Origin of the sequence: Leclercia sp. G3L, from assembly GCF_021117075.1 — a bacterium.
In the GTDB taxonomy this organism is placed as follows: domain Bacteria; phylum Pseudomonadota; class Gammaproteobacteria; order Enterobacterales; family Enterobacteriaceae; genus Enterobacter; species Enterobacter adecarboxylatus_C.
The window spans coordinates 228,390-286,060 of sequence record NZ_CP088265.1; the positions used below are offsets into that span (position 1 = coordinate 228,390).

Sequence of the window (57,671 nt, forward strand, 5' to 3'; positions counted from 1 at the left end):
CAGCCTGTTTATATACGGCTTAAAAAGTGTTCGAGGGGGAAAATGGTTGCGCGAGATTATAGAGATCTGAAGCACTAAAAACCAGTGCTAAGCGGTTCCGCCCGGAGTTTTTACTTGCTTACCCCTACCAGCCGCCAGAGAAAGTGGTATTCTCAAACCCACCTCGCAAGTCTGACTTGTGGTAACTCTAAACCTGCTAACCCCGTGACCTGCAACATTGTCTGCCGGCCATCGACAAGGAGACTTACTGTGTCTGAACTGTCTCAGTTATCGCCACAACCGCTGTGGGATATTTTTGCCAAAATCTGCTCCATTCCTCACCCGTCTTATCACGAAGAACAGCTTGCCGAACACATCATGGGCTGGGCGAAGGAAAAAGGGCTGCACGCCGAGCGCGACCAGGTTGGCAACATTCTGATCCGTAAACCTGCCACCGCCGGGATGGAAAACCGTAAACCGGTTGTGCTGCAGGCGCACCTGGACATGGTTCCACAGAAGAACAACGATACCGTTCACGACTTCACCAAAGATCCGATTCAGCCGTACATCGACGGCGAGTGGATCAAAGCCCGTGGCACCACGCTGGGTGCAGATAACGGCATCGGTATGGCCTCTGCGCTGGCGGTGCTGGCAGACGATCGCGTTGAGCATGGTCCGCTGGAAGTGCTGCTGACTATGACCGAAGAAGCCGGTATGGATGGCGCCTTTGGTCTGCAACCGAACTGGCTGCAGGCGGATATCCTGATCAATACCGATTCCGAAGAGGAAGGCGAAATCTATATGGGTTGCGCGGGCGGTATCGACTTTATCTCCACGCTGCCGCTGACCCGTGAAGCGATCCCGGCAGGCTTCCAGACCTTCAAGCTGACGCTGAAAGGGCTGAAAGGCGGCCACTCCGGCGGTGACATTCATTTAGGGTTAGGCAATGCCAACAAGCTGCTGGCCCGTTTCCTCGCCGGTCACGCTGCCGAGCTGGATCTGCGTCTGGTGGATTTCAACGGCGGTACGCTGCGTAACGCGATCCCGCGTGAAGCCTTCGCTACCGTGGCCGTGGCCGCAGACAAAGCCGATGCGCTGAAAAAGCTCTCCACCGTTTACCTGGATATCCTGAAAAACGAACTGGAAGCGAAAGAGAAGAACCTGACCGTGGTGCTGGAAGCGGTTACCACTGATAAAGCCGCGCTGACTGAACAGTCCCGCGACCGCTTTGTTCAGCTGCTGAATGCGACCCCGAACGGCGTTATCCGCAACTCAGACGTAGCGAAAGGCGTGGTGGAAACCTCCCTGAACGTCGGCGTGGTGACCATGGCTGACGACAGCGCAGAGATCATCTGCCTGATCCGCTCCCTGATCGACAGCGGTAAAGATTACGTGGTGAGCATGCTGGAATCTCTGGGCACCCTGTCTGGCGCGAAGACCGTTGCCAAGGGCAGCTATCCGGGCTGGCAGCCAGATGCGAGTTCACCGGTGATGGCGCTGGTGCGTGAAACCTATCAGCGTCTGTTCAACAGCACGCCGAACATTCAGGTGATCCACGCGGGTCTGGAGTGCGGTCTGTTCAAGAAACCGTACCCGGATATGGACATGGTTTCCATCGGGCCAACCATTACCGGTCCTCACTCTCCGGATGAGCAGGTGCATATCGAAAGCGTGGGCCATTACTGGACCCTGCTGACGGAACTGCTGAAAGCGATTCCGGCGAAGTAATCAACCATGTTGCCCGGCGGCACTGCGTTTGCCGGGCCTACGGGTTACGCGCCCGTTGTAGGCCCGGTAAGCGTAAGCGCCACCGGGCAGTAGAGTGTAGGCCCGGTAAGCGTAAGCGCCACCGGGCTTTTTTACAGCCCCAACACCAGCTGCCGCTCCAGCTGCGGATCCAGCAGCGTGACGTGTAATCCCACCAGCCGTACCCCCCGCCCTGCCCGACGCTCTTCCCAGGCTTTCTTTGCTGTCGCAATCAAATCGTCTTTGTTCAGCCGCGGCCAGACGTGCTCCTGGGTGGTTTGCTGAAAGTCGTTGAACTTGAGTTTTACCCCCTGGCGGGCAATCAGCAGATCCGGTTTGACCTTAGCCAGCCGCCGCTCCAGCTCGGGATAAAGCTGCCCGACGATAATGGCTTCGCAGTCTGCCCAGTCATGGATATCCTCCGCCAGGGTACGTTCCACTCCCACCGATTTACGCAGCCGCTCGCTGTTAACGTTGCGCTCATCAATGCCCTGACTCCGCTCCCACAATACCCGGCCAAACTTACCAAAGCGCTTTAGCAGCATCCCCAGATCGCTGTTCTGTACATCCCCGCAGGTGCGCAGCCCCATGCTCTCCAGCTTTGCCGCAGAGACTTTCCCTACGCCGGGGATCTTACCCAGCGGCAGCGTTTTGATAAATGCCGGCACTTCGTCAGGGGTGATCACATACTGGCCGTTGGGCTTATTGAGATCCGAGGCGATTTTGGCGAGAAATTTCACCGGCGCGACGCCCGCCGAGGCGGTGAGCTGCAGTTCATCAAAAATCGTCTGACGGATCTCCTGGGCCATCAGCGTGGCGGAGCCGTGGCAGTGCAGGCTGTCGGTGACGTCCAGATAGGCTTCGTCCAGCGACAGAGGCTCAATCAGGGAGGTATAGCGGGAGAAGATTTCGCGAATATGGTGGGACGCTTCTTTATAGGCCTCGAAACGTCCGGGTAATAAGGTCAGGTGCGGGCAGAGTTTTAACGCCATCGCGGTCGGCATGGCGCTGCGCACGCCAAACTTGCGTGCCGGGTAGTTCGCGGTGCTGATCACCCCGCGTTGTACACGACTGCCGCCAATGGCAATGGGGATATCCCGCAGCGCCGGGTTGTCGCGCATCTCTACCGCAGCAAAAAAACAGTCCATATCAACATGGATTATCTTGCGCATCATCGTCACCACACCTGTAATTATGCACAGTATAACAAAGTGCAAAAAATGCGTCAGCAGATTTACCGTCTCATGGCTGTCATTAAAGCGTGGTACAAGAATAAGCCACCAACCCGTCACAAGCCATTGAATTAAATGATTTAAAATGGAAAATTATTGATGAAAAAGATGATTATCGCCTCACTTCTGCTGTCGTCCTCCGCATGGGCTAGCCCACAAATGATTGCTCACCGCGGAGGAACCGCCGACGCGCCGGAGAATACCCTTCCGGCCATCAAGCTGGCGCTGGAAAACCGCGCTCAGGCAATCTGGGTCACCGTGCAGCTCAGCCGTGACGGCGTTCCCGTTCTGTATCGTCCCAGCGATCTCAGCGCGTTAACCGCGGCAAAGGGAAAAATCTCTCAGTACACCCAGGCCGAACTGGCGACATTTGATGCCGGTGCAAAATGGAAAGAAAAGGTCGCCGGAACTACAATTCCGACCCTGAAAGCGGTGCTGGAACGCTGGCCTGACGTTCAGTTCTATATCGATATTAAATCCCCCGACGCCGATCCGGCTGAGATGGGCAAACAGCTGCTTGGCGTGTTGAAAGAAACCAACAGCCTGACGCGTGTTCGCGTCTATTCAACGGAGGATCGCTATCTTGATGCCCTGCCTGCAGAGGTGCCGCGCTTTGTCACCCGGAGTGAAACGCGCACCCGGCTGGCGAATATCTCCCTGAACCACGAATGCCTGCCGCCGGTAAAGAAAATGGATGCCTGGTGGTACGGGCTGGAGCTGAATCGCAAAGTGGAAGTGGTGGAGAAATTTACGCTGGGCGAGGGCATCTCCCCGGCGACCCTGACGTGGGATAAGGAGGCGATGGACTGCTTCCGCTCCCAAGGGAATGCCCATGTGATCCTGCTTGGCGTTAACTCCGCGGAGGATTACCAGAAAGCACAGGCGCTGGGGGCCGACGGCGTGATGGTGGATTCACCCGCCCAGGCCAGAGCGTGGATGAAGTAAAAAAACAGGCCGCTGCTGCGGCCTGTTTCGTTCAGAGGATCCTGTTTTGCTGGCGCTGTGCTTCGCGTTGCATGCGCTTTTTACGCGCGTCGCACGGCTCGGGGCAGTCGCAGACCTTCTCCATCCCCAGCGAGGAGATGCCGCCGCAGCTGCCCTGAATGCTTTTGCGCTTAATCAGCCAGCCGAGCGACATGCCAAAAATCACCAGCACAAAGATCGCAAAGGTCAGCACAAAGGTCACCATCATCAACCTCCAAAATCATCCAGCATGATGTTCTCATCTTCCACGCCGAGATCCTGCAGCATTTTGATGACGGCGGCGTTCATCATTGGCGGCCCACACATGTAGAACTCGCAGTCTTCCGGCGCGGTGTGGTGTTTGAGATAGTTTTCATACAGCACGTTATGGATGAACCCGGTATAGCCGGTCCAGTTGTCTTCCGGCTGCGGATCGGAGAGCGCAATGTGGAAGCTGAAGTTCGGGTTGTCCCGCGCCAGCTGTTCAAACTCCTCCTGATAGAACATCTCCCGCAGTGAACGGGCGCCGTACCAGAAGCTGATCTTACGTTTACTACCCAGACGCTTAAGCTGATCGAAAATGTGCGAACGCATCGGCGCCATCCCGGCTCCCCCACCGATAAAGACCATTTCGGCGTCGGTCTCTTTGGCAAAGAACTCACCAAACGGACCGGAGATCGTCACCTTATCACCCGCCTTCAGCGACCAGATATACGACGACATGATCCCCGGCGGTGCATCCGGTACGCCTGGCGGCGGCGTGGCGATACGCACGTTGAGCATGATAATGCCTTTCTCGTCCGGGTAGTTGGCCATAGAGTAGGCGCGCAGCGTTGGCTCTTTGACTTCAGAGACAAAGCGGAACAGGTTGAATTTGTCCCAGTCGCCGCGGTATTCCTCCGGCACGTCAAAGTCTTTGTAGGCGACAGTGTGCTCCGGGCATTCGATCTGAATGTAGCCGCCCGCGCGGAACGGCACGTCTTCGCCATCGGGAACCCGCAGCTTCAGCTCTTTAATGAAGGTGGCTTTGTTATCGTTGGAGATAACTTCGCACTGCCACTTTTTCACGCCGAAGATCTCCTCCGGCAGCTCAATCTTCATGTTCTGACGCACCGCCACCTGACAGGCCAGACGACAACCCTCTTTCGCCTCACGCTTGCTGATGTGCGACAGTTCGGTCGGCAGGATATCGCCCCCGCCCTCTTTGACCGTGACCCGGCATTGCCCGCACGAGCCACCGCCGCCGCAGGCAGAAGAGATAAAAATGCCATTGCCCGAGAGGGTGTTCAGCAGCTTGTCACCCGCAGGGGTACGGATCTGCTTATCCGCCTCGTCGTTAATCTCAATGATCACATCGCCGGAGTTCACCAGCTTTGAGCGCGCCACCAGGATCAGCCCCGAGAGCACCAGCACAATCAGCGTGAACATCACTACGCCAAGTATAATTTCCATACATTTAGCCCTTACAGCTGCACACCGGAGAAGGACATAAAGCCCAGCGCCATCAGACCGGTGGTGATAAAGGTGATCCCTAAGCCGCGCAACCCGGCCGGCACGTTGGCATACTTCATTTTTTCGCGCAGGCCCGCCATTGTCACGATAGCCAGCATCCAGCCAATACCGGAGCCGAAGCCGTACACCACCGACTCACTAAAGTTGTAATCACGCTGCACCATGAACGACACGCCGCCGAAGATGGCGCAGTTCACGGCGATCAGCGGCAGGAAGATGCCCAGCGCCGTGTAGAGTGACGGGAAGTATTTATCGAGGATCATCTCGAGGATCTGCACCAGCGCCGCAATCACGCCGATAAAGGTGATGAAGTTGAGGAAACTCAGATCAACGCCATCCACCAGCGCGCCGTCGCGCAGCACCAGGTTAAAGACCAGGTTGTTGATGGGCACCGACAGCCCCAGCACCACCATAACGGCAACACCCAGACCGAAGGCGGTCGACACCTTTTTGGAAACCGCAAGGAAGGTGCACATGCCGAGGAAAAACGCGAGCGCCATGTTTTCGACAAACACCGCCCGCACAAACAAACTCAGGTAATGAGCCATTGTCGGTTACTCCTTTTCCTGCTGCTCGGGGCGCCAGGTTCTCACCGCCCAGATCAGCAAACCGATAATGAAGAACGCGCTGGGGGCCAGCAGGAACAGGCCGTTCGGCAGATACCAGCCGCCGTTTTGCACGGTATCGAGCACGGTGATGCCAAACAGCTTGCCGCTGCCGATAAGCTCACGCAGGAAACCGACCGTCAGCAGGATCACGCCGTAGCCGAGACCGTTGCCGATGCCGTCCATAAAGCTCGCCAGCGGCGGCATCTTCATGGCATAGGCTTCTGCGCGCCCCATCACGATGCAGTTGGTGATGATCAGGCCCACAAACACCGACAGCTGTTTTGAGGTTTCGTAGGCAAAGGCCCGCAGCAGCTGATCCACCACGATCACCAGCGAGGCGATGATCGCCATCTGCACGATGATACGCACGCTGTTGGGGATGTGGTGGCGGATCATCGAGATGAACATGCTGGAAAACGCCGTCACCAGGGTGACTGCCAGGGTCATTACCACGGCGGTTTCCAGCTTGGTGGTGACCGCCAGCGCCGAACAGACGCCCAGCACCTGCAGGGTAATCGGGTTATTGGCGATGAGCGGCCCGATAAGAACCCGTTTAACTTCTTTCAGTTCGCCCGCATCAGCCATTGTTCAGCTCTCCTTCACGTACCTTTTTAAGAAAGGGTCCAAAACCCAGCTCACCCATCCAGAAATCAAAGCTGTGCTGAACGCCGTTTGAGGTCAGCGTGGCCCCGGAAAGGCCATCGACGGCGTACTCGTCACCCGGACGCGCGGCTCCTTTCATCACCTTCAGCGCCGGCTGGCCGTTATCGTCCAGCACTTTTTTGCCGACAAACTGCGCCCGCCAGGCCGGATTCTCTACTTCGCCACCCAGCCCCGGGGTTTCGCCCTGGTCGTAATAGGTGATGCCTTTGACCGTGCGGCCATCGGTGTTGAGGGCGACGAAGGCATACATCATCGACCATAATCCGTTGCCGTACACCGGCAGCACCAGCTCCTGGACGCGTTGTTGCTCATCGCGCACCAGGTAGATCTCTGCCGTATTGCTGCGGCGTTTAATGCCCGCCGGATCCTGGCTGGCTTCCAGTTCGGTGCTGCGCTGCGGATCTTTCAGCGCCTGCGCCTGGTTATAGCTCGACGGATCGCTCTCCAGCAGCTCGCCGGTATTGAGATCCACCAGACGCGGCGTAATACGTTCAGCGAAGATCTGCGCCACATCATCGGCGCTCATTTCGCCCTGCATCAGCCCCGCCACCGCCAGAATGTTACGCTGCTTGTCGAGGGCGCGTTGCTCCTGCTGGCGGGACTTAAGCCCTACCGCAGAGCCCGCCACCACGATGGAGCAGACCAGACACAGCACGATGACCACCATCAGCGTCTTGCCGATGCTGTCATTATTTTTCATCTCAGCCACGCGCCTTCCTCCGTTTGATGTTGGCACGCACCACCAGGTAATCGAACAGCGGCGCAAACAGGTTGGCGAACAGGATCGCCAGCATCATCCCTTCCGGGTAGGCCGGGTTCACGACGCGGATCAGCACGCACATCACGCCGATCAGCGCCCCGTACCACCATTTGCCTTTGTCGGTAAAGGAGGCCGACACCGGGTCGGTGGCCATAAACATCATGCCGAAGGCGAAACCGCCCAGTACCAGATGCCAGTACCACGGCATGGCGAACATCGGGTTGGTCGCTGAGCCGATCAGGTTAAACAGCGTCGCGGTGAGGATCATGCCGAGCATGACGCCAGCCACGATGCGCCAGGAGGCGACGCGGCCAAACAGAATGATGGCGCCGCCAATCAGGATCATCAGCGTAGAGACTTCACCAATCGAGCCCGGAATGGTGCCGATAAAGGCATCGAACCAGCTGACCGGCTGGCCGGTGGCGTTGTTGACCAGCGCCTCTCCGCCGTGAGCGGCCCACTGCGACAGCGGCGTCGCACCAGAGAAGCCGTCCGCCGCCGTCCAGACCAGATCGCCGGAGATTTGTGCCGGGTAGGCAAAGAACAGGAACGCACGTCCGGCGAGAGCCGGATTGAGGAAGTTGCGTCCGGTGCCGCCGAAAATCTCCTTCGCCATCACCACGCCAAAGCTGATGCCCATCGCCGCCTGCCACAGCGGCAACGTTGGTGGCACAATCAGGGCGAACAGAATGGAGGTGACAAAGAAGCCTTCGTTGATCTCGTGCTTGCGGATAATCGCGAACAGTACTTCCCAGAAACCGCCGACCAGAAATACCGTCATGTAGATGGGCAGGAAGTAGACCGCCCCCAGGGTCATCATGCTGATCCATCCGGCATCAGGGGTAAAGCTGACCCCCAGCATCTGCGCCACCCGGTAGTGCCAGTCGCCCGCGATAATCTGCGGTAGCTGCTGGGCATCATAAAGATGCGTCAGCGCCGGGATGGTTTGCAGACCGACGTTGTACATGCCCCAGAACATCGCCGGGAACACCGCGAACCAGACGAGGATCATCATACGCTTGAGGTCGATGGCGTCGCGCACGTGCGCGGCCCCTTTGGTGACCTGGCCTGACGTATAGAGGAGCGTCGCGGTCGCTTCAAACAGCGGGTAGTACTTTTCCAGCTTGCCGCCGTGGGTAAAGTGCGGCTCCAGCTTTTCAATGAGATGTTTCAGGCCCATCAGTTATCCTTCCTGCTCAATGCGGGTTAACACCTCGCGCAATACGGGTCCGTATTCATATTTACCGGGGCAAACATAGGTGCACAGCGCCAGATCTTCTTCATCCAGCTCAAGGCAGCCCAGCGCCTGAGCGCCGTCGGTATCGCCCGCCAGCAGATCGCGCAGCAGCAGGGTCGGCAGGATGTCGAGCGGCATTACGCGCTCGTAGTTGCCGATGGGCACCATCGCCCGCTCGCCGCCGTTGGTATCGGTGGAGAAGTTAAACAGCTTGTTGCGCAGGAAGTGGCCCAGCGTGGTGCGGGTGACGGAGAACTTCTCTCTGCCGGGCATTACCCAGCCGAAGAGCTCTTTCTCACGCCCCTCCTTCACTACGCTCACCTGTAAATGAAAACGTCCGAGCCAGGCCTGCGCGCCTGTGGCATGCCTGCCGCTCAGCACAGAACCCGAAATGTGACGGTTTTCGCCGTCCAGGGTTTCGTCCACCAGCAGGTCATTAATGTCTGCGCCCACGCAGGTGCGCACCAGACGCGGGTTACGCATCTGCGGCCCCCCGAGGGCAATAACCCGCTCGGTGCACAGCTCGCCGGTGGTGAACAATTTGCCGATGGCGATCGCGTCCTGGTAGTTCAGATGCCAGACCTGTTTGGTCAGGCTGACGGCCTCCAGGAAATGGATGTGCGTCCCTGGCAACCCAGCCGGGTGCGGCCCGGCGAAGGCATTGAACGTCACTTTCCCCTGCGGGTGCCCGCCCAGCTTGCCGCCACCCGCCTGGCAGACATGCACTTTGCCCTCCGTCAGGCGCGTGAGGATCGTCAGCCCGGCATCAAACGCCTGACGCTGCGCCAGAATAATCGGCTGCGGGTCGGCGCTGAGCGGGTTGGTGTCCATGGCGGTGACGAAAATGGCGGCCGGCACGGTATCGGGCACCGGGGTTTTGCTGAAAGGACGGGTACGCAGCGCCGTCCACAGGCCAGATTCAAGCAGTTGCGCCTGCACAGCCTGGCGGGAGAGTGTGGGCAGATCGGCGATATCGTGGCGGGCAAACTCGCGCTGCCTATCGCCTTCCAGCCGGATCACCACCGATTGCAGCACCCGACGCTCGCCGCGATGGATAGCCGCGATCGTCCCGCTGGCGGGTGCGGTAAACAGAACGCCGGGATTTTTTTTATCCTCGAATAGCGCCTGGCCCTTAATGACGCTGTCGCCTTCCTGCACCAGCATGGTGGGACGCATACCGATGTAGTCGTCCCCGAGGATCGCCACATGGCGGGGTGTCGCACAGGGCAAAATCTGCTGTACGGGGATGCCGGAAATCGGCAAATCAAGTCCTTTTCTGATTCTAATCATAGTGTTAGTTGTTATCCATGAATAACCGTTCCGGCCAGGGAGCCGGACGAGTCAGAAGTCGTTGCACAGGATAAAGAAAGGTGGCGAGAGCTCGCCTGCGTGACCAGCAGGATCGCGGATGATCCTGAAAAAGCGTCCTTTCTTACCCTTCGGTCATAAGACGGGCGCAGTGTACCATTTTCACCGATTGGGCGGCAGCGATAACGCAGCGGCAGGTGTTAAAATGCGACCGATTACGCAAAGTTCTCAATGCCAGCGTGACCAATCCAGGTTATAAGGGAAAACTATTTTGTAAACCGACGTGCGGATGCTTGCGAAAAAATGCAGTGGTGCTAATGTGAGCACCCCTGGTACAGATAAATCTGATTTCGGGTCTCTTTTGCCGTCCTGGCAAGTTGGTTATGTTTTATCAAGGAACATGTAGTATGCGTAAAATCGCATTGTTCATTGCGATGCTTCTTATTCCGTGCGTTTCGTTTGCCGGGCTGCTCAGCAGCAACAGCTCCACGACGCCAGTGAGCAAAGAATACAAGCAGCAGTTGATGGGCTCTCCGGTCTATATCCAGATCTTTAAGGAAGAGCGCACGTTAGACCTGTTCGTGAAGATGGGTGAGACGTATCAGCTGCTCGACAGCTATAAAATCTGTAACTACTCCGGTGGCCTCGGTCCGAAACAGCGTCAGGGCGACTTTAAAAGCCCGGAGGGGTTCTACAGCGTTCAGCGTAGCCAGTTAAAACCGGACAGCCGCTTCTATAAAGCGATCAACATCGGCTTCCCGAATGCCTATGACCGTGCGCATGGTTATGATGGTAAGTATCTGATGATCCACGGTGCCTGTGTTTCTGTAGGCTGCTATGCCATGACCGACAGCGGCATTGACGAGATCTTCCAGTTTGTGACCGGTGCGCTGGTGTTTGGCCAGTCTGCCGTGCAGGTAAGCATCTATCCGTTCCGCATGACCGACGCCAATATGCAGCGTCACAGAACGTCCTATTATGCGGATTTCTGGAAGCAGCTGAAACCGGGTTACGACTACTTCCAGCAGACGCGTAAGCCGCCGACCGTTTCGGTGGTGGATGGACGTTACGTGGTCAGCAAGCCGCTGAGCCACGAAGTTGTCCAGCCACAGCTGGCGTCAAACTATACGCTCCCCGAGACAAAATAAGATCCACTCGCCTGGCATAATCTTTTGCCAGGTTTCGTTGCCCGTCAGCGGCTGCGTCGCAATCACAGTGACCACATCGTTCGGTGTGGTCTCTGTCTGAAAGTCAATTTCCACATCCTGATCCAGAAGCTTTGCCACGCCAAACGGTGCCCGCCGGGTGATCCAGAACAGATTGGTAGAGCAGAACGCCATCACGTAGCGCCCGTCAGACAACAGCATGTTAAACACCCCCTTCTCACGTAACTCAGACGCCAGCGAGGCAATGTATTTAAACACCGCGGTCATATTGCTGGGGGTGCGTGGGTAGCGCTCGGTCAGCTTATGCAGCAGCCAGCAGAAGGCTTTTTCACTGTCGGTTTCCCCCACCGGCCGGAAGTTGCCGGTCTCCAGCGATTTATAGCCGCTCAGCTGGCCGTTATGGGCATAGGTCCAGTTGCGTCCCCACAGCTCGCGGGTAAACGGATGGGTATTTTCCAGCGCCACTTCACCACGGTTGGCCTGGCGAATATGGGCCACTACCGAGCAGGATTTAATCGGATAATCCTGCACCAGTCTGGCAATCGGGGAGTTGTAGCTGGGTTGTGGATCCTTGAACGTGCGACAGCCTTTCCCTTCATAGAAGGTGATGCCCCAGCCGTCTTTATGCGGCCCGGTTCCTCCACCGCGCTGCACCAGCCCGGTGAAACTAAAGCAGATATCGGTCGGCACATTGGCGCTCATCCCGAGTAGTTCGCACATACATCACCTCCACAACAGCGGGGGGCGCTAACCCCCCAGCGAAGTCTTATTTAACCATCTCTTTTTCGATCAGCTGGATCAGGATGTGAATAACTTTGATATGAATTTCCTGAATACGGTCAGCGTAACCGAAGTGAGGCACGCGAATTTCGATATCCGCCGTACCCGCCATTTTGCCGCCGTCTTTGCCGGTCAGGGTGATCACTTTCATCCCCTTCTCACGTGCCGCTTCAATCGCTTTGATCACGTTGCCGGAGTTGCCGGAGGTGGAAATCCCCAGCAGGACATCTCCTTCACGACCCACCGCTTCGACATAGCGGGAGAAGATGTAATCGTAACCGAAGTCATTACCCACGCAGGAGATGTGGCTGACGTCAGAGATAGCGATCGCCGGATAGCCCGGACGGTTTTCACGATAACGACCGGTCAGCTCTTCGGCAAAGTGCATGGCATCACAATGTGAACCGCCATTGCCGCAGGAGAGCACTTTACCGCCCTCTTTGAAGCTGTCGGCCAGCAGGACCGCCGCGCGCTGAATAGCGTGAATATTGGCTTCATCTTTCAGAAAGTTAGCCAGCGTTTCCGCCGCTTCGTTCAGTTCGTTACGAATAAGATCCTGGTACATGAGGATAATCCTTCAGTATTGATGAAATAACAGAGCAAGTTTACCGGATAGCGGTAAAAGCGAGAAGCTAAAGCCGCATGAATCGACGGGCGTTTTGCTTTTTTGTGCCGCGTAAAACATGAACAATGTGAACCAGGTTGTAATTATTTTGTGAATGCATTGCTAAAAGAAATAACATCCACTACAACCATATCATCACAAGTGGTCAGACCTCCTACAAGACAGGGAGCATTTCTTTATGATGATTTTAAGTATTCTCTTATCCGTTGTTCTGCTCGGGGTGTTGTTCTATCACCGGGTCAGCTTACTACTGAGCAGCTTTATCTTACTGGCCTGGACCGCGGCGCTTGGCGTCACCGGCATCTGGACCACCTGGGTGCTGGTCCCGCTGGCGATTATTCTGGTGCCATTCAACGTCCGCTCCATGCGTAAATCACTGATTTCGGCTCCGGTATTCCGTGGCTTCCGTAAGGTCATGCCACCGATGTCGCGCACCGAAAAAGAGGCGATTGATGCCGGTACCACCTGGTGGGAAGGCGACCTGTTCCAGGGCAGACCAGACTGGAAAAAGCTGCATAACTATCCGCAGCCGCGCCTCACTGCGGAAGAGCAGGCGTTTATCGATGGTCCGGTGGAAGAAGCCTGCCGGATGGCGAATGATTTCCAGATCACCCATGAGATGGCCGATCTGCCCCCTGAACTGTGGGCATTTTTAAAAGAGCATCGCTTCTTCGCGATGATCATCAAGAAAGAGTACGGCGGCCTCGAGTTCTCTGCATATGCTCAGGCTCGCGTACTGCAAAAACTGTCCGGTGTCTCCGGGATCCTGGCGATCACCGTCGGCGTGCCTAACTCCTTAGGCCCGGGTGAACTACTGCAACATTACGGTACTGAAGAGCAAAAAGATCACTACCTGCCGCGTCTGGCACGCGGTCTGGAAATTCCGTGCTTCGCACTGACCAGCCCGGAAGCGGGTTCTGATGCGGGTGCCATTCCGGATACCGGCGTGGTCTGCATGGGCGAGTGGCAGGGTGAGCAGGTGCTGGGCATGCGCCTGACCTGGAACAAACGCTACATTACGCTGGCGCCAATCGCTACCGTACTGGGCCTGGCCTTTAAACTCTCCGATCCGAACAAGCTGTTAGGGGGTGAAGAAGATCTGGGTATTACCTGTGCGCTGATCCCTACCTCTACCCCTGGTGTGGAAATTGGTCGTCGTCACTTCCCGCTGAACGTACCGTTCCAGAACGGCCCGACCCGCGGTCAGGATATCTTTGTCCCGATTGATTACATCATCGGCGGCCCGAAAATGGCCGGTCAGGGCTGGCGTATGCTGGTGGAATGTCTGTCCGTTGGCCGCGGCATCACCCTGCCGTCGAACTCAACCGGTGGTCTGAAATCCGTGGCGATGGGGATTGGTGCTTACGCCCATATCCGCCGTCAGTTCAAAATCTCTATCGGCAAGATGGAAGGGATTGAAGAGCCGCTGGCGCGTATCGCAGGCAACGCCTACGTGATGGATGCGGCCGCTTCCTTAATTACCTACGGCATTATGCTGGGTGAAAAACCGGCCGTGCTCTCCGCCATCGTGAAGTACCACTGTACCCACCGCGCGCAGCAGTCGATCATCGACGCGATGGATATCGCCGGCGGGAAAGGCATTATGCTCGGCGAAGGCAACTTCCTGGCGCGCGGCTATCAGGGCGCACCTATTGCCATCACCGTGGAAGGGGCCAACATTCTGACCCGCAGCATGATGATCTTCGGTCAGGGCGCGATCCGCTGTCATCCATACGTACTGGAGGAGATGGCGGCCGCGCAGAACAACGACGTGGATGCCTTCGATAAGCTGCTGTTTAAACACATCGGGCACGTCGGCAGCAACAAAGTGCGCAGCTTCTGGCTGGGCCTGACCCGCGGCCTGACCAGCGCCACGCCAACCGGCGATGCAACCCGTCGTTACTACCAGCACCTGAACCGTCTGAGTGCTAACCTTGCGCTGCTCTCCGACGTGTCAATGGCGGTGCTGGGCGGCAGCCTGAAGCGCAGGGAACGTATCTCCGCGCGTCTGGGTGATGTGCTGAGCCAGATCTTCCTCGCCTCGGCGGTACTGAAACGCTACGACGATGAAGGCCGTCATGAAGCGGATCTGCCGCTGGTGCACTGGGGCGTGCAGGATGCGCTGTATCAGGCTGAACAGGCCATCGACGATCTGCTGGTGAATTTCCCGAACCGCTTTGTCGCAGGCGCCCTGCGCGTGGTCATCTTCCCGACCGGTCGTCACTATCTGGCGCCGTCCGATAAGCTGGATCATAAAGTGGCGAAGATCCTGCAGGTACCGAGTGCAACCCGCTCCCGTATCGGTCGCGGTCAGTATCTGGCCCCAACCGAGCATAACCCGGTCGGTCTGCTGGAAGAGGCGCTGCTGGATGTAATGGCGGCCGATCCGATTCATCAGAAGATCTGCAAACAGCTGGGCAAAAACCTGCCGTTCACCCGCCTGGATGAGCTGGCGAAACAGGCCCTGGCTGGCGGTATCATCGGCAAGGATGAAGCCGCTCTGCTGATCAAAGCCGAAGAGAGCCGTCTGCGCAGTATCAACGTCGATGATTTCGACCCGAAAGAGCTGGCGACGCAGCCGGTAAAGCTGACAGAGATTGTACGTAAACCTGAAGCCGCATAACCCGTTTCAGGGCTAAACAACCCCGCCTGGTGCGGGGTTTTTTATTGCCACCCGTTTCTCTGATTGTCGTGCTACAGTGTCAAAATGTGGTTCTTCGAGGAGTCTTATTGTGCCTGGTTTGAAGATTACGCTTTTGCAACAACCGCTGGTGTGGATGGATGGCCCCGCCAACCTGCGCCATTTTGATCGTCAGCTTGAGGGGATCGCCGGGCGCGATATCATTATCCTGCCGGAAATGTTTACCACCGGGTTTGCCATGGAAGCGGCAAAGCAGTCCCTGCCGCAGGAGGATGTGGTCGCCTGGATGCAGGCCAGAGCCCAGCAAACCCAGGCGTTAATCGCCGGCAGCGCCGCGCTACAGACCGAACGCGGGCCGGTTAACCGTTTTCTGCTGGTTGAGCCCGAGGGCAAGGTGCATTTCTATGATAAGCGCCACCTGTTCCGCATGGCGGATGAGCATCAGCACTATGAAGCGGGTAACGAGCGGCTGGTGTTTGAGTGGCGCGGCTGGCGCATTCTGCCGTTAGTCTGTTACGACCTGCGCTTCCCGGTGTGGTCGCGTAACCGTAACGATTATGACCTGGCGCTGTATGTCGCTAACTGGCCTGCCCCACGCTCGCTCCACTGGCAGGCGCTGCTGACGGCACGGGCGATTGAGAACCAGGCCTATGTGGCAGGCTGCAACCGGGTCGGTACCGACGGCAATGGTCATCACTATCGTGGCGACAGCCGGGTGATTAACCCGCAGGGCGAAATCATCGCCACCGCAGAGCCGCACCATGCGACGCGTATTGACGCCGAGCTGTCGCTGACGGCACTGAGAGAGTATCGGGAGAAGTTTCCTGCGTGGCAGGATGCGGATCCGTTTAGCATTAACTAAACATCTGCCGGGCGGCAGCAGAGCTTGCCTGCCCGAACAAATCAGCAGCGCGACAAAATGAGAAAGGCCTGAATCATTGCTGATTCAGGCCTTCTGAATAGTGGCGGAACGGACGGGACTCGAACCCGCGACCCCCTGCGTGACAGGCAGGTATTCTAACCGACTGAACTACCGCTCCGCTGTGTTCCCTTGGGAACGAGGCAGATATTACGTTTTGCCTCCGATCCCGTCAATGCTTTTTCTCTGCTTTTGAATCGTTTGCTGCAAAAACGATCCAAACGGTTATTTTACCAGCATTTCCGCCGCGTTTAACCGCGCCAGAGGCAGCTCCCGCCCTTCTTCTGCACCAGATCCAGGCGCGATTCATGAGCCAGTAACTCTTCATCGCTGGCGAGAATGACGCGCAACGCGCTGGACTGACGAATAATGCGCTGGATTTCGCTCTCTCCGGACTGCTGCTGCGAATCGTTATCGGCGTTGAAGGCTAGTGCTGTCTGGCCACCCGTCATGATCAGATAGACATCGGCCAGGATCTGGGCATCGAGCAACGCCCCGTGCAGCGTTCGTTTGCTGTTATCTATTTCATAGCGCGAGCACAACGCATCGAGGCTGTTACGCTTGCCGGGGAACATCCTCCTCGCCATCGCCAGACTGTCGGTGACTTTACAGAAGGTGTCGGTTTTCGGCAGGCCGCGGTTGAGCTTGCTGAATTCATAGTCCATAAAGCCAATATCAAACGAGGCGTTATGAATGACCAGCTCGCCGCCTTTGATGTAGTCGATGAATTCATCGGCGACGTCGGCAAAGGTGGGTTTATCCAGCAAGAATTCATCTGCGATACCGTGAACGCCAAAAGCTTCCGGGTCCACCAGCCGGTCTGGCTTCAGGTAGACGTGGAAGTTATTGCCGGTAAGACGGCGGTTGATCACCTCTACCGCACCGATCTCGATGATCTTGTGCCCTTCATAGTGAGCACCGATCTGGTTCATACCCGTGGTTTCGGTATCGAGGACGATGATCCTGTCGGCGTTATGTGTTTCTGCAATACTCATTCTGAAAACCTGCTCTGTTCAACGGCGACATTGTAAACAACCTGACCAGGCGTTCAAAGGCTAATTCGCACTGACTTGATTTTGCAGTGCTGACGGCAAACATTTATGTCAGACTTACCGTTTTGATTACAGGATGTCTGCCAGGATGCGTAAACAGGTAGAGATTTACACCGACGGATCGTGCCTCGGCAACCCGGGCCCGGGGGGCTACGGTGCGATTTTGCGTTATCGCGAACATGAAAAAACCTTTAATGAAGGCTATCGCCTCACCACCAACAACCGTATGGAGTTGATGGCCGCGATTGTGGCTCTCGAGGCGCTGAAAGAGCATTGCGATATTGTGCTGAGCACCGACAGCCAGTATGTGCGCCAGGGGATCACCCAGTGGATCCATAACTGGAAAAAACGGGGCTGGAAAACAGCAGACAAAAAACCGGTGAAGAATGTCGATCTCTGGCAGCGCCTGGATGCGGCGCTCAGCCAGCACAAAATCCAGTGGGAGTGGGTGAAAGGCCACGCCGGACATCCCGAGAACGAACGTTGCGACGAGCTGGCCCGTGCTGCCGCCATGAATCCGCAGCATGAAGACGTAGGTTATAAACCAGAAGCTTGATCAGGGCTTACGGTATTGTCGCGTGGCGCCGACGGCGGCACGCAAACGCGTTTTCGCCTTGCTTTGCTTCATGGGATTGAGCGTCAGGGGGATGGTTCGCTTGCGCGCCACAATCAGCTGCATACAGCCCAGCGCCGGGAAATGGGTGGTGAGCATCTTCCCGCCCTGCCGCGTCCAGGGTAAGACCTGAAAACCGCTATGGTGCATCACCTCAAAGTTGAGCAGCGATAGCCAGTCCAGCTGGCGCATCAGGGTGAACATCCGGCTGTTGTACGGCGGGGTACGGCGCAGCACCGGCACCAGCTTGCGTAAGCCCATCAGACTCATCGGGTTAAATCCGCTGATCACCAGCCAGCCATCGTCAATCAGCACCCGGTCTGCTTCGCGCAGTAACCGGTGCGGATCGTCGCACCAGGGCAGCGCATGCGCCAGCAGGCAGGCATCGACAGATTTTTCCGCAAACGGCAGATGCAGCGGATTGGCCTTCACCTGAACCGGCTCGCCCCCCAGCGAAACGTTGACCTGATGTGAGATCGCGCAGCTTTCAGAGTTGATTTCCGCGCTCAGATTGCCAATCTTAAGCAGGTGAAAACCATACATTTTCGCAAACCAGGGCTTAAGCTGCTGCTCAAGCGCTTCGCGATAGTATTCACCCCAGGGTAATTCCGCCCAATGTGCAGGTGCTGAGACAATCTGAGGTATCCTTGCCGGTTTCATCAAAACACCCGCCACGCTATGAGAGGTAATATATGAATCTTATCAGTATTCCTGCTTTTCAGGACAATTACATCTGGGTTTTAACCGATGATGAGGGACGTTGCATTATTGTCGATCCTGGCGAGGCAGAGCCGGTACTGAAAGCCATTGAGCAAAACCACTGGCAACCAGAAGCGATCCTGCTGACGCATCATCACCACGACCATGTGGGCGGCGTAGCGGCAATCTGTGCAAAATTTCCGCATCTTGTGGTCTATGGCCCCGCTGAGACACAAGATAAGGGAGCGACCCGCGTAGTCGAAGATGGAGAAAAGATCCTCATTCTCGCGTCGGAGTTTTCCGTAATTGCCACACCCGGTCACACTTTAGGACATATCTCGTTCTTCAGTTTTCCTTATCTTTTCTGTGGCGATACAATGTTCTCTGGCGGCTGCGGAAGGCTGTTCGAAGGCACGCCAGCCCAGATGTACCAGTCCTTCCAGAAAATTAACGCACTTCCCGAAGATACCCTCATTTGCTGCGCGCACGAATACACTTTAGCGAATATGAAGTTTGCAATGCACGTTCTGCCAGAGGATGTGGCGATTCAGGATTATTACCGCAAAGTGAATGAGTTACGAGCAAAAAACCAAAAAACACTCCCCGGAATTCTGAAAAATGAACGTAAAATTAATTTATTTCTCAGAACAGATAATATTGATTTAACTAACAAAATTAATGAAGAAACAAATATGCAACAACCAGAAGAGTTTTTCGCATGGTTAAGGGCGAAGAAAGATAACTTCTGATAATTGCGTGTTGCCTTTTCAAATATTCGTCGTTATCATCGCTCGTCTTTTAAGCAACTATTGACACACACATGAAGGCAAAAGCGATATTACTCGCCTCTGTCCTGCTTGTGGGTTGCCAGGCGTCTCAGAACACTGGCAACGTACAACAGCACGCACAGAGCCTTTCTGCAGCTGGTCAAGGGGAAGCAGGGAAGTTTACAAGTCAATCGCGATGGGCAGACGATGGGACGTCTTTCGCACAGGATCAAGACTTGTGGGTCTCTATTGGCGACGAGCTAAAGATGGGAATTCCGGAAAACAGCCGGATTCGCGAACAGAAACAGAAGTATTTAAGCAATAAGAGCTATCTCCACGATGTAACTTTACGGGCAGAGCCGTATATGTACTGGATAGCAGGGCAAGTTAAGAAACGCAACATGCCCATGGAACTGGTACTACTACCCATAGTGGAGAGCGCTTTTGACCCACATGCAACGTCTGGCGCCAAGGCCGCAGGCCTTTGGCAGATCATACCGAGCACAGGGCGAAATTATGGTTTAAAACAGACCCGCAACTACGATGCGCGTCGTGATGTGGTCGCTTCGACGACTGCAGCACTCGACATGATGCAACGTCTGAACAAGATGTTCGACGGTGACTGGCTGCTGACTGTCGCTGCGTATAACAGCGGTGAGGGTCGTGTACTGAAGGCAATGAAAGCGAATAAAGCACGGGGTAAACCTACCGACTTTTGGTCGCTTCCACTGCCACGGGAAACCAAATTATACGTACCAAAAATGCTGGCTTTGAGTGAAATATTCAAAAACAGCCAACAGTACGGCGTGAAGCTGCCGACCTCGGACGAGAGTCGTGCCCTGGCGAGAGTGCGTATCAACAACCCTGTTGAATTGCGACAGGTTGCAGATATGGCAGGTATCTCGGTCACCAAACTGAAAGCCTTCAACGCAGGTGTGAAGGGCTCCACGCTTGGTAACAGCGGGCCGAAGTACGTTCTGGTGCCGCAGAAACACGCTGAACAGTTACGGGTATCTTTGGCAGCGGGTGAAATTGCTGCGGTTCAGTCTACGCTGATCGCGGATAATTCACCGGTTAACAGCCGTAGCTATCAGGTACGTACAGGCGATACGCTTTCAGGTATTGCATCACGTCTTGGCGTGAGCACGAAAGATCTGCAGCAGTGGAACAAGCTGCGCGGCTCTACTCTGAAAGTGGGTCAGAACCTGACGATTGGTGCGGGTAACAGCGCGCAGCGTCTCGCCAATAACAGCGATAGCATTACCTATCGCGTGCAAAAAGGCGATTCGCTCTCGAGTATTGCTAAGCGTCACGGCGTGAACATCAAAGATGTGATGCGCTGGAACAGCGATACCGACAATCTGCAGCCTGGCGATCGGATAACGTTGTTTGTGAAAAACAACGCCACCCCGGATTCCTGATTTCAGAGACCAGATGTAAAAAAGGCACCGATTCCCCCGGTGCCTTTTTTGTTTTATCCCGCCTTCCGGGCTTCAGCGAAGAGCGTATCGCTGGTGAATGAGCCCTCTTCCTGCAGCTCAAAGTAGGCTTTCACCTCCGCGGAGGCACTCTGCTGATACAGCCTGATCGCCTGGCTTAACGCCTCAGGCGTGCGCATACGGGCAATCCACGAAGAGAACTCCAGCGTCAGCCTGTCAGTCTGCAACGTGCGCGTAATCAGCCCGGCTTCCGTAAACATTGATAACCACTCGCCGCTGGAATAATTGCGCACATGCGAGGTATCACGCAGGGCTTCAACCGTCTGCAACCAGATATCCCGCACCGGATGGCCCGGCGACATAATATCCATGATGATCACCAGACCGCCCGGCTTCAGCACCCGTTTAACCTCGCGCAACGCCTGGCCAACATCGTGCCAGTGATGCGCCGAGTAGCGGCTGATGACGATATCAAAGGAGCTATCGGCAAAGGGTAATGATTCGGCATAGCCCTGGCGGGTGGCGATATTCCCCAGTCCCTTCTCACTGGCGGCCGCAGAGACCACCTCCAGCATCTGGCTGGATAAGTCGTAAGCCGTCACATGCGCAACCTGCTGTGCCGCCACAAAGCTGGCATGGCCCGCCCCGCAGCCTAAATCCAGCACGCTGGCATCGGTAAAATCGGCCAGTCGTTCAGCCAGACGCTGCAGATCGCGGCCGGATGCGTGAACCGCGCTGGTGAGATAGGCCTTCGCCTGGGAGCCAAACTGTTTTTCTACGTTGTCATGATGGGACTGTGTTGTCATTTTTTGCTGTCCTTCGGTTGATGAAAAATAAAGGGCAGCACCCGCGCAGGCCTGCCCCACGGCAGACCTGACACACCTCTATCGCTCAGGCTTGCCGGGACTGAATTCGACTAGTAGCGGATTATGATCGGAGGCACGCGTCACCAGCACTGAGGCTTCGTGCACGTTCAGACCACGATAGAAGACAAAATCGAGGGGACGACCAAACGCCTTGCGACGCTGGTCATCGGTAAAACGAACTTCGCGCAACGACATCTCACGCGCAAAGCGATAAAGCGCATTCATCCGCGGGCGGCTCCAGGCATTGAAATCACCTGCCATGACGACCGGACCGCTGTGATGCGCGATCTGATCGCCGATGGGCAGTAACTGTTTGCTGTAGACGTCAACGCCGAGGCTGAAATTGACCGCATGAATATTCACCACCATCAGCAGACGGGTGTCCGGCAATGGGTAGACGGTGACCAGGGCAGATTTTGCCAGGCGCAGGAGCGGTTCACGTTCGCGCAGCGGGCAGCAATAAACAGGATGCGCGGCAGAGAGTGTCATCACTCCCGACGGATGCTGAGGGAGGACAAAGGCCGGAACCTGGTCAGCCGCGAGGTAGTTAGTGGTCGCAAACCTGACCAGCTCAGGGGTGGTTTGCGCCTCCTGCAACAGCACCAGGTGGGCATCCTTACCAAAATTCTGCAGAACGGATAACCATTCGGCGCGCTGCTGTTTGAAGATATTCCACACCAGCACCCGGATTTTTTCATCGCTGCTTAAAGGTGCGCCGGCGGGCAACGCCTGGCCAATGCTCGCAAACGACCCCGGAGGTAAGATCCTCTCCGCGGGTTGTCCGGCAACATAACGCATGGCATAGGTATTTTTTCGCACGATGTGAAACGACCTCTATAGACAGAACCCGTCCAGAAACAGGAGCGGGTTCTAATGTTATAGGGTTTTCAGCTCACACTTTCAACGCAATTACCGAGAAACCGCTGTTTCGTTTTGTTAGCAAGTGCTTACACCAGGCTTATCCCAGCACCACACGAGCGGGCTTATCCAGGCGACCGCTGAGGCCAATCAACAGAAATGCCGCGAGAACGATAACCGCCCCAATCCACGGCGTTTGTGCCAGACCGAAGTGCTCTACAGTCTGTCCGCCAATAATAGACCCCAGCGCGATGCCCACGTTGAAAGCAGCAATATTCAACCCAGACGCCACATCCACGGCGTTCGGGGTATACAGCTCGGCTTTCTGTACCACGTAGACCTGCAGGCCCGGTACGTTACCGAAGGCGAAGATCCCCATCACCAGTACTGTCGCCAGCGCGGCATACTGCATCGAGGCGGTGAACTGGAAGATCAGCAGCAGAACAACCAGTGCGGCAAAGATAATTTTCAGTGCCGGAACGGCGCCGTGCTTATCGGCCAGCTTGCCGCCCCAAATGTTGCCGATCGCCACCGACACGCCATAGCCCAGCAGGATCCAGCTGACCGCACTCGGTGAGAACCCGGCCAGATCCTGCATCATTGGCGCGAGGAAGGTAAACGCGGTAAACACGCCGCCATATCCCAGCGCGGTAATGGCATAGATCATCAGCAGACGGGGGTGGGTCAGCACCTTCAGCTGATCGCGCAGCGTCGCTGCCGCACGCCCAGGAATGTTCGACGGGATCAGCACCAGACTACTGATCAAGGCGATCACCCCAAGCAGAGAGACCGCGAGGAAAGTTTCACGCCAGCCAAAATGCTGACCGATAAAGGTGCCCAGCGGGACCCCGGTAACCAGCGCCACGGTTAAACCACCGAACATGATGGCAATGGCTGAGGCGGCTTTCTCTTTTGGCACCAGACTTGTCGCGATGGTCGAGCCGATAGAGAAGAAGACCCCATGGGCAAGGCCGGTCAGTAGACGGGCAATCACCAGGGTTGTGTAATCAGGCGCCTGCCAGGCAAGAATATTGCCGGCGGTGAACAGCACCATCAACGCCATCAGCAGCTGTTTACGAGGCAGGCGGCCTGTAAGGGCTGTCAGCACAGGCGCGCCGATCGCCACGCCGAGGGCATAGATAGAGACCAGCAAACCTGCAGAAGGCAGGGAGATGGTAAGTTGGTCAGCAATCGTAGGAACCAGTCCTACAATTACAAACTCGGTTGTGCCGATTGCGAAGGCACTGATCGTCAGGGCAAGTAGCGCCAGAGGCATAAAAAACTCCGTCTCATCAGGATTAAGATGACACGAAGTATGCGCCAGTGTTTAAATAACAAAAATGCTCAAAGTATCAATATAATTTTGCGGATTAAGCAACAATGAAAGCAACCTCTGAGGAACTGGCGATCTTTGTCGCCGTCGTAGAGAGCGGCAGCTTTAGCCGCGCCGCCGAACAGCTGGGTCAGGCCAATTCTGCCGTCAGCCGTTCGGTCAAAAAGCTGGAGATGAAGCTGGGTGTCAGCCTGCTGAACCGGACTACCCGGCAGCTCAGCCTGACTGAGGAAGGCGAACGCTATTTCCGCCGCGTGCAGTCTATCCTGCAGGAGATGGCGGCGGCAGAAACAGAGATTATGGAGACGCGCAGCACGCCGCGCGGCCTGCTGCGCATTGACGCCGCCACGCCCGTGGTACTGCACTTCCTGATGCCTTTAATTAAACCTTTCCGCGAACGTTATCCGGAAATGACGTTGTCTCTGGTCTCGTCAGAAACCTTTATCAATCTGATTGAGCGCAAGGTGGATGTGGCGATCCGCGCCGGGACGCTGACCGATTCAAGCCTACGGGCACGCCCGTTGTTCACCAGCTATCGTAAAATCATTGCCTCTCCGGCCTATATTGCCCGTTTCGGCAAGCCTGAGACGATTGATGAGCTAAAGCAGCATCTGTGCCTGGGCTTTACGGAGCCGGTATCCCTTAACACCTGGCCCCTCGCCTGCCACGATGGCCAGCTTCATGAAGTGGTCAGCGGTTTATCGTCCAACAGCGGCGAGACGCTCAAGCAGTTATGCCTTGAAGGGAACGGGATTGCTTGTCTTTCGGATTATATGATTGATAAAGAGATTGCACGGGGGGAGTTAGTCGAGCTGATGGCCGATAAACGTCTGCCGGTAGAGATGCCCTTCAGTGCGGTCTACTACAGCGACAGAGCAGTGAGCACCCGGATACGGGCATTTATCGACTTTCTGAGCGAGCATGTAAAACAGCTCCCTAAGGAGCTGTAAGAGGGTTTCGTGAGGATACAGAGGGAGGGTTAAATCAATCCCACTTCGGCGCCAGGCCTTCCGGGCTCACCAGGCGATCGTTGCAATCCAGTGCGGCGATCGCTTTTTTATCGTCCTGATCCAGCGTCAGATCCTGGGCCCGCAGGTTGCTTGCCAGATTCTCACGTTTGGTTGAAGAAGGGATCACCGCATAACCCTCCCCCATTGCCCACGCCAGGATAACCTGCGCAGCGGTGGCATTATGTTTGGCAGCAATGCGCAGAATGGTTTCGTCTTTCAGCGCTTTACCATAAGCCAGCGTCATATAAGAGGTGATATGGATGCCGTGCTGCTGCGCCCATTCCACCACCTGACGGTTCTGCAGATAAGGAGAAAGTTCGATCTGGTTGGTCGCGATATTTTCTGCGCCGACAGCCGCAATCGCCTTTTCCATCAACGGGATAGTGAAGTTAGAAATACCAATTTCACGCGTCAGTCCCTGGGCTTTGGCTTCCAACAATGCCTGCATAAACTCTTCAACTGACACGGCATCGTTCGGTGATGGCCAGTGGATGAGGGTCAGATCGACATAATCGGTGCGCAGTTTTTTCAGGCTCTCTTTCAGGCTTGGGATCAACTTCTCTTTGCTGAGATTTTCAATCCAGATCTTGGTGGTGAGAAAAAGTTCGTCGCGCGGTACGCCGCTCTCTTCGATAGCCTGGCCGACCGCAGCTTCGTTATCGTAGATCTGCGCGGTATCAACCGTGCGATAGCCGAGTTCAAGAGCAGTTTTAACGGATGCGATAACAACGTCGTCTTTCAGGCGGAAAGTGCCCAGACCAAATGCAGGGATAGTCATTGAATTCCTCTTTTCTTCATCATGTTTGTTAATAAAGAGGATTATCTCTGCCGGAGATGTGTGAAAAAAGAGTGTATTAAGCAGAGGATTTTTGCGTTTAAAGCAATAATCAGACGACAGATAAGAAAAAAGCCCTGAGCGTTAGCTCAGGGCTTTCAATAGGTGGCGGAACGGACGGGACTCGAACCCGCGACCCCCTGCGTGACAGGCAGGTATTCTAACCGACTGAACTACCGCTCCACCGAATACTTCTGTAACCACCGGTTTAATGCCCCGGTTCACTACGTAATTTGATGCCTGGCAGTTCCCTACTCTTGCATGGGGAGACCCCACACTACCATCGGCGCTACGGCGTTTCACTTCTGAGTTCGGCATGGGGTCAGGTGGGACCACCGCGCTACAGCCGCCAGGCAAATTCTGTTGTTCACCCCGCCCGCAGGCGCAGTGACTAATCTGTATCAGCTGAAAATCTCTCAAATCCGCCGAAACAGCTTCGGCGTTGTAAGGTTAAGCCTCACGGTTCATTAGTATCGGTTAGCTCAACGCATCGCTGCGCTTACACACCCGACCTATCAACGTCGTCGTCTTCAACGTTCCTTCAGGAGCCTTAAAGGCTCAGGGAGAACTCATCTCGGGGCAAGTTTCGTGCTTAGATGCTTTCAGCACTTATCTCTTCCGCATTTAGCTACCGGGCAGTGCCATTGGCATGACAACCCGAACACCAGTGATGCGTCCACTCCGGTCCTCTCGTACTAGGAGCAGCCCCCCTCAATTCTCCAGCGCCCACGGCAGATAGGGACCGAACTGTCTCACGACGTTCTAAACCCAGCTCGCGTACCACTTTAAACGGCGAACAGCCGTACCCTTGGGACCTACTTCAGCCCCAGGATGTGATGAGCCGACATCGAGGTGCCAAACACCGCCGTCGATATGAACTCTTGGGCGGTATCAGCCTGTTATCCCCGGAGTACCTTTTATCCGTTGAGCGATGGCCCTTCCATACAGAACCACCGGATCACTATGACCTGCTTTCGCACCTGCTCGAGCCGTCACTCTCGCAGTCAAGCTAGCTTATGCCATTGCACTAACCTCCTGATGTCCGACCAGGATTAGCTAACCTTCGTGCTCCTCCGTTACTCTTTAGGAGGAGACCGCCCCAGTCAAACTACCCACCAGACACTGTCCGCAACCCGGATTACGGGTCTACGTTAGAACACCAGCCATTAAAGGGTGGTATTTCAAGGATGGCTCCACGCAGACTGGCGTCCACGCTTCAAAGCCTCCCACCTATCCTACACATCAAGGACCAGTGTTCAGTGTCAAGCTATAGTAAAGGTTCACGGGGTCTTTCCGTCTTGCCGCGGGTACACTGCATCTTCACAGCGATTTCAATTTCACTGAGTCTCGGGTGGAGACAGCCTGGCCATCATTACGCCATTCGTGCAGGTCGGAACTTACCCGACAAGGAATTTCGCTACCTTAGGACCGTTATAGTTACGGCCGCCGTTTACCGGGGCTTCGATCAAGAGCTTCGCGTTGCCGCTAACCCCATCAATTAACCTTCCGGCACCGGGCAGGCGTCACACCGTATACGTCCACTTTCGTGTTTGCACAGTGCTGTGTTTTTAATAAACAGTTGCAGCCAGCTGGTATCTTCGACTGATTTCAGCTCCACCCGCAGGGGCTTCACCTACACATCAGCGTGCCTTCTCCCGAAGTTACGGCACCATTTTGCCTAGTTCCTTCACCCGAGTTCTCTCAAGCGCCTTGGTATTCTCTACCTGACCACCTGTGTCGGTTTGGGGTACGATTTGATGTTACCTGATGCTTAGAGGCTTTTCCTGGAAGCAGGGCATTTGTTGCTTCAGCACCGTAGTGCCTCGTCATCACACCTCAGCGTTAACAAGGTTCCGGATTTACCTGGAACCTCCGCCTACATGCTTAAACCGGGACAACCGTCGCCCGGCCAACATAGCCTTCTCCGTCCCCCCTTCGCAGTAACACCGAGTACAGGAATATTAACCTGTTTCCCATCGACTACGCCTTTCGGCCTCGCCTTAGGGGTCGACTCACCCCTGCCCCGATTAACGTTGGACAGGAACCCTTGGTCTTCCGGCGAGCGGGTTTTTTTCACCCGCTTTATCGTTACTTATGTCAGCATTCGCACTTCTGATACCTCCAGCATGCCTCACAGCACACCTTCGACGGCTTACAGAACGCTCCCCTACCCAACAACACATAGTGTCGCTGCCGCAGCTTCGGTGCATGGTTTAGCCCCGTTACATCTTCCGCGCAGGCCGACTCGACCAGTGAGCTATTACGCTTTCTTTAAATGATGGCTGCTTCTAAGCCAACATCCTGGCTGTCTGTGCCTTCCCACATCGTTTCCCACTTAACCATGACTTTGGGACCTTAGCTGGCGGTCTGGGTTGTTTCCCTCTTCACGACGGACGTTAGCACCCGCCGTGTGTCTCCCGTGATAACATTCTCCGGTATTCGCAGTTTGCATCGGGTTGGTAAGCCGGGATGGCCCCCTAGCCGAAACAGTGCTCTACCCCCGGAGATGAATTCACGAGGCGCTACCTAAATAGCTTTCGGGGAGAACCAGCTATCTCCCGGTTTGATTGGCCTTTCACCCCCAGCCACAGGTCATCCGCTAATTTTTTTCAACATTAGTCGGTTCGGTCCTCCAGTTAGTGTTACCCAACCTTCAACCTGCCCATGGCTAGATCACCGGGTTTCGGGTCTATACCCTGCAACTTAACGCCCAGTTAAGACTCGGTTTCCCTTCGGCTCCCCTATACGGTTAACCTTGCTACAGAATATAAGTCGCTGACCCATTATACAAAAAGGTACGCAGTCACACCACAAGGGTGCTCCCACTGCTTGTACGTACACGGTTTCAGGTTCTTTTTTTCACTCCCCTCGCCGGGGTTCTTTTCGCCTTTCCCTCACGGTACTGGTTCACTATCGGTCAGTCAGGAGTATTTAGCCTTGGAGGATGGTCCCCCCATATTCAGACAGGATACCACGTGTCCCGCCCTACTCTTCGAGTTCACAGCAAGTGTATCTTCGTGTACGGGAGTATCACCCTGTACCCTGCGACTTTCCAGACGCTTCCACTGACACACATGCTGATTCAGACTCCGGGCTGCTCCCCGTTCGCTCGCCGCTACTGGGGGAATCTCGGTTGATTTCTTTTCCTCAGGGTACTTAGATGTTTCAGTTCCCCTGGTTCGCTTCGTTAAGCTATGTATTCACTTTAACGATAGTGTGACGAGTCACACTGGGTTTCCCCATTCGGAAATCGTCGGTTATAACGGTTCATATCACCTTACCGACGCTTATCGCAGATTAGCACGTCCTTCATCGCCTCTGACTGCCTAGGCATCCACCGTGTACGCTTGGTCGCTTAACCTCACAACCCGAAGATGTTTCTTTCGATTCATCATCGACTTGCGAAAATTTGAGAGACTCTGACACACCGCTTATCTGCTCTTATTACGGAGAACAGACACGGCGTGTCGTTTCAATTTTCAGCTTGATCCAGATTTTTAAAGAGCAAAACTTCGCAGCGCACCTTCTCAGGTACACTCTGAAGTTTTCTTGTTGTCGCAGTAAAGGATGGTGGAGCTATGCGGGATCGAACCGCAGACCTCCTGCGTGCAAGGCAGGCGCTCTCCCAGCTGAGCTATAACCCCATCGCAAAATGCTAATCTCTGTACCGCTAATTCTTTCTGAGACAAGGCGTGGAATAACGAAGCATACTTAAGTATGTGAGTTATTCTGCAACGCAGTATCAGGAAGAATTTGGTAGGCCTGAGTGGACTTGAACCACCGACCTCACCCTTATCAGGGGTGCGCTCTAACCACCTGAGCTACAAGCCTGCAGAGATTTTTACTGCTTACTTTTCATCAGACAATCTGTGTGGACACTACAAAGGCAGGTTCTTTAAGGTAAGGAGGTGATCCAACCGCAGGTTCCCCTACGGTTACCTTGTTACGACTTCACCCCAGTCATGAATCACAAAGTGGTAAGCGCCCTCCCGAAGGTTAAGCTACCTACTTCTTTTGCAACCCACTCCCATGGTGTGACGGGCGGTGTGTACAAGGCCCGGGAACGTATTCACCGTAGCATTCTGATCTACGATTACTAGCGATTCCGACTTCATGGAGTCGAGTTGCAGACTCCAATCCGGACTACGACGCACTTTATGAGGTCCGCTTGCTCTCGCGAGGTCGCTTCTCTTTGTATGCGCCATTGTAGCACGTGTGTAGCCCTACTCGTAAGGGCCATGATGACTTGACGTCATCCCCACCTTCCTCCAGTTTATCACTGGCAGTCTCCTTTGAGTTCCCGGCCTAGCCGCTGGCAACAAAGGATAAGGGTTGCGCTCGTTGCGGGACTTAACCCAACATTTCACAACACGAGCTGACGACAGCCATGCAGCACCTGTCTCAGAGTTCCCGAAGGCACCAAAGCATCTCTGCTAAGTTCTCTGGATGTCAAGAGTAGGTAAGGTTCTTCGCGTTGCATCGAATTAAACCACATGCTCCACCGCTTGTGCGGGCCCCCGTCAATTCATTTGAGTTTTAACCTTGCGGCCGTACTCCCCAGGCGGTCGACTTAACGCGTTAGCTCCGGAAGCCACTCCTCAAGGGAACAACCTCCAAGTCGACATCGTTTACGGCGTGGACTACCAGGGTATCTAATCCTGTTTGCTCCCCACGCTTTCGCACCTGAGCGTCAGTCTTTGTCCAGGGGGCCGCCTTCGCCACCGGTATTCCTCCAGATCTCTACGCATTTCACCGCTACACCCGGAATTCTACCCCCCTCTACAAGACTCTAGCCTGCCAGTTTCGAATGCAGTTCCCAGGTTGAGCCCGGGGATTTCACATCCGACTTGACAGACCGCCTGCGTGCGCTTTACGCCCAGTAATTCCGATTAACGCTTGCACCCTCCGTATTACCGCGGCTGCTGGCACGGAGTTAGCCGGTGCTTCTTCTGCGAGTAACGTCAATTGCTGCGGTTATTAACCGCAACACCTTCCTCCTCGCTGAAAGTACTTTACAACCCGAAGGCCTTCTTCATACACGCGGCATGGCTGCATCAGGCTTGCGCCCATTGTGCAATATTCCCCACTGCTGCCTCCCGTAGGAGTCTGGACCGTGTCTCAGTTCCAGTGTGGCTGGTCATCCTCTCAGACCAGCTAGGGATCGTCGCCTCAGGTGAGCCGTTACCCCACCTACTAGCTAATCCCATCTGGGCACATCTGATGGCAAGAGGCCCGAAGGTCCCCCTCTTTGGTCTTGCGACATTATGCGGTATTAGCTACCGTTTCCAGTAGTTATCCCCTCCATCAGGCAGTTTCCCAGACATTACTCACCCGTCCGCCGCTCGTCACCCAGGAGCAAGCTCCCTGTGCTACCGCTCGACTTGCATGTGTTAGGCCTGCCGCCAGCGTTCAATCTGAGCCATGATCAAACTCTTCAATTTAAGTTTGATGCTCATGAATTAAACTTCGTAATGAATTACGTATGTTCACTCAGAGACTTTGGTATTCATTTATCGTCTTGCGACGTTAAGAATCCATGTCACTTTGAGTGCCCACACAGATTGTCTGATAAATTGTTAAAGAGCAGTGCAACGCGGCTTTCGCTCACCGTTGCGAGGTGGCGTATATTACGCTTTCCTCTTTCAGAGTCAAGCGTTTATTTTTCGCTTTTCTCTTCAATCAACCCGGCTGTTTGTGTGAAGTGATTCACATCCGCCGTGTCGATGGAGGCGCATTATAGGGAGTTCTCTGGCAGTGACAAGCAGAAAACGACAATTTTATTTCAACCGCTCACCTTTTCGCCAGAATGCCTATTTTTGCTGCTTTTTGATGGTTTCCGGCAGCGCAGCCAGGCTATTAATCACCCAATCCGCTGCATTTTCTGCTTCTGGGGTGACGGGTTTACCGGTACGCACCAGAATTTTATGTCCCACACCTGCCGCGGCAGCTGCCTGCATATCTTCAAGTTTGTCGCCCACCATATATGAAGCGCTCATATCTATATGAAGAAACTCTTGTGCCGAGATGAACATGCCCGGATGCGGTTTACGGCAATCACAGGTCTGACGATACTCTTCTACGGTTCCCTGCGGATGGTGAGGACAATAATAGATACTGTCCAGGTCAACGCCACGATCGGCCAGCGACCAGTCCATCCATTCGGTTAATGTCTCAAACTGAGCTTCGGTGAATTTACCGCGCGCGATACCTGACTGGTTAGTCACCACCACCAGCGCAAAACCCATCTCTTTTAATTCACGCATGGCTTCTATTACGCCATCGATGAATTCGAATTCGTCTATCTCATGCACGTAGCCATGATCGACATTAATCGTGCCATCACGATCGAGAAAAATTGCGGGTACTGATTTTGCCACCGGTTTGCTCCTGAAAAGGGATGTCCGGCTAGTATCTCATGAATCACCGCGCAATAAAGTGCTCATCGCGCAGAGTTGGATTGATTTAGACGTCTGGATGCCTTAACATCCGTTTTGTTGACGGTCATCGCCCGTACAAGGCAGCAGAAAATGCCACGGCTAACTTACATACGATAAAAATAATCTAATGATTAAACTTTCGAATATCACCAAAGTGTTCCAGCAAGGGAACCGTACCATTCAGGCGTTGAACAACGTTAGCCTGCATGTTCCGGCTGGACAGATTTATGGCGTCATTGGCGCCTCAGGTGCAGGTAAAAGTACGCTCATCCGTTGCGTTAACTTGCTCGAGCGTCCGACCGAAGGTCAGGTTCAGGTTGATGGTCAGGAGCTGACGACCCTTTCCGAAGCGGATTTAACCAAAGCTCGCCGCCAGATTGGCATGATCTTCCAGCACTTCAACCTGCTCTCCTCGCGCACCGTATTTGGCAACGTCGCCCTGCCGCTGGAACTGGACAATACGCCTAAAGAAGAAATCAAACGTCGCGTCACCGAGCTGCTGGATCTGGTCGGCCTGAGCGATAAGCATGATATCTACCCTGCAAACTTATCCGGCGGACAAAAACAGCGTGTCGCCATTGCGCGAGCACTGGCCAGCAACCCAAAAGTGTTGCTCTGTGACGAAGCCACCAGCGCCCTGGATCCTGCAACCACTCGCTCGATACTGGAACTGTTAAAAGACATCAATCGTCGCCTGGGACTAACCATCCTCCTTATTACGCACGAGATGGACGTGGTTAAACGCATCTGCGATTGCGTGGCGGTGATCAGCCAGGGTGAGCTAATTGAGCAAGACACCGTCAGCGAAGTGTTCTCCCATCCGAAAACCCCTCTGGCGCAACAGTTTATTCAGGCCACCCTGCATCTGGACATTCCGGAAGACTATCTGGCACGTTTAAAAGCTCAGCCTGAAGCCAACAGCGTTCCGATGCTGCGAATGGAGTTTACGGGCAAGTCAGTGGATGCCCCGCTGCTGTCCGAAACCGCCCGTCGTTTCAACGTCAACAACAACATTATTAGTGCGCAGATGGATTACGCAGGTGGTGTGAAGTTCGGCATCATGCTGACCGAAATGCACGGCACGCAACAGGATACCCAGGCGGCTATCGCCTGGCTGCAAGAGCATCATGTAAAAGTAGAGGTACTGGGTTATGTCTGAGCCAATGATGTGGTTGCTGGCGCGCGGCGTATGGGAAACGCTGGCGATGACCTTCGTATCCGGCTTTTTCGGTTTTGTCATTGGTCTGCCGGTAGGCGTACTGCTGTATGTCACCCGCCCGGGTCAAATTATTGAGAACGCAAAGCTGTATCGCACGCTCTCTGCGCTGGTGAACATCTTCCGTTCGATTCCCTTCATTATTCTGCTGGTGTGGATGATTCCATTCACCCGCGTTATTGTGGGAACGTCCATCGGCCTGCAGGCGGCGATTGTTCCTCTTACCGTAGGGGCAGCGCCCTTTATTGCTCGTATGGTTGAGAACGCGCTACTGGAGATCCCGTCGGGTCTGATTGAAGCCTCACGCGCCATGGGTGCGACGCCAATGCAGATCGTACGTAAGATCTTGTTGCCAGAAGCCCTTCCGGGCTTGGTCAATGCGGCAACCATCACGCTGATCACCCTGGTGGGTTACTCTGCGATGGGCGGTGCTGTCGGTGCAGGCGGTTTGGGTCAGATCGGTTATCAGTACGGCTACATTGGCTACAATGCTACCGTCATGAATACCGTGCTGGTTCTGCTGGTTGTGCTGGTTTATCTCATTCAATTCTCTGGCGATCGCATCGTCCGGGCTGTTACGCACAAATAACGTTACACAACACAAACTCGACGAGTTAAGGATAAGAACATGGCGTTTAAATTGAAGACCTTTGCTGCGGTAGGCGCGCTGATCGGCTCTCTGGCACTGGTAGGCTGCGGCCAGGATGAAAAAGATCCAAACCACATCAAAGTGGGCGTTATCGTCGGTGCGGAACAGCAGGTTGCCGAGACGGCAGCCAAAGTGGCGAAAGAGAAGTATGGCCTCGACGTCGAGCTGGTGACCTTCAACGATTACGTTCTGCCGAACGAAGCGCTGAGCAAAGGCGATATCGATGCTAACGCCTTCCAGCACAAACCGTATCTGGATCAGCAGATCAAGGATCGCGGCTACAAGCTGGTTGCGGCAGGCAATACCTTCGTATACCCAATCGCGGGCTACTCTAAAAAGATCAAATCTTTAGAAGAGCTGCAGGACGGTTCTCAGGTTGCGGTACCGAACGACCCAACGAACCTTGGCCGTTCCCTGCTGCTGTTGCAGAAAGTGGGCCTGATTAAACTGAAAGACGGTGTAGGCCTGCTGCCAACCGTTCTGGACGTTACTGAGAACCCAAAAAACCTGAAAATTGTTGAGCTGGAAGCACCGCAGCTGCCGCGTTCTCTGGATGATGCGCAGATCGCTCTGGCGGTTATCAACACCACTTACGCCAGCCAGATCAACCTGACTCCGGCCAAAGACGGTATCTTCGTTGAAGACAAAGATTCCCCGTACGTTAACCTGATCGTGACCCGCGAAGACAACAAAGACGCGGAGAACGTGAAGAAATTCGTACAGGCTTACCAGTCTGACGAAGTTTACCAGGAAGCTAACAAAGTCTTTAACGGCGGAGCAGTTAAAGGCTGGTAATCTGACCTCTGTGTAATATCATTCATGACGGGCGTAAGCCCGTCTTGTCATTTATGCAGGCAACTGATTCAATATCTGACGATTTGATTATTCATAGAGGAAATATTATGCGTGCTTTACCGATCTGTCTTTTAGCACTGATGCTGAGCGGCTGTTCTATGCTAAGCAGATCTCCTGTTGAACCTGTTAAAAGCACAGCAACCCCGCCTAAAGTGGAGCCTGAAAAGCCAAAAGCGCCACGCCCTGCGCCAGTCAAAATCTATACCAGCGCTGAAGCCTTAGTGGGTAAACCGTTCCGCGATCTGGGTGAGGTCTCCGGCGAATCTTGCCAGGCCAGCAATCAGGACTCTCCTCCGAATATCCCGACTGCGCGTAAACGCATGCAGGTGAATGCCTCTAAAATGAAAGCCAATGCGGTTCTGCTGCACAGCTGTGAAGTGACCAGCGGCACGCCAGGCTGCTACCGCCAGGCCGTCTGCGTAGGTTCTGCCCTTAACGTCTCGGCAAAATGAGTGCATTCCAGTTCGAGCAGATAGGCGTTATCCGCTCTCCTTATAAAGAGAAGTTTGCCGTACCCCGCCAGCCAGGGCTGGTAAAAAGCGGTGGCGGTGAGCTTCACTTGATCGCTCCGTATAATCAGGCAGATGCCGTGCGCGGACTGGAAGCCTTTAGCCACCTGTGGGTACTGTTTATCTTCCATCAGACCATGGCAGGCGGCTGGCGGCCGACCGTTCGCCCGCCTCGTCTCGGCGGTAATGCAAGAATGGGGGTATTTGCCACGCGCTCTACCTTCCGCCCGAATCCTGTCGGGATGTCGCTCGTCGAGCTGAAAGGCATTCGCTGTCAGAAAGATCAGGTGATTCTCGAGCTTGGCAGTCTGGATCTGGTCGACGGCACGCCGGTGGTGGACATCAAACCCTATCTGCCCTTTGCCGAAGCGGTGCCGGATGCACGCGCCAGCTATGCCCAGCAGGCCCCTATGGCGGGTATGCCCGTTTACTTTACCGATGAGTTGGCCCCCCGGTTAGTCCAGCTGGAAAAGCGCTACCCTCGCCTGCGGGGTTTTATCGTCGAGGTGCTGGCCCAGGATCCCCGTCCGGCCTACCGAAAAGAGGAAGAAGCCGGGAAAACGTATGCCGTCCTGCTGCTGGATTTTAACGTTCGCTGGCGCGTTACGGCGGCAGGCTTTGAAGTGTTTGCCCTCGAGCCGCAGTAATTTTATTCTCTTCTCTTTTGGCATCATTGCCACACTGGTAAACTAAACCACTTTTTTTGTGTCAGGCTGCCGGTCAGCCTGTTCCAATCGTCGAAATGGAACCGTAACAACATGCGTACTAGCCAATATCTGCTCTCCACCCTGAAGGAGACACCTGCCGACGCCGAAGTTATCAGCCACCAGCTGATGCTGCGCGCCGGGATGATCCGCAAGCTGGCCTCCGGGTTGTATACCTGGTTGCCGACCGGCGTGCGCGTCCTGAAAAAAGTCGAAAATATCGTGCGTGAAGAGATGAATAACGCCGGTGCTATCGAGGTGTTAATGCCGGTAGTTCAGCCCTCTGAGCTGTGGCAGGAGAGTGGACGCTGGGAGCAGTATGGTCCGGAACTGCTGCGTATTGCCGATCGTGGCGATCGTCCGTTTGTTCTGGGTCCGACGCATGAAGAAGTCATTACCGATCTGATCCGTAATGAGCTGAGCTCTTACAAGCAGCTGCCGCTGAACTTCTTCCAGATCCAGACCAAGTTCCGTGACGAAGTGCGCCCACGCTTTGGCGTCATGCGTTCCCGTGAATTCCTGATGAAAGATGCTTACTCTTTCCATACTTCTCAGGAGTCTCTGCAAGAGACCTATGACAAGATGTATGAAGCGTACAGCAAAATCTTTTCCCGCATGGGGCTGGATTTCCGTGCTGTTCAGGCTGATACCGGCTCCATCGGCGGTAGCGCATCCCACGAGTTCCAGGTACTGGCGCAGAGCGGTGAAGACGATGTGATCTTCTCTGACTCCTCTGATTACGCTGCTAACATTGAGTTTGCAGAAGCCCTGGCGCCAAAAACGCCGCGTGCAGCTGCAACCGAAGAGATGAAACTGGTTGATACACCAAACGCGAAAACTATCGCCGAACTGGTTGAGCAGTTCAATCTGCCAATCGAAAAAACGGTAAAAACCCTGCTGGTAAAATCTACCGAAGGCAGCGCATACCCGCTGGTTGCCCTGCTGGTGCGTGGCGATCACGAGCTGAATGAAGTGAAAGCAGAGAAGCTGCCGCAGGTTGCAAGCCCATTAACGTTCGCAACGGAAGCAGAAATCCGTGCCGTCGTGAATGCCGGTCCGGGTTCTCTGGGCCCGGTCAATATGCCAATCCCTGTTGTTGTTGACCGCACGGTCGCAGCGATGAGCGATTTCTCTGCCGGTGCTAACGTTGACGGTAAACACTTCTTTGGCATCAACTGGGATCGCGATGTGGCGACACCTGAAGTGGCTGACATTCGTAACGTGGTCGCAGGCGATCCGAGCCCGGACGGCAGGGGCACCCTGATGATCAAACGGGGTATCGAAGTGGGTCACATCTTCCAGCTGGGTGATAAATACTCCCGCGCAATGAATGCTGCCGTTCAGGGCGAAGATGGTCGTAACCAGGTTCTGACCATGGGCTGCTACGGTATTGGGGTCACTCGTGTGGTTGCTGCTGCTATCGAGCAAAACTACGACGAACGCGGTATTGTCTGGCCGGACAACATTGCGCCGTTCCAGGTGGCGATCCTGCCAATGAACATGCACAAATCCTACCGCGTGCAGGAGCTGGCCGAGAAACTGTATAGCGAACTGCGTGCCCAGGGTATCGAAGTGCTGATGGACGATCGTAAAGAGCGTCCGGGCGTGATGTTTGCCGATATGGAACTGATCGGTATTCCTCATACCGTGGTCATTGGCGATCGTAACCTTGATAACGACGAGATCGAGTACAAGTATCGTCGTAACGGCGAGAAGCAGATGATTAAAACCGGTGACGTGCTTGATTACCTGGTGAAAGCCATCAAGGCATAAGCCACAAAAAACCCCGCTCCGGCGGGGTTTTTTATTTCAGCTATTTGCTGTCGCAATTCTTACCAGCTTCAAACCTGGCATCCCGGTCCGGCACCAGCGTTTTGACTCTCTCGCCACTGTCCGGATTGGCTTCCAGCGTAAAATGCCCGTCGACCGTGAGCAGTACCGGTTTGGTATCACTCCCGCGCGCCGCCGCGTAATCCCGCTCCAGTTGGGCGTTATTCGCCACGCTCACCTTTTTGCCGGTGGCACAGTCGGTGAAGATCGCTGCATCAGCCATATAGAAATACATGCCGCGCATCGCCATTGGCGTCGCCGGCAGCGCGGCGGTTACCGGCGCCAGGGTGTAATTAAACTGTGATTCTATGGGATTGCCCTGCATGTCGAGCATCTCCAGCCCTTCGCCTTTGGCACGGAAATAGCGCTTTTCGCCCGCCGTATCCGTCAGCACCAGCTTATCGGCGGTGCGAGCCCAGGTGCCGTAGCTGGCAAAGGAGGAAGGTGCCTTCGCCCCCTGGTAGTGCTGGTTCATCACCCAGGAGCCATCTTTTTCCAGAAACAGCGAGGTTTCGATACCTTCGCAATCGGCACAGGGCAAGACGCCACGCCAGCTCTGCTGCATCGGTTTTAACGCCTCTGCCTGGGTCGGTTCCAGCGCCTGCATCTCTGCGCGGTTATGGCACCCCATCAGGACGAACAGCGTGCTTGCTGCCACCACTGAAAATATCGCTGTTTTCACTCTCTATTCCTTATCGTATTCCGACTGTCGCCCGTTAATCCTGAGGGCGTCGGACTTTGCCGCGCAGCGCCTTAACGGATGATTTCTGTGATTTCGAAGCCAGACGGCGCTCTTTCGAGGCGCGGGTCGGGCGGGTGGCCCGACGGCTTTTTTGTACTACGGTTAACTCCTGGATCAGCGCCACCAGCCGGGCCAGCGCCGCCTCCCGGTTCATCTCCTGACTGCGGTACTCCTGGGCCTTGATGATAATCACCCCTTCGCTGGTGATCAGATGATGGCTGGCGGCGAGCAGGCGTTCTTTATAGTACTCTGGCAGGCTGGATGCCCGAATGTCAAAGCGCAGATGAATGGCCGTTGAGGTTTTATTCACATGCTGGCCGCCCGCGCCCTGTGCGCGGATCGCGGTGATCTCAACTTCATTATCAGGAAGGGTGACAGTTCGGGACAGGACAATCATGAGCGGGACTGCCAGGCTTCAGGATGAATTTCCAGATTATTCTCAGCATCCGATAACCAGATGGCGCCATCCTGGATCGTTGCCTGCAGGATCATGGTTCGTCCGGCAAATGCGCTCAGCGCAGCAAGCTGTTCGTCATTCAGGTACCAGACGGACAGGTTATTGAATTGCGAGCACTTGTTCTTATTCTGCTGCCACCAAATCTCCGCGGCACGGCTGTTATAGGTAAAGAGCGCCACCTCCGCAGACTGGGTACAGGCTTTCTTAATGCGGCGCTCATCCGGCAGGCCAAGCTCAATCCACAGATCGATGCCCAGATGATCGTTGAGCAGCCAGGCTTCCGGCTCGTCTTCCGCGCTTAATCCGCGGGTAAACTGCAGTCGCTCGTTGGCATACTTAATCCATGCCAGCAGGCGCAGCATCATGCGCTCCTGCGTTTCTGATGGATGACGCGCCAGCGTCAGGGTCGCATCCAGAAACTGATTGCGGTCTAAATCCGCCACATTGACCGCAGCTTTGTAAATTGTCGCTTTAAGCGCCATGAGAGAACTCCTTTCGAATCAGGTGCGCATTGTAGCGAAATCTCCGCCAAAAGGCTGTTACAGGCTCGCGAATGTCTGCGACATCAACCTGCTGATATTGCTTAAATGAGTATGGTATAGTCACCTTGCTAAACCGGGTTTATGCTCGTAGGCTTAATTGTATCTCACAGTAAAGTCAGTGCGCTGGCAGGAGGGGATGTGAATAATTATTGTGAGTTAATTCGCAAACGGTATGCGGAAATTGCCAGCGGCGATCTGGGGTACATCCCTGATGCGTTGGGCTGTGTATTGAAAGTTCTGAATGAAATGGCGTCGGATGACACGCTTTCAGAATCGGTCAGAGAAAAAGCAGCATATGCTGCTGCGAATTTACTGGTGAGCGATTATGTCAATGAATGAAACTTATCAACCCATCAATTGCGATGACTATGACAACCTCGAACTCGCCTGCCAGCATCATCTGGTCCTGACGCTGGCGTTAAAAGATGGCGAAGTCCTGAAGGCTAAAGCGAACGATCTGGTATCCCGTAAAAACGTGGAGTACCTGGTGGTCGAGGACGGCGGCGCAACGCGTGAACTCCGTCTCGATAAAATTGCCAGCTTCAGTCATCCCGAAATCGGCACCGTCGTGGTGAGCGAGTCTTGATCCTCTGTAACGGGCAGCCCGCTGTCCGTTACGCTTTCCACTCCAGCTGTACGCCCGTCTCCGCCGCGCCTTCCCGCGTCACAAACACGCCCGCAGCCGCTACCAGCGTTTCGCCGTAGAACAGCAGCGGAGTGGCATCCCGCCGCCAGGGGGCAACATTAAGTTCCTGCCAGATTTTTTTAATCTTACGTCCACCGTTTCGCCCGACGATGTGCAGCGTTCCGCTGGCGCGGAAGCGTACCGTCACCGGCTCGCCGGGCTGCGGCAGACGTAGATTACCGCCCGCCTTAATATGCAGAGCACCCAGGCCTTCCGGCAGCTGTAGGGGTTGATCCAGCGAGGGCCAGTCGATCACCCGATCGGCCAGCGGCGCGTGGCTTTTCACCCACCACAGCTGCCCCTTAAAGCGTCTGATCTCTCCCTCCCCGGAACGCAGTTGCGGTGCCGCATCCTCCCGGGCCAGCGCCACTTCGTCCCAGAGCCGGGTGAGCATGGCGCGGGACGGCATTAACGCTCCGTGCGCCGCCAGCCATCTTCGCAGCAGCGCCGCCCGACGTACCGTGCTCATCGCCTCCAGCGGCGCGATAGCCAATGCCCCCTCGTCGGAAACCAGGGACGATAGCTCGTCAGCCAGCAGCTCATCAAGCAGCTGCTCCTGCTCCGCGCACAGCGTGGCGCTGCGCGAGGTGGCTTGCGCAAAATGCGGCCAGCGTTGTGCCAGCAGGGGAACTACGCGCAGGCGCAAAAAATTGCGGTCATAGCTGTCGTCCTGGTTGCTTTCATCCTCTATCCAGCGAAGACCCCAACGCTGCGCCTCGCCAAGCAGCGATTCGCGCGTCTCGCCGAGCAAGGGACGAATCTGTTCGGTATCGGCAAAACGCGCCCGCGCGGGCATGGCCGACAGCCCTGCCGGACCACTCCCACGCTTAAGCGCCAGCAGAAAGGTTTCACACTGATCGTCCAGGTGTTGCGCCGTGACCAGCGCTTCACCCGGCAGAAGCGCCTCGCGAAAGGCGGTATAACGCGCTTTACGCGCCTGCGCTTCCAGCCCCAACCCCTCATCCGCCAGCGTCACCCGCACCACGACAAGCGGGATACCCCACGCGCGACAGAGGCTTTCGCAGTGCGCGACCCAGCTGTCTGCGTGCGGACTCAGGCCATGATGAATATGGATAGCGCGCAGTTCGAGACCGGGATCCTTTTCACGCCAGCGCATCAACTGATGCAGCAAAACCGTGGAATCCAGGCCACCGCTAAATCCCACCAGCAGACGGCGGTACGGGTGGAGGGCTTGCTGAAGCTCGGCTGTGGTCATCGTCGTTATTTATGCAGGAGGATGCCCGGCACGTTACCGGGCAATTCTTATGGAGGCAAGTGTTACTGCTGGTACAGTTCCAGCGGGAGGCCATCAGGATCGTTGAAGAATGTGAAGCGTTTCCCGGTGAAAGGGTCGATACGAATGGCTTCACACTTTACGTCATGCGATTCGAGGTGCTGCACGACCAGGTCAATATCATCCACGCTAAAGGCGAGGTGGCGTAAACCGCAGGCTTCCGGTCGGGACGGACGCGCCGGCGGGAAAGGGAATGAAAACAGCTCAATGACGTACTGGCCGTTCAGTGCCAGATCGCCCTTCCAGGAGTCGCGCTCTTCGCGGTAAAACTCACTCTGCAGGGTAAATCCCAGCGTATCGCAGTAAAACGCCTTACTGATAGCGTAGTCGGTGGCAATAATTGCAATATGGTGAACCTGCTTTAAGCCCAGCATAGTCTCTCCTTTTTAATGTGCCTGAACGTTATAACCGAACCCCCGTGCCGTGCAAGGGGTCACTGCGCTTTTAAGACCCGTACCCTGTAGATGCCGTTTTCATCCCGTTTGGCACCGTGGATGTCCGTTTCGAACCCGGGATAATGACGACCAATTGAGCAGAGCATGAGCAGGAAATCGAGCACCGCCCTGCTCTTCTCGGTGATCATCTCCCCTGGCATCAGCAGCGGCACCCCCGGCGGATAAGGCAGGATCATGTTGGCCGAGATCCGCCCGACCAGATCCTCCAGATCGACGGTTTCCACCTCCCCTTTCACCTGGCGCTGCCAGGCGTGATGCGGAGTAAGCTTCATTTCTGGCAGAACGTCAAAGGCCTGCAGCATCAGACGCGGCAGATCGTGCTGGCGGATCAGCTTATGGATCCCCTGGGCCAGATCCTGGATGCGCATGTTGCGGTAAAAGTCAGGATCCTCGGCGTAGAGATCCGGCAGCATGTTCTTGACCCGCAGATTCAGATCGTAGGCGCGCTTGAACTCCATCAGGCCGCGCAGCAATCCCATCGCCCGGGTTTTGTCGATACCTATACTGAAGAGAAACAGCAGGTTATACGGCCCGGTCTTTTCGACCACTACGCCGCGCTCATCAAGGAACTTCGCCACCAGCGCCGCCGGGATCCCCTCCTCGCTCATTACCCCCTGCTCGTCCATGCCCGGCGTGAGAATGGTGACTTTGACCGGATCGAGGAACATATGATCCGCATCGGCATCGCGAAAGCCGTGCCAGCTCTCTCCTGGCGCCACCGGCCAGCATTCGGCTTCGTCGATATCGTCCGGCTGCCAGATATCGAAGAACCAGCTGTCGGCTTCGTCTTTAAGGCGCTGGACCTCTTTGCGAAAATGCAGAGCACGCTCAACGGAACGGTTGATCAGACGCTTGCCGGGATTGCCGCGCAGCATCGCCGCCGCGGTTTCAATCGAGGCTACCAGCGGATAACTCGGCGAGGTGGTGGTGTGCATCATAAAGGCTTCGTTGAAGGTATCTTCGTCGTATTCGCCTTTAATGTGAATCAGCGAGGCCTGGGAGAATGCTGCCAGCATTTTGTGCGTCGACTGGGTTTCGAAGAACACTTTTCCCGGCACCCGCTCGCCGCTCATCCCGCTTTTTCCGGCATAGATCGGGTGGAAGTTGGTATAGGGGACCCACGCCGAATCAAAATGGATCGAAGGCACATCCAGGGTCTGTTTCACCCAGTTAGTATTGTACAGCAGACCGTCGTAGGTGGAGTTGGTGATCACCGCGTGCACCGGCCAGCTTGCCCCCGGCACGGTTGCCACTTTGTTCTCAATCGCCGCGTGGGTAAATTCCCGGCGCGGGATCCCGCCCAGAATGCCCAGCGCGTTACGGGTGGGCGACAGCCAGATCGGCACCACGTCGCTCATCATCAGCAGATGCGCCAGAGATTTGTGGCAGTTACGGTCAATCAGCAGAGTACTGCCGTCCGGCGCGGCGTACATGCCGACAATCTTGTTCGAGGTCGAGGTACCGTTGGTCACCATATAGCTCTGCTCGGCGCCAAAGGTGCGGGCGATGTACTCTTCGGCTTCAAGATGCGGGCCGGTATGATCCAGCAGAGAACCCAGCTCCGTCACCGAGATCGACACATCCGCCTTCAGCGTATTCCCACCAAAGAAATCATAGAACAGACAGCCCACCGGGCTTTTCTGGTACGCCGTACCCGCCATATGGCCCGGGGTGCAGAAGGTATATTTTCCCTCTTTCACATAGGTGAAGAGCGCCCGGGTAAACGGCGGGGTAATGGTATCGAGGTACTCACCGGTATATTGCTGAATGCGGGTGGCAATATCTTCAGCCACGCCCAGCGAATACTCAAAGAACCACAACGCCATCCGCAGATCGTGGGCGCTGACGTCCATCGTAGAGTGGGTGTTGATAAAGGCGTACAGCGGCAGGTATTCATTGAGTTGATTGATATCGCTGCACAGCTCGAGGTCGTATTCGTCCCAGTCGAAGATGACGCCGCAAATGCGCGGGTTGTGTTCGATGAACTTCAGTAGATCGGCGCTGTTCTGCGGCCAGATGAGTTGAAACCCGCGCGACCTTAACGCCTGCTCCAGCTCCTTGATGGGTTCGTCTTTATAAAAGACGCCGTGCGGCCCCATAATGGCAATGATGTTCACGGTTTACCTCCTTAAAAAACATTCACTAAGCATAGTTGAGGTAAACCGCAGGCATAAAAAAAGCCGCAACGATGTGCGGCTTTTCAGAGTATGGCCTGGCTTATGCGTAACCGTAGCTCATCAGACGCTGGTAACGACGGTTAAGCAGATCTTCTTTGCTCAGCACGTCGAGATCGGCGAGATCGGCCAGCAGCTGTGCCTTCAGAGAGGCCGCCATGACTTCTGGCTTACGGTGTGCGCCACCCAGTGGTTCCGGGATAACGGTATCGATCAGCTTCAGCTCTTTCAGGCGTGGGGCGATAATGCCCATCGCTTCTGCGGCCAGCGGCGCTTTGTCAGCGCTTTTCCACAGAATGGAGGCGCAGCCTTCCGGGGAGATAACGGAATAGGTGCTGTATTGCAGCATATTCACTTTATCGCCCACGCCAATGGCCAGCGCACCACCGGAACCACCTTCACCGATAACGGTGCAGATAACCGGCACGCTCAGGCGTGACATTTCGCGCAGGTTGCGGGCAATCGCTTCGGACTGACCGCGCTCTTCTGCACCGACGCCCGGGTAAGCACCCGGAGTGTCGATAAAGGTGATGATCGGCATGTTGAAACGCTCGGCCATCTCCATCAGACGCAGGGCTTTACGGTAACCCTCCGGCGCTGGCATCCCGAAATTGCGGCGAATTTTTTCTTTGGTTTCGCGCCCTTTCTGGTGGCCAATAATCATCACCGGACGACCGTCGAGGCGTGCGATACCGCCAACGATAGCTTTATCGTCAGCATAGGCGCGATCGCCTGCCAGTTCGTCGAATTCATCGAACGCCAGGCGGACATAATCCAGGGTGTACGGACGCTGTGGATGGCGCGCCATCTGGGCAACCTGCCATGCGCCGAGATCGGCAAAGATTTTGCGCGTCAGTTCTACGCTCTTTTCACGCAGACGATGCACTTCTTCGTCGATGTTAATATCCAGTTTTTCATCCTGACGGCCAACGGCGGTCAGAGAATCGATTTTCGCTTCCAGCTCTGCAATCGGCTGTTCGAAATCAAGGAAATTCAGACTCATAGTATTCCTGTATTAGTCAAACTCCAGTTCCACCTGCTCCGAACCAATGAGGCCACGGAGATCGTTAAGTAAACGATCACTCGGAGAGACACGCCACGACGCACCAAAGCGCAATCGTGCACGCGCATCCGCCCTCTGATAGTAGAGATGTACTGGAATGGTCCCCGAGCGGTGGGGTTCCAGAGACTGACGGAGTCGGTTTAAAAGCTGGTCATCAATTTGCCTGTCCGTCAGCGAGATAGCAAGCCCGCGAGCATATTTTTCCCGGGCTTCGTCAATGTCCATCACTTCGCGGGCGGTCATTTTAAGCCCCCCGCTGAAGTCATCAAAGCTGACCTGTCCGCTGACGATAAGTATGCGGTCTTTTTCCAGCAACTGCTGATATTTATCCAGTGCGTCGGTGAATAACATCACCTCCAGACGCCCGGAACGGTCATCCAGCGTACAGATGCCGATACGATTGCCGCGCTTGGTGACCATAACCCTCGCGGCAATGACGAGCCCCGCAGCCGTGGTAATCTTACCACGTTCTGTCGGATGCATGTCTTTCAGCCGGTAGCCTCCGACATAGCGCTCAATTTCTTTAAGATACTGGTTAATCGGATGCCCGGTCAGGTACAGGCCCAGCGTTTCACGCTCGCCGTCCAGCACCGTCTGTTCCGGCCACGGCTGACAGCTGGCATAGGATTGTTCGATCTGCTCCGGCTCTTCTGCCAGCACGCCGAACATATCCGCCTGACCAATGGCTTCGGCTTTCGAGTGCTGATCGGCAGCCTTCAGGGCATCGGCCAGCGAGTTCATCAGCGCGGCGCGATGCGGCCCAAGGCGGTCAAACGCCCCGGACATGATCAGCTTTTCCAGCACCCGGCGGTTAAGCTTTTTGATATCGGTACGGGCGCACAGGTCGAACAGCTCGCGGAAGTAACCCCCCTGGTTACGGGCTTCGATGATCGCTTCGATCGGGCCTTCACCCACGCCTTTAATGGCGCCAATACCGTAAACAATCTCCCCGTCATCGTTAACGTGGAAATGATACTGGCCGGAGTTGATGTCCGGCGGCAGAATTTTCAGCCCCATGCGCCAGCACTCATCCACCAGACCCACCACCTTCTCGGTGTTGTCCATATCGGCGGTCATTACCGCGGCCATAAATTCTGCCGGGTAGTGTGCTTTCAGCCACAGCGTCTGATAGGAGACCAGCGCGTAAGCAGCGGAGTGCGACTTGTTAAATCCGTATCCGGCAAATTTCTCTACCAGATCGAAGATTTTCATCGCCAGTTCGCCATCAACGCCGTTTTTCTTTGCCCCTTCTTCGAAGGTGCCGCGCTGCTTGGCCATCTCTTCCGGCTTTTTCTTACCCATCGCACGACGCAGCATGTCCGCGCCGCCGAGGGTGTAGCCGGAGAGCACCTGGGCTATCTGCATAACCTGTTCCTGATACAGGATGATGCCGTAGGTGGGCTCCAGTACCGGTTTCAGGCTTTCGTGCTGCCACTGCACATCAGGATAAGAGAGCTCTTCGCGACCGTGCTTACGGTCGATAAAGTTATCCACCATCCCCGACTGCAGCGGGCCCGGACGGAACAGTGCCACCAGAGCGATCATGTCCTCGAAGCAGTCAGGCTGCAGACGTTTGATCAGATCTTTCATGCCGCGGGATTCAAGCTGGAACACCGCCGTGGTTTCCGAACGCTGCAGCATGTCGAAGCTTTTCTTGTCATCCAGCGGGATCGCGGCGATATCAATCGGCTCCAGGCCCTGTTTGGCGCGGCGCGGGTTGATCATCTTCAACGCCCAGTCGATGATGGTGAGCGTACGCAAGCCGAGGAAGTCAAACTTCACCAGGCCGGCGTATTCCACGTCGTTCTTATCGAACTGGGTAACCGGGTGCGAGCCGGTTTCGTCGCAGTACAGCGGCGCAAAATCGGTAATTTTGGTCGGGGCAATAACCACCCCACCGGCGTGCTTACCGGCGTTACGGGTGACGCCTTCCAGCTTGCGCGCCATGTCGATCAGCGCTTTGACCTCTTCGTCGGCCTCGTAGATTTCCGGCAGCTGCGGTTCTGCTTCGAAGGCTTTCGCCAGGGTCATGCCCGGATCGGGCGGCACCAGCTTCGAGATGCGGTCGACAAAACCGTACGGATGGCCCAGCACGCGACCTACGTCGCGGATAACCGCTTTTGCCGCCATCGTACCGAAGGTAATAATCTGCGATACCGCATCACGACCGTACATGTCCGCCACGTGCTCGATAACCTGGTCGCGTTTCTCCATGCAGAAGTCGACGTCGAAGTCGGGCATCGAGACACGTTCCGGGTTAAGAAAACGTTCGAACAGCAGGTCAAATTCCAGCGGATCGAGATCGGTAATTTTCAGCGCATAGGCCACCAGCGATCCCGCACCCGAACCACGACCTGGCCCAACCGGTACCCCGTTGTCCTTCGACCACTGGATAAACTCCATGACGATCAGGAAGTAGCCGGGGAATCCCATCTGGTTAATAACCTGGAGTTCAATATCCAGACGCTCGTCATATTCCGGGCGCTTCTCGGCGCGAACGGCCGGGTCCGGGAAGAGGAATTCCAGACGCTCTTCCAGACCCTCTTTCGATTTCAGGACCAGGAAGTCTTCGGTGGTCATGTCGCCGGTCGGGAACTGCGGCAGGAAATACTCGCCCAGGCGGACGGTGACGTTGCAGCGTTTGGCAATCTCTACGCTGTTTTCCAGCGCTTCCGGAATATCGGAAAACAGCTCGCACATCTCCTCTTCGCTGCGCATATACTGCTGCGGCGAATAGTTGCGCGGACGTTTCGGATCGTCGAGGGTAAAGCCATCGTGGATAGCGACGCGAATTTCATGGGCATCAAAATCATCGGCGTTGATAAAGCGCACGTCGTTAGACGCCACAACCGGCAGCCCGTGCTCTTCTGCAAGGGCAACTGCGGCATGCAGATAGCTCTCTTCATCAGGACGGCCGGTACGGATCAGCTCCAGATAGAAGCGGTCCGGGAAGTATTCTTTATAAAAATCGACGCACTGTTCCACCAGCGCGCCATTGCCGCGCAGCAGGCATCGGCCAACGTCGCCCATGCGCCCGCCGGAGATCAGCAGCAGCCCCTCATTCAGTTCCGCCAGCCACGCGCGATCGATCCACGGCCCCTGCGGACCGTAGCCGCGCTGATAGGCCCGGGAGATCAGCAGCGTCAGGTTCTGATAGCCGGTGTTATTCATCGCGAGAACGGTAATCTGCGTCATCTCATCGGCGAGAAGCTCGCTCTGAACGTGAAAATCGGCACCAATCACCGGCTTCATACCGGCACCGTGCGCCGTTCCGTAGAACTTCACCAGACCGCACAGGTTGGTGAAGTCGGTGATCGCCAGCGCAGGCATGCCAAGGGCGGCCGCCTTTTTCACCAGCGGCCCGGTCTTTGCCAGCCCATCAATCATGGAATAGTCGCTGTGCACCCGCAGGTGTACGAAACGTGGTTCAGCCATTTTCAGATCCCGCGTTACTTATTGGCGTCTTGATTCAGGACATCAGTCCCAGTGCGCGTTTCACCGGTCCAAAACTGCGACGATGGTGTTCAGTTGCGCCGTGTTCAGCCAGTCTTTCCAGGTGGAAAGCGGTAGGATACCCCTTATGCTGGGCAAAGCCATACTGGGGAAAAGTGATATCGAGCGCGGCCATTTCGGCATCGCGGGTGACCTTAGCAATGATCGAGGCGGCGCTGATTTCAGCCACCCGGCTGTCGCCTTTGACGACCGCCAGTGACGGCATGGGCAGTGCCGGACAACGATTTCCGTCGATCAGCACATACTCCGGCACCAGGTTCAGCCCCGCCACCGCACGCTGCATCGCCAGCATGGTGGCATGCAGGATGTTCAGCTCGTCTATCTCATGCGGCTCCGCCCGCCCCAGACTCCAGGCCAGCGCTTTCTCTTTAATTTCATCGTACAGCGCCAGGCGGCGCTTTTCGGATAATTTCTTCGAATCATTCAGACCGATAATAGGACGAGCAGGATCGAGGATCACCGCGGCAGTGACAACGGCACCCACCAGCGGACCACGCCCCACTTCATCCACACCCGCCACCAGATGGGTGTGAGGGTAAATAAATTCCATCATTGTGCTAACTCCAGCACCGCGTCAGCCGCCTGCTCATCGGCATTACAGCGGATTTGCTGATGCAGTTCCCGGAAGGTATCGTGCATTTCATGGCTGGTTTTGCCGTCGGCCAGCAGCGGTAGCAGCGCAGCGGCTAGCGCCTGCGGCTGGCACTCATCCTGCAGCAACTCTTTCACCAGCTCGCGTCGGGCGAGCAGGTTTGGCAGGGAGACGTAATCGGTTTTCACCAGTCGTTTCGCCAGCCAGAAGGTGAAAGGCTTCATGCGATAGCCCACCACCATCGGGCATTTCGCCAGCATGCACTCCAGCGCGGCGGTCCCCGACGCCAGCAGCGCGGCATCGCTGGCGACCATCGCTTCACGGCCTTTGCCATCTAACAGATGAACATGCAGATCCGGAGCGACCTCCGCCTTAATACGTTCGAACTGCTCCCGGCGTTTGGCGTTCACCAGCGGCACGACCACTTCGAGGTCAGGGTAGGTCTGACGCAGGATCTGCGCCGTTTTCAGGAAATCTGCGCTGAGCATTTCCACTTCTGCACCACGGCTCCCCGGCAACAGGGCCAGGCAGTGAACGTGGTGGGGAATGCCGAGTACGTCGCGTGCCGCATTTTTATCGGGATCCAGCGGCATGGCATCGGCCATGGTGTGACCGATAAAGCGGCACGGCACGTTGAATTTATCGTAAAACGCTTTTTCGAAAGGCAGGAAAGCCAGAACGAGATTCGTCGATCTGCCTATTTTGAAAACACGTTTCTGTCGCCACGCCCAGACGGACGGACTGACGTAATGGATGGTTTTAATCCCCTGCTTTTTCAGATTACCTTCGAGGGTAATGTTGAAGTCAGGCGCATCAATGCCGACGAACACATCGGGCTTCAGTTCGATAAAACGGCGCGTCAGATCGGCGCGGATGTGCAGCAAACGACGCAGGCGACCCAGCACCTCAACGATGCCCATCACCGCCAGCTCTTCCATCTCATACCAGGCTTCACACCCTTCAGCCTGCATCAATGGACCGGCAACGCCGACAAAGCGCGCGTTGGGAACGCGCGCTTTGAGCGCTCGAATAAGACCTGCACCAAGAATATCGCCGGAGGTTTCTCCGGCGACAAGGGCGATCGTCAGCGGGCGACTATCAACCATTAACGAATCAGACCGCGAGTTGAGCGTGCGAAGAATTCCACGAACGCGTTCACCTCAGGATGCTGTTTCGCCAGTTCAGCGATTTCCGGCTTCGCCTCTTCCAGCGTTTTACCGTTACGGTACAGCTGTTTGTAGGCGTTACGGATAGCCATAATCGCTTCACGGCTGAAGCCGCGGCGCTTAAGGCCCTCGATGTTGACGCCAAACGGCGTCGCATGGTTACCCTGCGCAATCACATACGGCGGGACGTCCTGCGCCACGCCGGAGCAGCCGCCAACCATCACGTGCGCACCAATGATGCAGAACTGATGGACCGCGGTCATGCCGCCAATGATGGCATGATCGTCTACTGATACGTGTCCCGCCAGCGTTGCGTTGTTGGCGAGAATACAGCGATTACCGACGGTGCAGTCATGCGCGATATGCGCGTTGACCATAAACAGGTTATCGCTGCCCACCTTCGTCAATCCACCGCCCTGTACTGTGCCACGATGAATGGTGACGCTTTCGCGAATGCGGTTACGATCGCCAACTTCGACACGGGTCGGTTCACCAGCATATTTCAGATCCTGGTTCGCTTCGCCGATGGTGGCGAACTGATAGATCTCGTTGTCGCGGCCAATGGTCGTATGACCATTCACAACGACGTGAGATTTCAGTACGGTACCCTCACCAATTACGACATGGGGTCCAACAATACAAAACGGGCCGATGTGGGCGTTAGCACCGATAACGGCACCCTCTTCCACAATGGCGGTTGGATGAATAAAGGCGGTTTTATCAATCACGTATCAGGCCTCCCGGCTACGCGCACACATCATGGTAGCTTCGCAAACAACCTTGCCGTCAACCAGAGCTACGCCTTTAAAGCGAGTCAGGCCACGACGCGTTTTTTCAAAAGTCACTTCCATGATCATCTGATCACCAGGCACAACCGGGCGCTTAAAGCGCGCTTCGTCGATACCTGCGAAGTAATACAGCTCACCCGGCTCCAGTTTACCGACGCTTTTAAACGCCAGAATACCAGTCGCCTGAGCCATCGCTTCCAGGATCAATACGCCCGGGAAGATAGGCTTCCCAGGGAAGTGCCCCTGGAAGAATGGCTCGTTTACAGAAACATTTTTCACTGCGCGCAGAAAACGACCTTCTTCAAAATCCAGCACACGGTCTACCAGCAAAAACGGGTAGCGGTGCGGCAGAAGTTCTAAAATCTCTTCAATATGCAGAGTATGAGTGTCAGTAGTCAAAATACTCTTCCTGTCAAAATATCTGAATGGCAATAATAACACGGCCTGCCGGTTTATAAGAAAGCCGACAGGCCGGGAAGTGTGCGTTAAACGGGTGAACGCTTAGTCTTGTTGATCGATTTTGCGCTCAATAGCCTTGAGGCGCTTGCTCATATCATCAATATTCATCACCAGGGCTGCAGTTTTACGCCACGCCTTGTTAGGCTGCAACGGTATGCCTGAGGAGTAGACGCCCGGTTCAGTGATAGGACGCATAACCATGCCCATCCCTGTGACCGTGACTTTATCGCATATTTCCATATGCCCGTTAATGACGCTGGCACCGCCAATCATACAGTAACGGCCAATCTTCAGGCTGCCTGCCATAATAACGCCGCCGGCAACCGCAGTATTGTCGCCAATCACAACGTTATGTGCAATCTGGCACTGGTTATCGATGATAACACCATTACCGATAATCGTGTCATCAAGCGCACCACGGTCGATGGTCGTGCATGCGCCGATTTCGACGCGATCGCCGATGATCACCCGGCCCAGCTGCGGGATCTTCACCCAGTTACCACGATCGTTGGCATAACCGAAACCATCCGCGCCAATAACGGTGCTGGACTGGATCAGGCAATGTTCACCGATTTCGATCTCATGGTAAATGGAGACGTTGGCCCACAGGCGAGAGCCTGCACCAATTTTTGTTTTTTTACCCACGAAGCAACCGGCGCCAATCACCACGTTATCGCCCAGCACGACGTCTGATTCGATAACCGCATTGGCACCAATTGATACGTTGTTACCCAGCTGCGCCGTCGGATCAATCACCGCACTGGGTGCGATGTTCTGTGCCGGCTGCGGCGTGGTATCGAGAATTTGTGCCATACGGGCATACGTCAGGTAGGGGTTCTTCACTACCAACGCTGCACCTGCGGCAAACGGCAAATCGTCCTGCGTCAGTACGACAGCAGACGCCTGGCAAAGCGCCAGATGTTCACGGTACTTTGGGCTTACCATGAAGGTGATAGTGCCTGCTTTAGCAGACTGCATGGACGCAACAGCGGTGATGACGATATCGCCATCACCGTGTAATTCTGCATCCAACTGCTGAGCTAAATCAGCGAGTCGAATTGAAGGCATTACTTATTTAACCTGTTTCAGGACATCAGCGGTGATGTCTTTAACATCGCTGCTGTTGAATGCAACAGCGTTGCCATCAACAACCAGGTCGATATTCTGATCGGCGGCAACAGCTTTCACAGCGGACTGGATACGGGTAACCAGCTTGCCACGTTCTTCGTTAGAACGACGTTGACGATCCTGTTCAAAAGCTTGCGCTTTCTGAGAGAAAGTCTGACGCTGAGCCATTACGTCTTTTTCCAGTTTGCTACGCTCGCTCGCTTTCATGGTAGAACCATCGCGCTGCAGACGCTGCATTTTGGATTGCAGATCCTTTTCCATACCCTGCAGTTCGCTTGCACGGCCTTTGAACTCGTTTTCCAGCGCGGCAGAAACACCTGTTTTCTGCGCAACCTGCTGGAACAAGTTACCCATATTGACGATTGCAATTTTGTCTGCTGCCTGAGCAGAAGTTGCCATCGCTAAACCGAGACCTGCAGCTAATAACCACTTTTTCACAATTAACTCCTTACCATCCCATTGGTACCCGAAGGTACCGTTCTTTGCGTGGCAAGGCGATCCTGCGATCGCCAGTTGTCAGCGCTACACTGCCAACGCATTCCTTTGCAACGGACAATTACCAGGTTTTACCAATGTTAAACTGGAACTGCTCCGCTTTGTCTCCCTCGTATTTCTTAAACGGCTGGGCGTAAGAGAAGACCAACGGCCCCAGCGGTGACATCCATTGTAGTGCGAGACCCGCAGACATACGAATATTGCTCGGATCGCTGTAGTCCGGAATACCTGCTAACCTGGTCGCACTGGTATTTTCCCAGTTAGTATCCCATACGGTACCCGCATCCAGGAAGAAGGAGGTACGTACGGAATTGGCATACTTATCGCTGATAAACGGCGTAGGGGTAATGAACTCCAGGCTGGCGACTCCCATGGCGTTACCACCGACCGCATCATCAGAGCTACACACTTCGCTCGATGAGGTTTTAGCGCAGTTATCTTCGTCGTTACCGCCGTAATATGCCGCTTTCGGACCAATGTTATTGGACTGGAAGCCACGTACGGTGCTTGAGCCGCCCGCGTAGAAGTTTTCATAGAACGGCAATTCTTTGCCACCTAAACCGTCGCCGTAACCCCAGCGCGTACGACCCAGAACCACCCATTTATGATCTTCGTCGATCGGGAAGTAGGACGCGGTATCGAGGGTAACTTTGTAGAACTCATTATCAGAGCCCGGGACCGTAACTTTACCGTTCAGGTTGACGCGCGAACCTTCGGTCGGGAAGAAACCACGGTCGAGGCGGTTGTACGTCCAGCCATAGTTGAAGGTGAAGTCATCTGCGGCAAACCCGTTGTCATCATTCGAGGTGCTTGCAGACTGTCCGATAGAGTCCAGATAACGCCACATTGCCACCTGCGGCTGCATGTTGGACAGGTCGTTATGCACATAACCTAAGCCAGCACGCAGGGTGTTGTATTCGTTAACTGGGAAGCCGAGCGTACCATCAACGCCGTAGCTTTTGTTGGTATACGAAGACAGGTCCGCATCATCCGCTTTAAAGTCGTTATAGAAAATACGACCACCCAGACTCACACCATCAACGGTGAAGTAAGGGTTAGTAACGGAGAGCTCAGAGTAAGTCTGGTAGTCGTTCTTGGTACCGTTGATACCCACGGAATAGCCGGTACCTAACCAGTTATCCTGCTGTACGCCCACCTGGAAGCTGACGCCACTTTCGGTACCGTAACCGACACCAAAGTTAAAGCTACCGGTATTACGCTCTTTGACCTTGTAAACGACGTCTACCTGGTCCGGTTTACCCGGCACGCGCTGAGTGTCGGTATCGACGGTTTCGAAATAGCCCAGACGGTTCAGACGCTCTTTACCCTGATCGACCAGATCGCTACCCAGCCACGCCCCTTCCATCTGGCGCATTTCACGGCGCAGAACGGCATCCTTCGAGGTGTCGTTACCTTCAAAACGGATCTTACGCACGTAGAAACGGTTACCCGCATCGACGTTAACGTGGAGCTTAACGGTTTTATCCGTATCGTTGATTTCAGGCTGAGTCTGTACGCGTGGGTAAGCGTAACCATAACGGCCGAGCAGCTTTTTAATGCCGTCTTCCATTTTGGTCACTTTCGAGCCACTATACAGTTCACCCGGCTGCAGTTTGGTCAGGCTTTCGATCTCGGCAGAGTGTCCCGCCAGATTACCACTCACTTCCACACCAGAAAGCTTGTACTGATCGCCTTCGGTAATGTTAACGGTGATGTAGATACCTTTCTTGTCCGGCGTCAGGCTAACCTGAGTCGAATCGATGTTAAAGCGCGCATAGCCGCGATCCAGATAGTAGCTGCGCAGGGTTTCGAGATCGCCCGCCAGTTTCTGTTTCTGGTATTTACGGTCGCCCACCACGTTCCACCACGGCACTTCGTCACGCAGCTGGAAGGTAGAGATCAGCTCATCGGTGCTGAACGCATGGTTACCAACGATGTTGATCTGCTGGATTTTCGCGGAAACACCTTCCTGGAACACCAGCTTCAGATCGACGCGGTTACGTGGCAGCGGAGTAACAACCGCTTTGACGCTCGCGCTGTATTTACCGACGCTGTAGTAGAAATCTTCCAGCCCTTTCTCAATATCAGAGAGGGTGGTGCGATCCAGAGATTCGCCGACACGCACGCCAGAGGCCTCAAGGTTTTGCTTGAGCATGTCGTCTTTCACCGACTTGTTGCCGGAGAAGGTGATGCTGGCAATCGTTGGACGCTCTTTTACCTGAACCAGCAGCGTGTCACCATCGCGCAGAACGCGAACGTCCTCGAAGTTGCCGGTGGCAAACAGAGCGCGGATGGTATTACTAATGTCTTCATCATTAACCGTGTCGCCTGGGCGCACTGGCATACTGAGGAGGGCCGCACCAACGGCGACACGCTGAAGGCCTTCGAAATGAATATCTTTCACTACGAACCCGTCAGCACCGTATACGGTCGCGCTGCTAAACAGCAGCGACGCTATGAGCAACTTTTTCATCGCCATCGTTATTATGCGTTCTTCCTAACACTCTCTTACAACCGAGAGAAATCATTGAAAAGTGCAAGCCCCATTAACAGCACCAGTAAAATCGAACCAATGCGATAACTAAAGTCTTGAACTCGCTCGGATACCGGCCCGCCTTTTAGCTTCTCGATCGCTAAAAACAGCAGATGCCCCCCATCTAAAACAGGCAGTGGGAACAGGTTGATTATCCCGAGGTTCACGCTAATGAGCGCAAGAAACATGAGATAGTAAATCACCCCGAACTCTGCTGACATCCCAGCCCCCTGAGCGATCGAAATCGGCCCACTGAGGTTGTTCAGTTTTACGTCACCGGTAATCAATTTCCCCAGCATTTGCACGGTCAGCTTCATCAGTTGCCATGTTTTATCCGTGGCTTCAAGAATGGCGCTGAACGGCCCATACTGGCGTATTGTCTTGTACTCATCGGGCAGCGGGATCACTTTCGGCACCACGCCTGCAAACCCTTCCGCCTTTCCACCGCCCGGTTTGGTATCCGGGATGAGCGTTAAGGAGAGTGGGCTCCCCTGCCTTTCTATCTCCAGCGCCAGCGGCGTACCTGGATTATCACGCACCAGAGTAACAAAGGTCATCCACTGCGTTAAAGGTTGACCATCGACTTTAACGATCCTGTCGCCTGCTTGCAAACCTGCTTTACGCGCTGCGGAATCGGACTGGACTTCTGCCAGCACCGGTTCAATCTGCGCGCCGCGTGGACGAATGCCTAACGCCGCAACGGGATCTTCTTTATCTGGCTCAAAGGTCCAGTTGCGTAAATTCAGGATTTTATCCTGACGCGTGCTGGATCCGAAAGGTGACACGCTGACGGTAGTTTGTTCGTCGCCAATTTTGGCAACCAGCTGTAACCGCACGGCATCCCAATCAGGGGTTTCGATGCCATCAATCGCTTTAAGTTCCATGCCCGGATTAATTTGCGCGCTTGCCGCGATGGAGTTGGGTGTAATTTCACCAACAACCGGACGAACGCCAGGGACACCGATGATAAACACCAGCCAGTAAGCAAAGATGGCGAAGATGAAGTTTGCCACCGGACCGGCAGCAATGATTGCGGCGCGCTGGCCGACGGTTTTGTTGTTGAACGCGTAGTGGCGCACTTCAGGCGCCACTGGCTCCACGCGTTCATCCAACATTTTGACGTAGCCGCCGAGTGGGATAAGGGCAATAACAAATTCTGTGCCGTGGCGATCGTTTCGACGCCAGAGCGCCTTACCAAAGCCAATTGAAAAGCGCTCTACCCGCACGCCACAGCGCCGAGCAACCCAGAAATGGCCAAATTCATGCACCGTGATAAGTACACCCAGTGCAACAATGAATGCCGCCAGATTCCAGAGAATGCTAAGCATAAAACCTTCCGTTAAATCGTCCCAAACACCAGCAAAAACAGGCAGGCAAACACGGGAACTGCCGCCGTCAGGCTGTCTATGCGATCCAGGATACCGCCGTGCCCTGGAATAAGATTGCCACTGTCTTTGATCCCTGCTTCACGCTTAAACATACTTTCGGTCAAATCACCCAGCACGGAAGCCAGCGCTGCGATGATAGAACAGACCAATAATGTTGCCGGTGCCACCTCAAGGTTGGCCCATACGCCATAACCCCAGGAGATAATCGCTGCTGTAAACAGACCACCGATAAAACCCTGCCACGTTTTCCCCGGAGAGACCTTCGGTGCCAGTTTATGTTTGCCAAACAGTTTACCAAACATATAGGCGCCAGAGTCAGCCCCCCAGACGAGAATCATGACATAAAGGAGCCATAACGCCCCGCTGTAAGGGTTGTCGTCGTAGTG

At 55.2% G+C, this 57,671-nt stretch carries 51 protein-coding genes, 4 tRNA genes and 3 rRNA genes (1 of these 58 only partly in view); 17 read left to right on the forward strand and 41 right to left on the reverse strand.

Going from position 1 to position 57,671, the window contains the following annotated elements; genetic code table 11:
- Positions 1-249: 249 nt before the first annotated feature.
- Positions 250-1,707: a cytosol nonspecific dipeptidase gene (gene pepD, locus LRS40_RS02540; protein ID WP_142488339.1), complete on the forward strand. Its 1,458-nt coding sequence runs from the start codon at positions 250-252 to the stop codon at positions 1,705-1,707.
- Positions 1,708-1,838: 131 nt separating this feature from the next.
- On the opposite strand, the gene dinB is transcribed toward pepD, so the two are convergent.
- Complete coding sequence (dinB, locus tag LRS40_RS02545) at positions 1,839-2,897, reverse strand: DNA polymerase IV (RefSeq protein ID WP_156265039.1); 1,059 nt, start codon at positions 2,895-2,897, stop codon at positions 1,839-1,841.
- Positions 2,898-3,056: 159 nt separating this feature from the next.
- On the opposite strand from dinB, the gene LRS40_RS02550 reads away from it, so the two are divergent.
- Positions 3,057-3,902 carry a glycerophosphodiester phosphodiesterase family protein gene (locus tag LRS40_RS02550; RefSeq protein ID WP_231313019.1) on the forward strand — a complete coding sequence of 282 codons (846 nt, stop codon included), beginning with the start codon at positions 3,057-3,059 and terminating at the stop codon, positions 3,900-3,902.
- Between the two features lie 31 nt (positions 3,903-3,933).
- Here LRS40_RS02550 and nqrM read toward each other — a convergent pair whose 3' ends face one another.
- Genes nqrM through LRS40_RS02585 form a run of 7 tightly spaced genes read right to left on the reverse strand, consistent with a single transcriptional unit; the run spans position 3,934 to position 9,990 of the window.
- Positions 3,934-4,149: a (Na+)-NQR maturation NqrM gene (gene nqrM, locus LRS40_RS02555; RefSeq protein WP_185902334.1), complete on the reverse strand. Its 216-nt coding sequence runs from the start codon at positions 4,147-4,149 to the stop codon at positions 3,934-3,936.
- A complete protein-coding gene (nqrF, locus tag LRS40_RS02560) occupies positions 4,149-5,372 on the reverse strand; it encodes an NADH:ubiquinone reductase (Na(+)-transporting) subunit F (protein ID WP_231313020.1) in 1,224 nt (407 codons plus the stop codon). The genes nqrM and nqrF overlap by 1 nt, the downstream gene beginning before the upstream one ends.
- An 11-nt stretch (positions 5,373-5,383) precedes the next feature.
- On the reverse strand, positions 5,384-5,980 hold the full coding sequence (gene nqrE, locus LRS40_RS02565; protein WP_231313021.1) for an NADH:ubiquinone reductase (Na(+)-transporting) subunit E: 597 nt from the start codon (positions 5,978-5,980) through the stop codon (positions 5,384-5,386).
- Positions 5,981-5,986: 6 nt separating this feature from the next.
- Positions 5,987-6,625, reverse strand: a complete 639-nt coding sequence (locus LRS40_RS02570; RefSeq protein ID WP_032616678.1) for an NADH:ubiquinone reductase (Na(+)-transporting) subunit D — start codon at positions 6,623-6,625, stop codon at positions 5,987-5,989.
- Positions 6,618-7,412, reverse strand: a complete 795-nt coding sequence (locus LRS40_RS02575) for a Na(+)-translocating NADH-quinone reductase subunit C (protein WP_156262960.1) — start codon at positions 7,410-7,412, stop codon at positions 6,618-6,620. The genes LRS40_RS02570 and LRS40_RS02575 overlap by 8 nt, the downstream gene beginning before the upstream one ends.
- Entirely contained in the window at positions 7,405-8,643 is a 1,239-nt protein-coding gene (locus tag LRS40_RS02580; protein WP_231313022.1) for an NADH:ubiquinone reductase (Na(+)-transporting) subunit B, read from the reverse strand. The genes LRS40_RS02575 and LRS40_RS02580 overlap by 8 nt, the downstream gene beginning before the upstream one ends.
- Before the next feature lie 3 nt (positions 8,644-8,646).
- Positions 8,647-9,990, reverse strand: coding sequence for a Na(+)-translocating NADH-quinone reductase subunit A (locus LRS40_RS02585; protein WP_231313023.1), 1,344 nt, complete (start codon positions 9,988-9,990; stop codon positions 8,647-8,649).
- A gap of 425 nt (positions 9,991-10,415) precedes the next feature.
- Between LRS40_RS02585 and dpaA the strand changes: the two genes are divergently transcribed.
- Positions 10,416-11,156 carry a peptidoglycan meso-diaminopimelic acid protein amidase gene (gene dpaA / locus LRS40_RS02590; RefSeq protein ID WP_142488331.1) on the forward strand — a complete coding sequence of 247 codons (741 nt, stop codon included), beginning with the start codon at positions 10,416-10,418 and terminating at the stop codon, positions 11,154-11,156.
- On the opposite strand, the gene LRS40_RS02595 is transcribed toward dpaA, so the two are convergent.
- Both LRS40_RS02595 and lpcA read right to left on the reverse strand, forming a co-directional pair.
- On the reverse strand, positions 11,127-11,894 hold the full coding sequence (locus LRS40_RS02595) for a class II glutamine amidotransferase (RefSeq protein WP_231313024.1): 768 nt from the start codon (positions 11,892-11,894) through the stop codon (positions 11,127-11,129). The two genes, dpaA and LRS40_RS02595, sit on opposite strands and share 30 nt — an antisense overlap.
- A 46-nt stretch (positions 11,895-11,940) precedes the next feature.
- The gene (gene lpcA / locus LRS40_RS02600) at positions 11,941-12,519 is read right to left on the reverse strand and encodes a D-sedoheptulose 7-phosphate isomerase (RefSeq protein WP_231313025.1); all 579 of its coding nucleotides are present in this window, start codon (positions 12,517-12,519) and stop codon (positions 11,941-11,943) included.
- 238 nt (positions 12,520-12,757) lie between these two features.
- On the opposite strand from lpcA, the gene fadE reads away from it, so the two are divergent.
- A complete protein-coding gene (gene fadE / locus LRS40_RS02605; protein WP_231313026.1) occupies positions 12,758-15,202 on the forward strand; it encodes an acyl-CoA dehydrogenase FadE in 2,445 nt (814 codons plus the stop codon).
- Between the two features lie 109 nt (positions 15,203-15,311).
- Positions 15,312-16,082 (forward strand): amidohydrolase, encoded by a 771-nt coding sequence (locus LRS40_RS02610; RefSeq protein ID WP_142488328.1) that lies wholly within the window; start codon positions 15,312-15,314, stop codon positions 16,080-16,082.
- Between the two features lie 101 nt (positions 16,083-16,183).
- On the opposite strand, the gene LRS40_RS02615 is transcribed toward LRS40_RS02610, so the two are convergent.
- Positions 16,184-16,260: transfer RNA gene (locus tag LRS40_RS02615), tRNA-Asp, on the reverse strand.
- Positions 16,261-16,390: 130 nt separating this feature from the next.
- Positions 16,391-17,134, reverse strand: a complete 744-nt coding sequence (dnaQ, locus tag LRS40_RS02620) for a DNA polymerase III subunit epsilon (RefSeq protein ID WP_231313027.1) — start codon at positions 17,132-17,134, stop codon at positions 16,391-16,393.
- 145 nt (positions 17,135-17,279) lie between these two features.
- On the opposite strand from dnaQ, the gene rnhA reads away from it, so the two are divergent.
- Entirely contained in the window at positions 17,280-17,747 is a 468-nt protein-coding gene (gene rnhA, locus LRS40_RS02625; RefSeq protein ID WP_103793497.1) for a ribonuclease HI, read from the forward strand.
- Here rnhA and LRS40_RS02630 read toward each other — a convergent pair whose 3' ends face one another.
- Positions 17,748-18,464, reverse strand: a complete 717-nt coding sequence (locus tag LRS40_RS02630) for a class I SAM-dependent methyltransferase (RefSeq protein ID WP_142488326.1) — start codon at positions 18,462-18,464, stop codon at positions 17,748-17,750.
- Positions 18,465-18,496: 32 nt separating this feature from the next.
- Between LRS40_RS02630 and gloB the strand changes: the two genes are divergently transcribed.
- Together gloB and mltD are read left to right on the forward strand one after the other, a co-directional pair.
- On the forward strand, positions 18,497-19,252 hold the full coding sequence (gloB, locus tag LRS40_RS02635) for a hydroxyacylglutathione hydrolase (RefSeq protein ID WP_231313028.1): 756 nt from the start codon (positions 18,497-18,499) through the stop codon (positions 19,250-19,252).
- Positions 19,253-19,323: 71 nt separating this feature from the next.
- Positions 19,324-20,691 carry a murein transglycosylase D gene (gene mltD, locus LRS40_RS02640; RefSeq protein WP_142488324.1) on the forward strand — a complete coding sequence of 456 codons (1,368 nt, stop codon included), beginning with the start codon at positions 19,324-19,326 and terminating at the stop codon, positions 20,689-20,691.
- A gap of 53 nt (positions 20,692-20,744) precedes the next feature.
- On the opposite strand, the gene LRS40_RS02645 is transcribed toward mltD, so the two are convergent.
- The 3 genes from LRS40_RS02645 to LRS40_RS02655 form a co-directional block, all read right to left on the reverse strand.
- Positions 20,745-21,515 (reverse strand): class I SAM-dependent methyltransferase, encoded by a 771-nt coding sequence (locus LRS40_RS02645; RefSeq protein WP_231313029.1) that lies wholly within the window; start codon positions 21,513-21,515, stop codon positions 20,745-20,747.
- Between the two features lie 78 nt (positions 21,516-21,593).
- Complete coding sequence (locus LRS40_RS02650; protein WP_032616661.1) at positions 21,594-22,394, reverse strand: endonuclease/exonuclease/phosphatase family protein; 801 nt, start codon at positions 22,392-22,394, stop codon at positions 21,594-21,596.
- Between the two features lie 139 nt (positions 22,395-22,533).
- The gene (locus tag LRS40_RS02655; RefSeq protein ID WP_142488322.1) at positions 22,534-23,709 is read right to left on the reverse strand and encodes an MFS transporter; all 1,176 of its coding nucleotides are present in this window, start codon (positions 23,707-23,709) and stop codon (positions 22,534-22,536) included.
- Between the two features lie 104 nt (positions 23,710-23,813).
- Here LRS40_RS02655 and yafC point away from each other — a divergent pair, with 104 nt between their 5' ends.
- Positions 23,814-24,716, forward strand: a complete 903-nt coding sequence (yafC, locus tag LRS40_RS02660; RefSeq protein ID WP_142488321.1) for a DNA-binding transcriptional regulator YafC — start codon at positions 23,814-23,816, stop codon at positions 24,714-24,716.
- 34 nt (positions 24,717-24,750) lie between these two features.
- On the opposite strand, the gene dkgB is transcribed toward yafC, so the two are convergent.
- The 8 genes from dkgB to gmhB form a co-directional block, all read right to left on the reverse strand.
- Positions 24,751-25,554: a 2,5-didehydrogluconate reductase DkgB gene (gene dkgB / locus LRS40_RS02665; RefSeq protein WP_142488320.1), complete on the reverse strand. Its 804-nt coding sequence runs from the start codon at positions 25,552-25,554 to the stop codon at positions 24,751-24,753.
- Between the two features lie 163 nt (positions 25,555-25,717).
- Positions 25,718-25,794 (reverse strand) — tRNA-Asp (locus LRS40_RS02670).
- Between the two features lie 55 nt (positions 25,795-25,849).
- Positions 25,850-25,965 (reverse strand): 5S ribosomal RNA (gene rrf / locus LRS40_RS02675).
- A gap of 92 nt (positions 25,966-26,057) precedes the next feature.
- Positions 26,058-28,972, reverse strand: a 23S ribosomal RNA gene (locus LRS40_RS02680).
- A 207-nt stretch (positions 28,973-29,179) separates the two neighbouring features.
- A tRNA-Ala gene (locus LRS40_RS02685) sits at positions 29,180-29,255 on the reverse strand.
- A gap of 110 nt (positions 29,256-29,365) precedes the next feature.
- Positions 29,366-29,442 (reverse strand) — tRNA-Ile (locus tag LRS40_RS02690).
- 70 nt (positions 29,443-29,512) lie between these two features.
- Positions 29,513-31,052: ribosomal RNA gene (locus LRS40_RS02695) — 16S ribosomal RNA — on the reverse strand.
- The 16S, 23S and 5S rRNA genes sit together here with 3 tRNA genes alongside, the layout of an rRNA operon.
- Before the next feature lie 369 nt (positions 31,053-31,421).
- Complete coding sequence (gene gmhB, locus LRS40_RS02700; protein ID WP_231313030.1) at positions 31,422-31,988, reverse strand: D-glycero-beta-D-manno-heptose 1,7-bisphosphate 7-phosphatase; 567 nt, start codon at positions 31,986-31,988, stop codon at positions 31,422-31,424.
- Positions 31,989-32,175: 187 nt separating this feature from the next.
- Between gmhB and metN the strand changes: the two genes are divergently transcribed.
- The 6 genes from metN to proS all read left to right on the forward strand — a co-directional run bounded on the left by metN (position 32,176) and on the right by proS (position 37,754).
- Complete coding sequence (gene metN, locus LRS40_RS02705; RefSeq protein ID WP_142488318.1) at positions 32,176-33,207, forward strand: methionine ABC transporter ATP-binding protein MetN; 1,032 nt, start codon at positions 32,176-32,178, stop codon at positions 33,205-33,207.
- On the forward strand, positions 33,200-33,853 hold the full coding sequence (locus LRS40_RS02710; RefSeq protein WP_142488317.1) for a methionine ABC transporter permease MetI: 654 nt from the start codon (positions 33,200-33,202) through the stop codon (positions 33,851-33,853). Before metN ends, LRS40_RS02710 begins: the two co-directional genes overlap by 8 nt.
- 39 nt (positions 33,854-33,892) lie before the next feature.
- Positions 33,893-34,708, forward strand: a complete 816-nt coding sequence (gene metQ / locus LRS40_RS02715) for a methionine ABC transporter substrate-binding lipoprotein MetQ (protein WP_142488316.1) — start codon at positions 33,893-33,895, stop codon at positions 34,706-34,708.
- Positions 34,709-34,815: 107 nt separating this feature from the next.
- A complete protein-coding gene (gene rcsF, locus LRS40_RS02720) occupies positions 34,816-35,220 on the forward strand; it encodes an Rcs stress response system protein RcsF (RefSeq protein WP_142488315.1) in 405 nt (134 codons plus the stop codon).
- Positions 35,217-35,924 carry a tRNA (N6-threonylcarbamoyladenosine(37)-N6)-methyltransferase TrmO gene (tsaA, locus tag LRS40_RS02725; protein ID WP_231313031.1) on the forward strand — a complete coding sequence of 236 codons (708 nt, stop codon included), beginning with the start codon at positions 35,217-35,219 and terminating at the stop codon, positions 35,922-35,924. Before rcsF ends, tsaA begins: the two co-directional genes overlap by 4 nt.
- 111 nt (positions 35,925-36,035) lie before the next feature.
- A complete protein-coding gene (gene proS, locus LRS40_RS02730; RefSeq protein WP_231313032.1) occupies positions 36,036-37,754 on the forward strand; it encodes a proline--tRNA ligase in 1,719 nt (572 codons plus the stop codon).
- A 40-nt stretch (positions 37,755-37,794) separates the two neighbouring features.
- On the opposite strand, the gene nlpE is transcribed toward proS, so the two are convergent.
- From nlpE to LRS40_RS02745, 3 genes are read right to left on the reverse strand one after another with little or no spacing between them, the layout of a single operon-like run.
- The gene (nlpE, locus tag LRS40_RS02735; protein WP_142488312.1) at positions 37,795-38,493 is read right to left on the reverse strand and encodes an envelope stress response activation lipoprotein NlpE; all 699 of its coding nucleotides are present in this window, start codon (positions 38,491-38,493) and stop codon (positions 37,795-37,797) included.
- Between the two features lie 34 nt (positions 38,494-38,527).
- Positions 38,528-38,950, reverse strand: coding sequence for an alternative ribosome rescue aminoacyl-tRNA hydrolase ArfB (arfB, locus tag LRS40_RS02740; RefSeq protein WP_106994315.1), 423 nt, complete (start codon positions 38,948-38,950; stop codon positions 38,528-38,530).
- A complete protein-coding gene (locus tag LRS40_RS02745; RefSeq protein WP_142488311.1) occupies positions 38,947-39,492 on the reverse strand; it encodes a YaeQ family protein in 546 nt (181 codons plus the stop codon). Before LRS40_RS02745 ends, arfB begins: the two co-directional genes overlap by 4 nt.
- 198 nt (positions 39,493-39,690) lie before the next feature.
- On the opposite strand from LRS40_RS02745, the gene LRS40_RS02750 reads away from it, so the two are divergent.
- Entirely contained in the window at positions 39,691-39,891 is a 201-nt protein-coding gene (locus LRS40_RS02750; protein ID WP_142488310.1) for a YaeP family protein, read from the forward strand.
- Complete coding sequence (rof, locus tag LRS40_RS02755) at positions 39,878-40,138, forward strand: Rho-binding antiterminator (protein WP_059308693.1); 261 nt, start codon at positions 39,878-39,880, stop codon at positions 40,136-40,138. Before LRS40_RS02750 ends, rof begins: the two co-directional genes overlap by 14 nt.
- A 28-nt stretch (positions 40,139-40,166) precedes the next feature.
- Here rof and tilS read toward each other — a convergent pair whose 3' ends face one another.
- The 14 genes from tilS to cdsA form a co-directional block, all read right to left on the reverse strand.
- On the reverse strand, positions 40,167-41,453 hold the full coding sequence (tilS, locus tag LRS40_RS02760) for a tRNA lysidine(34) synthetase TilS (protein ID WP_231313033.1): 1,287 nt from the start codon (positions 41,451-41,453) through the stop codon (positions 40,167-40,169).
- 62 nt (positions 41,454-41,515) lie between these two features.
- Positions 41,516-41,905, reverse strand: a complete 390-nt coding sequence (locus LRS40_RS02765; protein WP_231313034.1) for a VOC family protein — start codon at positions 41,903-41,905, stop codon at positions 41,516-41,518.
- Between the two features lie 59 nt (positions 41,906-41,964).
- On the reverse strand, positions 41,965-44,103 hold the full coding sequence (locus LRS40_RS02770) for a lysine decarboxylase LdcC (RefSeq protein WP_156262950.1): 2,139 nt from the start codon (positions 44,101-44,103) through the stop codon (positions 41,965-41,967).
- Between the two features lie 100 nt (positions 44,104-44,203).
- Positions 44,204-45,163: an acetyl-CoA carboxylase carboxyl transferase subunit alpha gene (gene accA / locus LRS40_RS02775; protein WP_106994311.1), complete on the reverse strand. Its 960-nt coding sequence runs from the start codon at positions 45,161-45,163 to the stop codon at positions 44,204-44,206.
- 12 nt (positions 45,164-45,175) lie between these two features.
- Positions 45,176-48,658, reverse strand: coding sequence for a DNA polymerase III subunit alpha (dnaE, locus tag LRS40_RS02780; protein ID WP_156262949.1), 3,483 nt, complete (start codon positions 48,656-48,658; stop codon positions 45,176-45,178).
- 34 nt (positions 48,659-48,692) lie between these two features.
- Entirely contained in the window at positions 48,693-49,289 is a 597-nt protein-coding gene (gene rnhB, locus LRS40_RS02785) for a ribonuclease HII (protein WP_231313035.1), read from the reverse strand.
- The gene (gene lpxB / locus LRS40_RS02790; RefSeq protein WP_231313036.1) at positions 49,286-50,434 is read right to left on the reverse strand and encodes a lipid-A-disaccharide synthase; all 1,149 of its coding nucleotides are present in this window, start codon (positions 50,432-50,434) and stop codon (positions 49,286-49,288) included. Before lpxB ends, rnhB begins: the two co-directional genes overlap by 4 nt.
- The gene (gene lpxA, locus LRS40_RS02795; protein WP_142488303.1) at positions 50,434-51,222 is read right to left on the reverse strand and encodes an acyl-ACP--UDP-N-acetylglucosamine O-acyltransferase; all 789 of its coding nucleotides are present in this window, start codon (positions 51,220-51,222) and stop codon (positions 50,434-50,436) included. The genes lpxB and lpxA overlap by 1 nt, the downstream gene beginning before the upstream one ends.
- A 3-nt stretch (positions 51,223-51,225) precedes the next feature.
- Entirely contained in the window at positions 51,226-51,681 is a 456-nt protein-coding gene (gene fabZ / locus LRS40_RS02800) for a 3-hydroxyacyl-ACP dehydratase FabZ (protein ID WP_007373234.1), read from the reverse strand.
- Between the two features lie 102 nt (positions 51,682-51,783).
- Positions 51,784-52,809 (reverse strand): UDP-3-O-(3-hydroxymyristoyl)glucosamine N-acyltransferase, encoded by a 1,026-nt coding sequence (lpxD, locus tag LRS40_RS02805; RefSeq protein WP_156262946.1) that lies wholly within the window; start codon positions 52,807-52,809, stop codon positions 51,784-51,786.
- A 3-nt stretch (positions 52,810-52,812) separates the two neighbouring features.
- The gene (skp, locus tag LRS40_RS02810; protein ID WP_231313037.1) at positions 52,813-53,307 is read right to left on the reverse strand and encodes a molecular chaperone Skp; all 495 of its coding nucleotides are present in this window, start codon (positions 53,305-53,307) and stop codon (positions 52,813-52,815) included.
- Between the two features lie 118 nt (positions 53,308-53,425).
- Positions 53,426-55,843 carry an outer membrane protein assembly factor BamA gene (gene bamA, locus LRS40_RS02815; protein WP_231313038.1) on the reverse strand — a complete coding sequence of 806 codons (2,418 nt, stop codon included), beginning with the start codon at positions 55,841-55,843 and terminating at the stop codon, positions 53,426-53,428.
- Between the two features lie 29 nt (positions 55,844-55,872).
- Positions 55,873-57,225 carry a sigma E protease regulator RseP gene (gene rseP, locus LRS40_RS02820; protein ID WP_156262944.1) on the reverse strand — a complete coding sequence of 451 codons (1,353 nt, stop codon included), beginning with the start codon at positions 57,223-57,225 and terminating at the stop codon, positions 55,873-55,875.
- An 11-nt stretch (positions 57,226-57,236) separates the two neighbouring features.
- A protein-coding gene (gene cdsA, locus LRS40_RS02825; protein WP_231313039.1) for a phosphatidate cytidylyltransferase crosses the window boundary here: on the reverse strand, positions 57,237-57,671 show its 3' portion. Its footprint extends 423 nt past the window's final position; 435 of the gene's 858 nt are visible here — the last part of the coding sequence; its start codon lies beyond the right edge, outside the window; it ends in the stop codon at positions 57,237-57,239.

Excerpts from the sequence above, each read along its gene's own strand:
- rnhA (WP_103793497.1), top strand. The coding sequence starts at position 17,280 with ATGCGTAAACAGGTAGAGATTTACACCGACGGATCGTGCCTCGGCAAC.
- dnaQ (WP_231313027.1), bottom strand. The coding sequence starts at position 17,134 with ATGAGTATTGCAGAAACACATAACGCCGACAGGATCATCGTCCTCGAT.
- nqrF (WP_231313020.1), bottom strand. The coding sequence starts at position 5,372 with ATGGAAATTATACTTGGCGTAGTGATGTTCACGCTGATTGTGCTGGTG.
- LRS40_RS02745 (WP_142488311.1), bottom strand. The coding sequence starts at position 39,492 with ATGGCGCTTAAAGCGACAATTTACAAAGCTGCGGTCAATGTGGCGGAT.
- tilS (WP_231313033.1), bottom strand. The coding sequence starts at position 41,453 with ATGACCACAGCCGAGCTTCAGCAAGCCCTCCACCCGTACCGCCGTCTG.
- accA (WP_106994311.1), bottom strand. The coding sequence starts at position 45,163 with ATGAGTCTGAATTTCCTTGATTTCGAACAGCCGATTGCAGAGCTGGAA.
- lpcA (WP_231313025.1), bottom strand. The coding sequence starts at position 12,519 with ATGTACCAGGATCTTATTCGTAACGAACTGAACGAAGCGGCGGAAACG.
- nqrE (WP_231313021.1), bottom strand. The coding sequence starts at position 5,980 with ATGGCTCATTACCTGAGTTTGTTTGTGCGGGCGGTGTTTGTCGAAAAC.
- nqrM (WP_185902334.1), bottom strand. The coding sequence starts at position 4,149 with ATGATGGTGACCTTTGTGCTGACCTTTGCGATCTTTGTGCTGGTGATT.
- rof (WP_059308693.1), top strand. The coding sequence starts at position 39,878 with ATGTCAATGAATGAAACTTATCAACCCATCAATTGCGATGACTATGAC.
- rnhB (WP_231313035.1), bottom strand. The coding sequence starts at position 49,289 with ATGATGGAATTTATTTACCCTCACACCCATCTGGTGGCGGGTGTGGAT.
- dkgB (WP_142488320.1), bottom strand. The coding sequence starts at position 25,554 with ATGACTATCCCTGCATTTGGTCTGGGCACTTTCCGCCTGAAAGACGAC.
- LRS40_RS02710 (WP_142488317.1), top strand. The coding sequence starts at position 33,200 with ATGTCTGAGCCAATGATGTGGTTGCTGGCGCGCGGCGTATGGGAAACG.
- dnaE (WP_156262949.1), bottom strand. The coding sequence starts at position 48,658 with ATGGCTGAACCACGTTTCGTACACCTGCGGGTGCACAGCGACTATTCC.
- metN (WP_142488318.1), top strand. The coding sequence starts at position 32,176 with ATGATTAAACTTTCGAATATCACCAAAGTGTTCCAGCAAGGGAACCGT.
- yafC (WP_142488321.1), top strand. The coding sequence starts at position 23,814 with ATGAAAGCAACCTCTGAGGAACTGGCGATCTTTGTCGCCGTCGTAGAG.
- LRS40_RS02585 (WP_231313023.1), bottom strand. The coding sequence starts at position 9,990 with ATGATTAGAATCAGAAAAGGACTTGATTTGCCGATTTCCGGCATCCCC.
- tsaA (WP_231313031.1), top strand. The coding sequence starts at position 35,217 with ATGAGTGCATTCCAGTTCGAGCAGATAGGCGTTATCCGCTCTCCTTAT.
- rcsF (WP_142488315.1), top strand. The coding sequence starts at position 34,816 with ATGCGTGCTTTACCGATCTGTCTTTTAGCACTGATGCTGAGCGGCTGT.
- gloB (WP_231313028.1), top strand. The coding sequence starts at position 18,497 with ATGAATCTTATCAGTATTCCTGCTTTTCAGGACAATTACATCTGGGTT.
- LRS40_RS02550 (WP_231313019.1), top strand. The coding sequence starts at position 3,057 with ATGAAAAAGATGATTATCGCCTCACTTCTGCTGTCGTCCTCCGCATGG.
- LRS40_RS02595 (WP_231313024.1), bottom strand. The coding sequence starts at position 11,894 with ATGTGCGAACTACTCGGGATGAGCGCCAATGTGCCGACCGATATCTGC.
- lpxB (WP_231313036.1), bottom strand. The coding sequence starts at position 50,434 with ATGGTTGATAGTCGCCCGCTGACGATCGCCCTTGTCGCCGGAGAAACC.
- arfB (WP_106994315.1), bottom strand. The coding sequence starts at position 38,950 with ATGATTGTCCTGTCCCGAACTGTCACCCTTCCTGATAATGAAGTTGAG.
- LRS40_RS02580 (WP_231313022.1), bottom strand. The coding sequence starts at position 8,643 with ATGGGCCTGAAACATCTCATTGAAAAGCTGGAGCCGCACTTTACCCAC.
- rseP (WP_156262944.1), bottom strand. The coding sequence starts at position 57,225 with ATGCTTAGCATTCTCTGGAATCTGGCGGCATTCATTGTTGCACTGGGT.
- lpxD (WP_156262946.1), bottom strand. The coding sequence starts at position 52,809 with ATGCCTTCAATTCGACTCGCTGATTTAGCTCAGCAGTTGGATGCAGAA.
- LRS40_RS02655 (WP_142488322.1), bottom strand. The coding sequence starts at position 23,709 with ATGCCTCTGGCGCTACTTGCCCTGACGATCAGTGCCTTCGCAATCGGC.
- metQ (WP_142488316.1), top strand. The coding sequence starts at position 33,893 with ATGGCGTTTAAATTGAAGACCTTTGCTGCGGTAGGCGCGCTGATCGGC.
- mltD (WP_142488324.1), top strand. The coding sequence starts at position 19,324 with ATGAAGGCAAAAGCGATATTACTCGCCTCTGTCCTGCTTGTGGGTTGC.
- LRS40_RS02645 (WP_231313029.1), bottom strand. The coding sequence starts at position 21,515 with ATGACAACACAGTCCCATCATGACAACGTAGAAAAACAGTTTGGCTCC.
- fadE (WP_231313026.1), top strand. The coding sequence starts at position 12,758 with ATGATGATTTTAAGTATTCTCTTATCCGTTGTTCTGCTCGGGGTGTTG.
- dinB (WP_156265039.1), bottom strand. The coding sequence starts at position 2,897 with ATGCGCAAGATAATCCATGTTGATATGGACTGTTTTTTTGCTGCGGTA.
- LRS40_RS02765 (WP_231313034.1), bottom strand. The coding sequence starts at position 41,905 with ATGCTGGGCTTAAAGCAGGTTCACCATATTGCAATTATTGCCACCGAC.
- dpaA (WP_142488331.1), top strand. The coding sequence starts at position 10,416 with ATGCGTAAAATCGCATTGTTCATTGCGATGCTTCTTATTCCGTGCGTT.
- bamA (WP_231313038.1), bottom strand. The coding sequence starts at position 55,843 with ATGGCGATGAAAAAGTTGCTCATAGCGTCGCTGCTGTTTAGCAGCGCG.
- LRS40_RS02630 (WP_142488326.1), bottom strand. The coding sequence starts at position 18,464 with ATGAAACCGGCAAGGATACCTCAGATTGTCTCAGCACCTGCACATTGG.
- LRS40_RS02570 (WP_032616678.1), bottom strand. The coding sequence starts at position 6,625 with ATGGCTGATGCGGGCGAACTGAAAGAAGTTAAACGGGTTCTTATCGGG.
- proS (WP_231313032.1), top strand. The coding sequence starts at position 36,036 with ATGCGTACTAGCCAATATCTGCTCTCCACCCTGAAGGAGACACCTGCC.